The sequence below is a fragment of the Planctomycetaceae bacterium genome, from assembly GCA_021371795.1.
Taxonomy (GTDB): domain Bacteria; phylum Planctomycetota; class Phycisphaerae; order Sedimentisphaerales; family UBA12454; genus UBA12454.
Genome location: JAJFVK010000006.1, coordinates 1 through 57,671, shown reverse-complemented (window position 1 = coordinate 57,671; position 57,671 = coordinate 1). Strand labels below are relative to the sequence as shown.

Annotated in this window: 48 protein-coding genes, 1 tRNA gene, 1 other RNA gene, 2 pseudogenes and 1 riboswitch (1 of these 53 running past the window's edge); of the genes and pseudogenes, 10 read left to right on the top strand and 42 right to left on the bottom strand. The window is 41.9% G+C overall.

Annotated elements, in window-relative coordinates; translation table 11 throughout:
- The 3 genes from ssrA to LLF92_02760 all read left to right on the top strand — a co-directional run.
- Window positions 1-29: a transfer-messenger RNA gene (ssrA, locus tag LLF92_02770) on the top strand (it extends 326 nt beyond the left edge of the window).
- Window positions 30-213: 184 nt separating this feature from the next.
- The gene (locus tag LLF92_02765) at window positions 214-501 is read left to right on the top strand and encodes a GIY-YIG nuclease family protein (GenBank protein MCE5340037.1); all 288 of its coding nucleotides are present in this window, start codon (window positions 214-216) and stop codon (window positions 499-501) included.
- 537 nt (window positions 502-1,038) lie between these two features.
- Window positions 1,039-2,553 (top strand): sialate O-acetylesterase, encoded by a 1,515-nt coding sequence (locus tag LLF92_02760; GenBank protein ID MCE5340036.1) that lies wholly within the window; start codon window positions 1,039-1,041, stop codon window positions 2,551-2,553.
- A gap of 198 nt (window positions 2,554-2,751) precedes the next feature.
- Here LLF92_02760 and LLF92_02755 read toward each other — a convergent pair whose 3' ends face one another.
- The 9 genes from LLF92_02755 to LLF92_02715 form a co-directional block, all read right to left on the bottom strand.
- The gene (locus LLF92_02755) at window positions 2,752-4,302 is read right to left on the bottom strand and encodes a B12-binding domain-containing radical SAM protein (GenBank protein ID MCE5340035.1); all 1,551 of its coding nucleotides are present in this window, start codon (window positions 4,300-4,302) and stop codon (window positions 2,752-2,754) included.
- Between the two features lie 180 nt (window positions 4,303-4,482).
- Window positions 4,483-4,647 (bottom strand): DUF3309 domain-containing protein, encoded by a 165-nt coding sequence (locus LLF92_02750; GenBank protein MCE5340034.1) that lies wholly within the window; start codon window positions 4,645-4,647, stop codon window positions 4,483-4,485.
- Window positions 4,648-4,855: 208 nt separating this feature from the next.
- Window positions 4,856-5,638: a hypothetical protein gene (locus tag LLF92_02745; protein ID MCE5340033.1), complete on the bottom strand. Its 783-nt coding sequence runs from the start codon at window positions 5,636-5,638 to the stop codon at window positions 4,856-4,858.
- A 94-nt stretch (window positions 5,639-5,732) separates the two neighbouring features.
- Window positions 5,733-6,287, bottom strand: coding sequence for a PTS lactose/cellobiose transporter subunit IIA (locus LLF92_02740; GenBank protein MCE5340032.1), 555 nt, complete (start codon window positions 6,285-6,287; stop codon window positions 5,733-5,735).
- A gap of 131 nt (window positions 6,288-6,418) precedes the next feature.
- Window positions 6,419-6,592, bottom strand: coding sequence for a DUF2934 domain-containing protein (locus tag LLF92_02735; protein ID MCE5340031.1), 174 nt, complete (start codon window positions 6,590-6,592; stop codon window positions 6,419-6,421).
- Between the two features lie 49 nt (window positions 6,593-6,641).
- Window positions 6,642-6,845: a DUF3185 family protein gene (locus LLF92_02730; GenBank protein ID MCE5340030.1), complete on the bottom strand. Its 204-nt coding sequence runs from the start codon at window positions 6,843-6,845 to the stop codon at window positions 6,642-6,644.
- A gap of 44 nt (window positions 6,846-6,889) precedes the next feature.
- Window positions 6,890-7,039 carry a lmo0937 family membrane protein gene (locus LLF92_02725; protein ID MCE5340029.1) on the bottom strand — a complete coding sequence of 50 codons (150 nt, stop codon included), beginning with the start codon at window positions 7,037-7,039 and terminating at the stop codon, window positions 6,890-6,892.
- A 69-nt stretch (window positions 7,040-7,108) separates the two neighbouring features.
- The gene (locus LLF92_02720) at window positions 7,109-7,795 is read right to left on the bottom strand and encodes a hypothetical protein (protein ID MCE5340028.1); all 687 of its coding nucleotides are present in this window, start codon (window positions 7,793-7,795) and stop codon (window positions 7,109-7,111) included.
- 332 nt (window positions 7,796-8,127) lie between these two features.
- A complete protein-coding gene (locus tag LLF92_02715) occupies window positions 8,128-8,874 on the bottom strand; it encodes a DUF3494 domain-containing protein (GenBank protein ID MCE5340027.1) in 747 nt (248 codons plus the stop codon).
- Window positions 8,875-9,256: 382 nt separating this feature from the next.
- On the opposite strand from LLF92_02715, the gene LLF92_02710 reads away from it, so the two are divergent.
- The 5 genes from LLF92_02710 (at window position 9,257) to LLF92_02690 (ending at window position 12,827) form a co-directional block, all read left to right on the top strand.
- Window positions 9,257-10,696 (top strand): PAS domain S-box protein, encoded by a 1,440-nt coding sequence (locus LLF92_02710; protein ID MCE5340026.1) that lies wholly within the window; start codon window positions 9,257-9,259, stop codon window positions 10,694-10,696.
- A 24-nt stretch (window positions 10,697-10,720) separates the two neighbouring features.
- Entirely contained in the window at window positions 10,721-11,410 is a 690-nt protein-coding gene (locus tag LLF92_02705; protein ID MCE5340025.1) for a response regulator transcription factor, read from the top strand.
- Between the two features lie 394 nt (window positions 11,411-11,804).
- Window positions 11,805-12,059, top strand: a complete 255-nt coding sequence (locus LLF92_02700) for a hypothetical protein (protein MCE5340024.1) — start codon at window positions 11,805-11,807, stop codon at window positions 12,057-12,059.
- Window positions 12,060-12,121: 62 nt separating this feature from the next.
- A complete protein-coding gene (locus LLF92_02695) occupies window positions 12,122-12,655 on the top strand; it encodes a response regulator transcription factor (protein ID MCE5340023.1) in 534 nt (177 codons plus the stop codon).
- Window positions 12,633-12,827, top strand: a complete 195-nt coding sequence (locus tag LLF92_02690; GenBank protein MCE5340022.1) for a hypothetical protein — start codon at window positions 12,633-12,635, stop codon at window positions 12,825-12,827. Before LLF92_02695 ends, LLF92_02690 begins: the two co-directional genes overlap by 23 nt.
- Before the next feature lie 180 nt (window positions 12,828-13,007).
- Here the strand turns inward: LLF92_02690 and LLF92_02685 are convergent.
- The 8 genes from LLF92_02685 to LLF92_02650 all read right to left on the bottom strand — a co-directional run bounded on the left by LLF92_02685 (window position 13,008) and on the right by LLF92_02650 (window position 20,156).
- Window positions 13,008-13,082: transfer RNA gene (locus LLF92_02685), tRNA-Glu, on the bottom strand.
- A gap of 45 nt (window positions 13,083-13,127) precedes the next feature.
- On the bottom strand, window positions 13,128-13,301 hold the full coding sequence (locus LLF92_02680) for a 4Fe-4S binding protein (protein MCE5340021.1): 174 nt from the start codon (window positions 13,299-13,301) through the stop codon (window positions 13,128-13,130).
- A 222-nt stretch (window positions 13,302-13,523) separates the two neighbouring features.
- Window positions 13,524-15,830 carry a hypothetical protein gene (locus LLF92_02675; protein MCE5340020.1) on the bottom strand — a complete coding sequence of 769 codons (2,307 nt, stop codon included), beginning with the start codon at window positions 15,828-15,830 and terminating at the stop codon, window positions 13,524-13,526.
- A gap of 94 nt (window positions 15,831-15,924) precedes the next feature.
- Window positions 15,925-16,656 (bottom strand): ComF family protein, encoded by a 732-nt coding sequence (locus LLF92_02670; protein ID MCE5340019.1) that lies wholly within the window; start codon window positions 16,654-16,656, stop codon window positions 15,925-15,927.
- Between the two features lie 51 nt (window positions 16,657-16,707).
- Complete coding sequence (locus LLF92_02665; protein ID MCE5340018.1) at window positions 16,708-17,460, bottom strand: prepilin-type N-terminal cleavage/methylation domain-containing protein; 753 nt, start codon at window positions 17,458-17,460, stop codon at window positions 16,708-16,710.
- Window positions 17,457-18,377, bottom strand: a complete 921-nt coding sequence (locus tag LLF92_02660; GenBank protein ID MCE5340017.1) for a hypothetical protein — start codon at window positions 18,375-18,377, stop codon at window positions 17,457-17,459. The genes LLF92_02665 and LLF92_02660 overlap by 4 nt, the downstream gene beginning before the upstream one ends.
- Window positions 18,374-18,913, bottom strand: a complete 540-nt coding sequence (locus LLF92_02655; protein ID MCE5340016.1) for a hypothetical protein — start codon at window positions 18,911-18,913, stop codon at window positions 18,374-18,376. Before LLF92_02655 ends, LLF92_02660 begins: the two co-directional genes overlap by 4 nt.
- A gap of 279 nt (window positions 18,914-19,192) precedes the next feature.
- Window positions 19,193-19,421: riboswitch (cobalamin riboswitch) on the bottom strand.
- Window positions 19,422-19,430: 9 nt separating this feature from the next.
- The gene (locus LLF92_02650) at window positions 19,431-20,156 is read right to left on the bottom strand and encodes a hypothetical protein (GenBank protein ID MCE5340015.1); all 726 of its coding nucleotides are present in this window, start codon (window positions 20,154-20,156) and stop codon (window positions 19,431-19,433) included.
- A 211-nt stretch (window positions 20,157-20,367) separates the two neighbouring features.
- On the opposite strand from LLF92_02650, the gene LLF92_02645 reads away from it, so the two are divergent.
- A complete protein-coding gene (locus LLF92_02645; GenBank protein MCE5340014.1) occupies window positions 20,368-21,285 on the top strand; it encodes a fumarylacetoacetate hydrolase family protein in 918 nt (305 codons plus the stop codon).
- Window positions 21,286-21,383: 98 nt separating this feature from the next.
- Here the strand turns inward: LLF92_02645 and rpoD are convergent.
- The 7 genes and pseudogenes from rpoD to LLF92_02610 all read right to left on the bottom strand — a co-directional run bounded on the left by rpoD (window position 21,384) and on the right by LLF92_02610 (window position 30,078).
- A pseudogene (gene rpoD / locus LLF92_02640) lies at window positions 21,384-22,118 on the bottom strand (RNA polymerase sigma factor RpoD).
- Between the two features lie 546 nt (window positions 22,119-22,664).
- A pseudogene (locus LLF92_02635) lies at window positions 22,665-23,252 on the bottom strand (hypothetical protein).
- Between the two features lie 17 nt (window positions 23,253-23,269).
- Window positions 23,270-25,060 (bottom strand): DNA primase, encoded by a 1,791-nt coding sequence (gene dnaG / locus LLF92_02630; protein ID MCE5340013.1) that lies wholly within the window; start codon window positions 25,058-25,060, stop codon window positions 23,270-23,272.
- Between the two features lie 402 nt (window positions 25,061-25,462).
- Window positions 25,463-26,833, bottom strand: coding sequence for an aspartate aminotransferase family protein (locus LLF92_02625; protein MCE5340012.1), 1,371 nt, complete (start codon window positions 26,831-26,833; stop codon window positions 25,463-25,465).
- Between the two features lie 59 nt (window positions 26,834-26,892).
- Window positions 26,893-28,122, bottom strand: coding sequence for a Gfo/Idh/MocA family oxidoreductase (locus LLF92_02620; GenBank protein MCE5340011.1), 1,230 nt, complete (start codon window positions 28,120-28,122; stop codon window positions 26,893-26,895).
- Between the two features lie 19 nt (window positions 28,123-28,141).
- Window positions 28,142-29,398, bottom strand: coding sequence for a Glu/Leu/Phe/Val dehydrogenase (locus LLF92_02615; protein ID MCE5340010.1), 1,257 nt, complete (start codon window positions 29,396-29,398; stop codon window positions 28,142-28,144).
- A gap of 11 nt (window positions 29,399-29,409) precedes the next feature.
- Complete coding sequence (locus tag LLF92_02610; GenBank protein ID MCE5340009.1) at window positions 29,410-30,078, bottom strand: FadR family transcriptional regulator; 669 nt, start codon at window positions 30,076-30,078, stop codon at window positions 29,410-29,412.
- Between the two features lie 138 nt (window positions 30,079-30,216).
- Here LLF92_02610 and LLF92_02605 point away from each other — a divergent pair, with 138 nt between their 5' ends.
- Complete coding sequence (locus tag LLF92_02605) at window positions 30,217-31,116, top strand: amidohydrolase family protein (GenBank protein MCE5340008.1); 900 nt, start codon at window positions 30,217-30,219, stop codon at window positions 31,114-31,116.
- Between the two features lie 88 nt (window positions 31,117-31,204).
- On the opposite strand, the gene LLF92_02600 is transcribed toward LLF92_02605, so the two are convergent.
- The 18 genes from LLF92_02600 to LLF92_02515 all read right to left on the bottom strand — a co-directional run bounded on the left by LLF92_02600 (window position 31,205) and on the right by LLF92_02515 (window position 57,637).
- Entirely contained in the window at window positions 31,205-32,164 is a 960-nt protein-coding gene (locus LLF92_02600) for a hypothetical protein (protein ID MCE5340007.1), read from the bottom strand.
- Window positions 32,165-32,284: 120 nt separating this feature from the next.
- Window positions 32,285-33,415, bottom strand: coding sequence for a carbohydrate kinase family protein (locus LLF92_02595; GenBank protein ID MCE5340006.1), 1,131 nt, complete (start codon window positions 33,413-33,415; stop codon window positions 32,285-32,287).
- Window position 33,416: 1 nt separating this feature from the next.
- Entirely contained in the window at window positions 33,417-33,578 is a 162-nt protein-coding gene (locus tag LLF92_02590) for a hypothetical protein (GenBank protein MCE5340005.1), read from the bottom strand.
- A 237-nt stretch (window positions 33,579-33,815) separates the two neighbouring features.
- Window positions 33,816-34,067: a hypothetical protein gene (locus LLF92_02585; GenBank protein MCE5340004.1), complete on the bottom strand. Its 252-nt coding sequence runs from the start codon at window positions 34,065-34,067 to the stop codon at window positions 33,816-33,818.
- Window positions 34,068-34,092: 25 nt separating this feature from the next.
- Window positions 34,093-34,431 (bottom strand): hypothetical protein, encoded by a 339-nt coding sequence (locus LLF92_02580; GenBank protein MCE5340003.1) that lies wholly within the window; start codon window positions 34,429-34,431, stop codon window positions 34,093-34,095.
- A gap of 216 nt (window positions 34,432-34,647) precedes the next feature.
- Window positions 34,648-35,664: a hypothetical protein gene (locus tag LLF92_02575; GenBank protein MCE5340002.1), complete on the bottom strand. Its 1,017-nt coding sequence runs from the start codon at window positions 35,662-35,664 to the stop codon at window positions 34,648-34,650.
- Between the two features lie 11 nt (window positions 35,665-35,675).
- Window positions 35,676-36,788, bottom strand: a complete 1,113-nt coding sequence (locus LLF92_02570) for a hypothetical protein (GenBank protein ID MCE5340001.1) — start codon at window positions 36,786-36,788, stop codon at window positions 35,676-35,678.
- Between the two features lie 39 nt (window positions 36,789-36,827).
- Window positions 36,828-38,216: an MFS transporter gene (locus LLF92_02565; protein ID MCE5340000.1), complete on the bottom strand. Its 1,389-nt coding sequence runs from the start codon at window positions 38,214-38,216 to the stop codon at window positions 36,828-36,830.
- Between the two features lie 173 nt (window positions 38,217-38,389).
- Window positions 38,390-40,909, bottom strand: coding sequence for a hypothetical protein (locus tag LLF92_02560; protein MCE5339999.1), 2,520 nt, complete (start codon window positions 40,907-40,909; stop codon window positions 38,390-38,392).
- Window positions 40,906-43,020 (bottom strand): hypothetical protein, encoded by a 2,115-nt coding sequence (locus LLF92_02555; protein MCE5339998.1) that lies wholly within the window; start codon window positions 43,018-43,020, stop codon window positions 40,906-40,908. The genes LLF92_02560 and LLF92_02555 overlap by 4 nt, the downstream gene beginning before the upstream one ends.
- Window positions 43,017-45,053 carry a hypothetical protein gene (locus LLF92_02550; GenBank protein MCE5339997.1) on the bottom strand — a complete coding sequence of 679 codons (2,037 nt, stop codon included), beginning with the start codon at window positions 45,051-45,053 and terminating at the stop codon, window positions 43,017-43,019. The genes LLF92_02555 and LLF92_02550 overlap by 4 nt, the downstream gene beginning before the upstream one ends.
- A 3-nt stretch (window positions 45,054-45,056) precedes the next feature.
- Entirely contained in the window at window positions 45,057-45,731 is a 675-nt protein-coding gene (gene pgmB, locus LLF92_02545) for a beta-phosphoglucomutase (GenBank protein MCE5339996.1), read from the bottom strand.
- Window positions 45,715-47,958, bottom strand: a complete 2,244-nt coding sequence (locus LLF92_02540) for a hypothetical protein (GenBank protein ID MCE5339995.1) — start codon at window positions 47,956-47,958, stop codon at window positions 45,715-45,717. The genes pgmB and LLF92_02540 overlap by 17 nt, the downstream gene beginning before the upstream one ends.
- Window positions 47,959-48,038: 80 nt before the next feature.
- A complete protein-coding gene (locus tag LLF92_02535; protein ID MCE5339994.1) occupies window positions 48,039-50,573 on the bottom strand; it encodes a hypothetical protein in 2,535 nt (844 codons plus the stop codon).
- A 43-nt stretch (window positions 50,574-50,616) separates the two neighbouring features.
- A complete protein-coding gene (locus LLF92_02530) occupies window positions 50,617-52,176 on the bottom strand; it encodes a sialate O-acetylesterase (protein MCE5339993.1) in 1,560 nt (519 codons plus the stop codon).
- Between the two features lie 77 nt (window positions 52,177-52,253).
- Window positions 52,254-54,809 (bottom strand): hypothetical protein, encoded by a 2,556-nt coding sequence (locus LLF92_02525; protein MCE5339992.1) that lies wholly within the window; start codon window positions 54,807-54,809, stop codon window positions 52,254-52,256.
- Between the two features lie 73 nt (window positions 54,810-54,882).
- On the bottom strand, window positions 54,883-55,797 hold the full coding sequence (locus tag LLF92_02520; GenBank protein MCE5339991.1) for a type II secretion system GspH family protein: 915 nt from the start codon (window positions 55,795-55,797) through the stop codon (window positions 54,883-54,885).
- 46 nt (window positions 55,798-55,843) lie between these two features.
- Window positions 55,844-57,637: a hypothetical protein gene (locus LLF92_02515; protein ID MCE5339990.1), complete on the bottom strand. Its 1,794-nt coding sequence runs from the start codon at window positions 57,635-57,637 to the stop codon at window positions 55,844-55,846.
- Between the last annotated feature and the right edge of the window lie 34 nt (window positions 57,638-57,671).

Sequence of the window (57,671 nt, the reverse complement as noted above, 5' to 3'; positions counted from 1 at the left end):
CGCGGGTTCGAATCCCGCCGCCTCCACTCGACGCGTCCTTCGTAACACGAAGGACTTGCTCGTGGCAGGCCATTCGACTATTATTTATACCTGCTCATGGCAGGCCATTCGACTATTATTTATACTTGCTCATTAATAGCAAAATGCGTCGAGTGTCCTGAGCGAACGCAGTGAGTCGAAGGGCTTATAAATAAATCCATAAAGGATCTAACGATGTGGTATATGTACATCCTAAAATGTTCCGATGAAAGTTACTACGTTGGACATACCAATAATATTCAAGAACGCATAAAAAGACATAATACCGGCCAAGGTGCAAAATGGACAGCATGTAGACTTCCTGTAAAACTTGTTTATGAAGAATCGTTCCAATCCGAAAATGAAGCAATAAAACGCGAATCTCAAATTAAACATTGGTCGCACAAAAAGAAAAATGCCCTTGTTAGTGGCAATTTTAAAATGCTTAAAGCCTTGAGCGGTTGTCGTTCAGTTCACCACTAAAAAGCTTCCTTCCCCCAAATATCCGCAAGCATATTTCACGTCAAGCAAGCCTCTCAATAGGCCGATAATCAAAATAGAAAAACGATAAACATCTTTAAGGTAGGGCAATAATCGTTTTTCGCTGCGGGGACAAATCTTGTAAGTCCTTGTGGTAAAAGATTATATACGAGGTGAATTGTGGAAACAAATCCAACAGTTTCAATTAGTGTAGTACTTTGATAATTGCTCCGAACTACGACTCGGCAGGCCATAACGACGCCTTGGAAGATAAAAACAGCAATCGCCTTTACTGACAATGACAAAGCAATTAAATTCGAGAAATATTTAAAGAGCCAATCCGGCCGTGCCTTTGCAAAAAAACGATTATAAGCAGTTGCCTTTTACATCTGCCATGTCATCATAATTAGCGACAATTCAAAGTAGTTTATCTTGATTATCATTAGATATTGCGTTATGGTAATATAAACATAAATGAATAGCCGTGAATTGGAATGGCTCATAAAACACAATATAATATAAAAAAAAGGATTTTTGATTATGAAAAAGATTTTTTGCTTATTCGTTATAACTTTGGTTTCTTCAATCTCTTTCGGAACCATTTGGCTGCCGGCAATTGTTTCCGACAATATGGTTTTGCAGGCCGATGTCAATGCGCCAATATGGGGCAAAGCAGCGGCAAACAGTCAAATCTCAATCGCCTGCTCGTGGGATAAAAAAACTGTCATCACCGTGAAAAGCAATGAACAAGGCAAATGGACGGCTGGCATAAAAACGCCAAAGAACAGCAAAAAAGGCACTATAACAATCACCTGCGGCAAAGAAATTCGAACCATCACCAACGTTCTGGTCGGACAGGTCTGGCTTTGCAGCGGCCAATCCAATATGGCATTCAGAGTCAATGGAATAAAAAATCCAGCTAAAGAACTAAAAAAAGCAAAATACCCGAAAATCAGATTTTTCACCGTCAAGAAGACCGCGGCCAAAGAACCGCAGGAAGACTGCTTCGGCGAATGGGTGGAATGTAATCCTGAAACAGCGGCGCAATTCAGCGCAGTCGGATATTTCTTCGGCAAAGAATTATACAGCAAAACACACAAACCAATCGGCCTAATCGATTCATCTTTCGGCGGAACACCGGCACAAGCGTGGACAAGTAAAAAAACTATGGAAAGCAATGCTGTGCTGAAAGAATATCTCGCAATCGACGCGAACAACGAAGCCAATAAAGACAAACTCGAAAAAGAATACACACAGGTTCTTAAAGACTGGAAAAACGAAGTAATGAAAGCGATTGCAGCAGGAAAACCTGCAAGGAGAAAACCAAACCCGCCAACTTCATTGCGAGAACATTGTAAATGCGGAAATTTATATAACGCGATGATTCATCCGTTGATTCCGTTCGCAATTACAGGCGCGATTTGGTATCAGGGCGAATCCAACGCTGATAACGCTATCGGATACAGAACACTGTTTCCGGCTATGATTACAGATTGGCGAACAAACTGGCACCAGAGCGATTTTCCATTCTATTTCGTTCAACTGGCAGGATATGCCAAAACCGGAGACGCCGACTGGCCGATGCTGCGCGAGGCTCAAACAATGACACTTGCGCTGCCGAATACGGGAATGGCAGTTGCAATCGACATCGGCGAAGCAAACGATATCCATCCGAAAAATAAACAGGCAGTAAGCAAAAGGCTTGCACGTTGGGCGATGGCGAAAAATTACGGCTGTAAAAATATGGTCTGTTCAGGCCCCTTGTATAAAGGTATGCAAATCGAAGGCGATAAAATTCGCATCAGCTTCGAGTACGCCAAAGGAGGTCTGAAACCGGCTCCGAAAGCAAAAATGGTTAAAGGCTTTGTAATTGCCGGGGAAGATAAGAAATTTGTGCCCGCAAACGCGAAAATCTATAAAGACAGCGTTTTGGTATGGTCGGAACAAATTAAACAACCTGCTGCTGTTCGCTACGGCTGGACAGGCTGGACAGAATGCAATCTTTATAATAAGCAGAATTTGCCGGCATCGCCCTTCAGAACAGACAACGAATAATATCAATTGGTATTATTGCTCGCGCGTCGTAAGGTTTGCAACTTATTAGCCCGCTTCGCTATAACCGCGGAGTAACGCACGAATAATTTATAGAGTCCTTATAATTATAAAGATAGTTTTAGCTTTCTTCACTATCCGATACTCCTTAGTGCTTTGTTATTTTAAGAGACACTCAAACATCTCTTACGATAAAAATATCTATATATGGATAGACGTATTGTATTTATTCATTGATTTGTCAGCAATTTCGTTTACTTGAGGGTGAATGTTTTTTAACATTTTACGAAAGTGAAATCCAAATATAGAGTACCGCACAGCCAATGGTACCCTGCGAAAGTCTCTGAATGACCATAACATTAACATCCAGTAATGTATCTTGCCTTTTTCCAACATACCTATCCGCCATATTGACCTAAAAAACGCCCTGATGTCGCGAAATCCCAATTTATATTTTGTCTTATGGCTGAAATTATAGTTTTTAAGAAAAGTTTTGATGCGTTTGCAAAAATATTTCTGCGAGTAGATAGTATTCATTACTTTCAGGTAGCCACCCTGCAGTTCGTGAATATCCATCTTGGGGATGAAATTAATTGAGCAGTCCATATTGTCACCAGTCGGCGGGTCTGACAATCTGTTTTCATTCATCAGCTTCTGATAAAGTTTCGTTCCGCGCGGCGCGTTGAGCAGTCCGACCATTGCCGTTACAATACCGCTGTCCTGAATAAGATTTATTAATTTATCAAACACATTTGGTTTGTCGCTGTCAAAACCGACAATAAAGCCGGCCTGCACCTGAATCCCAAAACGCTGTATTTTTTTGATCGCCTCGACAAGATTACGCCCGATATTTTGTGTTTTTCCGCATTCAGCCAGACTTGAATCATTTGGAGATTCGATGCCGATAAATACGCTGTCGAACCCGGCTCCGGCCATCAAAGTCATAAGTTCTTCATCATCTACCATATCGATGGAGGCCTGCGTATTAAAAGCAAATGGACGCTTTCTCTTATCCATCCAGTCAATAATCGCTGGGAGCAATTCATTTTTAATCTGCTGACGCTTCCCTATAAAATTGTCGTCAACAAAAAAAACTTCGCCTCGCCATTTATGGACATAAAGATTTTCAAGTTCATCTATTATTTGACGAGTTGTTTTCGTTCGCACTTTACGGCCAAGAAGATTTGTAACATCGCAAAAATCACAATTGAACGGACAGCCACGGGAATATTGCAGCCCCATCATTCCATATTTTTCCATATCAACAAGATTCCACAGCGGAGCCGGACTATTTTGCATATCAGTTTTCCGAACTGTTGTATAAATCGGTTTTACACAGTTATTCGCAAGGTCTTCGAGAAAATCAGGCAGCGTAATTTCCGCTTCATTAAGAACTAAATAGTCAACATTTGGAATCAGTTCAGGAAACGATGTGAACAACGGACCGCCGGCAACAACCTTGACTTTGAGTTTATTACATCTTTCTACCACTATTCCGGCAGAGTTTTTTTGAATAAACATAGCAGAGATGAAAACATAATCTGCCCATTTGATATCAGAATCACGCAATGCAGAAACATTCATATCAACAAGTTTTTTCTCGAAAGATTCCGGCAGCATCGCAGCAACCGTGAGCAGCCCAAGAGGCGGAAGAAGCGCCTTTCTGGAAACAAACTTTAACGCGTTTTTCAAACTCCAGAACGTATTTGGAATTTCAGGATTTATAAGCAGAATTTTCAATTTATCATTCATCTTTCAAATTCCTCGCCTTGCCGCAGCAACCGCCAGCCATTAAGATAGAAAAAAAACCACAAGTACCCTTTTCATATTACACATCCTTCTCTTTAATGATAACAATTATTAACTGGTCTTTTAAATTTCGCACCGAAGACAGTACTTTCTTCTAAATCGCTTCCAACGTTTACTATTTGCTTAGAAGCCGCGAGGAATATATCCCAGCAGTACTAATATCAGCAGAACAATCAGTACCAGCCCCAAGCCGCCTGTTGGTGCGTACCCCCAATTGCGGCTGTAATTCCATCGAGGCAGCCCGCCGAAAAGAAGCAAAACAACAATAATAAGTAATATCAATCCCATAAAAAACTCCCTTAAATTTTCTTAACAGAAAAAACACCTGTCGCGCATCTGATTGCAACGCAACAGTGCTTCCGATTTCCGGCAGATAACGCCTGTCAACAACCATTTCCATAATCCAATTTCACCAAGCCCCGGGGCTCATTATTTAAACCAGTAAAAGGAAAGTGCTTCCAATGAGGCACTTTCCCCTGATAACTTTATTTTAAATCTACGGAGCCATAACCTTGACGTTGAATTCCGTCGATGTCGGCTCGCCGGTTGTCGGTGTTCCCGTCACAGAGACAATGTACTCACCGATACTGGCGCTCTCGGGTGCTGTAATCATGATTTGCACATCAGATTTATCACTGACTTTAACGAGAACTTCGGCCGGTTTAAAAGTGAGGCCTTTGCCATTGGCTAATTTTATTTCCAGCTTCACGTCCTGCTTGAAAGACTCGCCCCTCTCCAGAGAGATGACAACACTTTGGGTTTCACCCTGTTTTATCTTTGTGTCGAAGGTTGGGGCAGCAATCTTAAATCCTTCGCCTTTGGCAACATTGCCACCTTTATCGCTGTCTGACTGCATGGTGTAGCCGGCATCTGCAGTTACAACTTTCACTTTGAATTCCACTAATGTCGGTTCGCCGGTTGTCGGAGTTCCTGTCACAGCAACCTTATACGCACCGAAAGCAGCATCCTTAGGCACCGTAATCGTGAGTTGTACTTCCGGACTGTCACCGGATTTAACGGTAACTTGGGCAGGGTCAATACTGATACCCTCGGCTGCTTCGATTTGCAGTTTCACGTCCTGCTTGAAAGATTCACCTCTCTGCAGTTTGATGTTAATGGTTTGGGTTTCACCCTGTTTGACCTTCACATCAAAGGTTGGGACATCTATTTTAAATCCTTCGCCTTTGACTACACTGCCGCCTTTAGGACTGTCTGTTCCGTTGGAGACAACCGCCAGCACCAGTGTCAGTACAAACATACTTGTAATTATTTTTTTCATTTTGCATTCCTTTACTTAAATTAAATTACATTAAAAACAAAGTCATACAATACTTCATCTTATGTAAAATATATTTCATACCCGCTAAATTGCCTTATTTCATTGAAGGCATAGCGTCTTTGAGTTTGGCATCTTTTTCCGTGTCTGTCAATTTGTCCCATTTTTCCGGACACCCTGCACAGCAGAAACCGACTTTCTCGCCTTTGTACATTCGAGTAAGTTCCTTCGGGCATTTCATGGCATTGATTGGCTCTCCCATAATCGGACATTTGACATTGCAACAAGGCATTTGCTGCATATTTTCTTTCATGCACTTGTGCACATTTGCCAGAAGCTTGTCAGCTTTTTCCATTTCAATTTTGGCTGTCTTTGTATCACCTTTGTCAATAGCCTCAATGGCAGCCATGATGGATGTCTTTGCAGCGGACACGTTTTCCATATTGGCCTGGCATTTTTTCATGCAATCAGCCATGCACTTGTTCATATCTCCCATTGTGCATCCGCTCATCGGTTTTGACATTGCCGGAGTATTAGGCTCTTTTGCCTGCACCGACCGTATCGGAAGCAGCGACAAAGTCGTAACAACTATTATCACAGCGGCCGCGGCAAGCCCTATACTAAACAATGATACTGTTCTTTTCTTTTCCATTTTTCCCCTTTCAACTTTTAAATTTCTAATTCATTTTTATGTTATTTCTTTATAAAATTTAAAAACTTATTTTTTCATTTCTTCTCATTAGCTTCCAGCCATTCCTCTCGGTTCTTCAGTTCCTGTTCGGCTTACAGCCAGTTCTTTTCACTTTGGCCTTCATTGCAGCCATTCTTGACGTAAATTCCGTATGCCCGACTGGAAATATCTTCATCCGTCAAAATGGCGGTGGCGACTTGTCCTTGATGCGGAGCTTTGTGCGACTTTTGCATGTCAGACATTTGCGTCGCTTTCGACCTGGTCATGTACTTACTCATAGCCTTCCTTTAAAAATTATAACTTTAAATAATAGGTTCATTTAATTTGGCCTCTCAACAAACCTGCCAGCCCGATGATGATTACAACAACTCCGCCTATCAACATCCATATCGACTTATCGGTAGGTGAGCCGGTGAAAAAGCGAGATATATCAGAACTGAATGACTTTGACGCAGAAACGCCGTAAACCATCAGAACGATGCCCCCGACAAGTATTGCCAGCAAAATTGTTTTATTCATAGAAAAGCCTCATTTTGATTTTGTTGCCCTGACTCACGAAAAGTTCACACAACTTTTTGTCCGCTGATAATTCTAATCAACACAACCACAACAGCAATTACCAGAAGAACATGAATGAAACCGCCCATTGTATAGGAACTCACCAACCCCAGAAGCCACAATACAAGCAAAACTACAGCTATAGTATAAAGCATAACAATATTCCCTTTCTTTTTTCGGATTAGTATTTCACAAAGAGCCAACTGCCCACTCGCAAATCCTTATTATTTCTCATTACGTTTTTGTCTTAATTCTTCGAGATACTTTGCAGCCGCATCTTTACCGCCTAAACCAAACGCAAGAGCTAATGCGAGGCAAATGCCGCCAAGAATAATATTGAAAGTAGCTGTTACCAGAAGCGGTGCAATACCGAGCTGTTCCAGTGCGATAGTTGCTGCGAAAATTATAATAGCCCAGCGACTTATCGCGGCAAGTATCGCCGGTTTAGGGAAATTGGCATTGCCGGCGGCTGTGCGGACTATTCCTGAAACAAAATTTGCCAGGAACATAGCAACTATCAGAACAAGCAATGCGGTAATAACGTTGGGTATGTAAGCAAATAAACTTGCCAGAACATCAGAAGCTTTCGGCAGCCCCAGCGCATCAACCGCCATCACTAAAACCATAATGATAATCAGCCAATAAACTATTCCGCTTACCAACCGTCTGGCCGAAACATCCATATTCCCCTTCTTGAGAATTTCCGATATTCCCGCCTTGTCGGCAAGCATGTCGAAGCGTACAGTCTTAAGAAGCCAGTCAACCAGCCGTCTAATTGTCTTGGCCACAATCCAGCCTACTATCAGGATTATCAATGCTCCCAGCAGGACAGGAAGATAAGCCATTATCCTTGTCAACATTTGACGAACCGGCTCAACAATAAGAGCATTCCATTCAATTACAGCTAACATTTTATATCTCCTAAAAAATTATTAAATCCAGCTTTATAATTTCGATGCAGTTCAGAATTGACTAATATTAATTTGACTAATCGTCTGAAAAAATCTATTCATCTGCCGCTTTGCTGTTGGTTTAATTTATTCAATCAGGGTAACAGCAAAAAAATATTTGTAAATCAGTGTAGAGCCTGTTTCTGGTGTGAGTCCAATCAACTATCTGTCTGTCGGCAAAATCCCTTACCTGTATATTAGACATTTCGCCAATGCTTTAATGATGAGAACGGCCGGCACAAAGAGAAAGTTTGCGCCGGCAGAGTCCCTTACTTAATTGCATCACTATTTTTTTATTTCTTCCTACGAATAATGCTTAAAACACCTAAGCCAAGCAGACAAATTGTTGCTGGTTCAGGAATTGTGATTACGTTGTTGTCGAGCGTCACAGCTCCATTGAGGGCAATAACCCGACCATTCACGCCGGCACCAGTGTTAAGTGTGTCGCTCGCAGAGGCGATGATTGTCCCCGCAAAACTTGTGCCTGTGCCGAGGGTAGCCGAGGAGCCGACCTGGAAATAAACGTTGTCGGCGTTGGCACCATTGATTAGGGACACGGACGAGGCAGAAGCGGTAATGAGCGTGCTATCTATCTGGAAGATAAATATCGCATTGGAGTTGCCCATACCGTCAAGAGTGAGCGTTCCGGTCAACCCAGCCGATCCCGTAATATGGTAGACACCTGGTGTGAGAACAAGTGACAAATCCTGACCACTCGAATACGTAACATCGGCCGTTTGCCCTGCCAGAAAATTGTACGCATTGAGGGCATCATTCTGCGCCTGAAGCGCAACCGCATCACCCTGATGCGACGTTCCCGTAAATGTCCCCGGACCATCATTCTCAATCGTACCATAGAAACCAGTGATGGCCGTTCCCGGACTTACACCGAGGTTACCTACGAGGGCAGTCATGCCGGTGTTAGTAACCGTAGAGCCGCCGAGTACCGCGAAGTTCTCCGCCGTGCCCAGCACTATAACATTAGCCAAGCCTGCTGTTGTCAGTACAGACAACAAAATAATTGTAGTCAATTTTTTCATAATCTTCTTCCTTTAATTAATTAATATTTTTATCGGTTTTAGTACTATTAGCGCATTTTGTGATTACTTGAATCGCGACATAATAAACTTCTTACATTCACAAACACTCGCGGAACAACACCGACAATACTCCACTCCGGAGTCGAATGATAACATAAGGAATAAGTATGTAAATCAGTGTAGAGCCTGTTTATATTGTAAGGAGAATGGCCTACCTGCCTGTCGGTGAAATTCCCTACATAATACAGATTCAAGGGACGGTTTTCCATCAGATACAGGATTGACAAGTTTATTTAATATTGCTAAAATCAAGGGGATTTTATTTGGAGCATCTCTTTGCGATTTTACGATGTGGATTGCGGTAAAGGCAAAGGCAGGAAAGGTGAGTAGTCTAACGAAAAAATTAAAAAATATAACCACAAAGCTTGAGCATGCCAGGAAGATGCTCGATGTTAGCGAGGATAAATACTGCCAGCTTGTAGAGAATATCGACTGTATTATTCTGCGTGTGGACAAAAATGGAAAAATAATTTTCCTCAATGTGTTCGCTCAAAAGTTCTTTGGCTATACTGAAAATGAACTCCTTGGCAAAAACATAATAGGAAAAATAATACCCAGGAAAGACAGCTCCGGCCGAAACCATACACAGTTAATCGAAGATATCAAACAAAAGCCTGAACTTTATGCTACTTATGAGAATGAGAATGTTTGCAAAAACGGCCGTCTGGTATGGGTTTACTGGGCAAACAAGTTAATTTACGATGAACAGAACAATATTACTGAAATCCTTTGTATCGGCCACGACATAACTGAACGCAAACACATAGAAAACGAGTTGAGACTATTGGCCGCAGTGGTACACAACTCAAACGATGCGATTACAGTACAGGATTTGGAAGGCAATATCATTACCTGGAACCTCGGCGCAGAGCGTATATATGGATACAGCAAAGCTGAAGCGATGACGATGAATATTAGCAGGTTAACCCCCGGCCATAAGCAGGACGAAATGAGGTTGCTGACCGAGAGAGTGTTGAATGGAGAAAGCGTCGAATTATTTGAAACACATCGCACAACAAAAAATAATGTTATATTGAATATCTCCCTTACAGCAACTTTGTTAAGGGATGAAATGGGGAAACCATTTGCCGTTACAACAACTGAAAGAGATTTTACGGAACGCAGACGACTGGAAAAAGAAATCCTCGACATAACTGAAAGAGAAAGAGAACTGATAGGCCAGGAAATGCACGATGGTATGGGGCAGGTACTTACCGGCATTGCTATTAAGTGCAAAGGATTGGCACTGAAACTTAAGGGTATATCTTCTGAAGAAATGAAAAATGCCTTATTAATATCAAAACTTGCAAACAAGGCAATAGTACAGACACGAGACATCGCCAGAATGCTTTATCCCGTTGATATTGAAACAGGCGGTTTGGTCTCTGCATTAAAAACACTGGCATCCACCGTAGGAAAAACTATGGACGTTGTCTGCCGGTTCAAGTGCGGACACTCTGTCTCTGTTAAGAATCTTGTTGAGGCAAAGCAAATTTATCGGATTGTTCAGGAAGCGATTACCAATGCAGTCAGACATGGCAACGCAACTAATATTGTAATAAATCTTCGTTTGACAAAAAAAGGAATTGTTCTGTCAATTGAAAATGACGGGCTGGATTTCCCGAAGTTATCTCCAAATAGAAAAGGGGTTGGATTAAAAATTATGAAATACCGCACCGACCTGATAGGCGGCTCGCTTGATATTCGTAAACGCAATAAGGGTGGAACAATTGTGAAATGTATTTTTCCGAACAAAGCATAGTTATCTCTGATAAAGAATGGTTATATGGCATTAAAGAAAAAACAAGATAAAACGGCTGAAAAGAAAACGCTGGTTTTTATCGTCGATGACCACCCTGTGGTACGAGATGGACTTGCCGTGATTATCAATCATGAACAAGACCTGAATGTATGCGGTCAGGCAGAAGATGCTTGTCAGGCACTGAAAGATATTACTGAATTGAAACCAGATATCGTTATTGCCGACATTTCCCTGAAGAATTCAAATGGTCTTGAACTGACCAAGAGTATTAAGGCAGAATACCCGAAAATATCTGTCATAGTCCTTTCCATTCATGATGAATCCGTGTATGCCGAGCGAGCACTTTTAGCAGGTGCAAAAGCCTATTTGATGAAAGATGCTGTCTCTGAAAATATTATCAGGGCAATTCGCACGGTTCTAAACGGCGAGATATTTGTCAGCGATAATATTTTAAAGAAGTTTCTCCATAAAATCGCAGGCGACAAATCTGATACAGCAAAAACATCAATAGATAATCTTAGCGACCGTGAATTAGAAATTTTTCGCATGATTGGTGAAGGTTTAAAGGCTTCACTGATAGCAACACAACTTCATTTAAGTATAAAAACAATCGAGACTTACCGCACACGCATTAAAGAAAAATTGGGCATCAACAATGCCCCCGAACTACTCCGGTATTCAATAAGATGGGCAAAAAGTCAGGATAAAGATTAATTATATCCCAATCATATTCTGCAGATATGCCTTTCTCAACAGAACATTTTCGAGACAAACTTTTTCCCCTTCGCATTCGGCCTACACAAAGATAATGGTTTTCATCGACATCAAAAACGGATGTAACACTGATTTACAGAGATAAGACTTATGTTATCATCGGGGGCAGTTGTTAATAGAGTTGAAAGCCTTTTAAGGTAGGAATGGAAGTAGAAGTATAAATGTCAGGTTTGACAGAAAACGGATATTCAAATAAAAAGGAGTTGTCGGACCTGGCAGAAAACAAACGCAGCATGGAAGGCTGCGAAACACATAATATGGGTTGGCAGCTTGATTGTATAATTGTTTGTAATGATTTTCGTAGCTTGTCAAACTTTTGTAAAGAGGTGTAAAAATGTCGGATTTAAGCCAACAAAATAACGAATCGACTGTAATATCCGAGGATACAGATATCTCCTCTAATTGGGGCGCCAGCAAAAAAATCAGAGGTAAAATAACCGTTCCAACATTGCAAAGCGTTTGCTCATTGCCGGAAGTTCGTAAAAATAAAATTCTTAGGATTCGGCATCGGCTTATGGAGGGCACATACGACATTGATACGCGATTGAATGTCGTTTTTGACCGTCTTCTTGAGGACATTCTTGTATAGCACGGCACACAGTTAATTATGCGTTTCCATAAGTTATCAGAAATTTTCCAGGCGGACATATTGTGAGCAAAAAGGAAAACAGCACTGTTCTTGCGGCAGAAATTAAAAGAATTCTTATTGTCGATGATCACCCTATCATATGCGATGGATTGGCACAGCTTATTAATCTTGAAGCGGACCTTGAAGTACGCGCCAAAGCCGGCAATTTCGCAGGGGCTGTCAAGGCGGTGAAAACACAGCAAATTGATTTGGCGATTGTAGATATGCTTCTCAAAAAAGAGACAGGTATTCAGGTTATAAAAAAGATAAAGACGCTGTGTCCAAATTTGATTGTGCTGATGTTTTCTGTGAGTGATGAACTGGAATACATTAAACAGGCATTCGACGCAGGGGCAAGAGGATACATTACAAAAGATGAGTTGTCTGAAAAAATCATAGATGCGATAAGGCAATTGCTTGGCGGCGGAATTTACATTAGTAAGAAGTTAGCCAAAAAATTTCCCAAACATAAAATTAAAAAGGGAACAAATTCCGTTAAAAAAACAATGAAGACGTATGAAAGGAGTTATACAAATGAATTACCTGGTCGCAAATAGTGCGAAATTTCAGTCTGCCGAAGAGAAAGGGCTTTGTCCGGTTTGCGGGAAAGTTATGAAAGAAGTGGATAGGATGAAAGAGGGGTCGCATTTTTTTGTATGGTATAAGTGCACAGAAGAAAATTGTGATGGCCAGTGGCTGCAAAAAAACGCACAGCTTGGCGTAAGGTAGCACTTTGAATCGTTGTATTTTCCATTAGCAAAATCTATCCTAAGTGCTTGTTTTTCAAGATTAAACGATATAATTGTAACACAATTTAAATGAGCTACGTATATTTGTACCGCACGAGCTTCCACATAAATACAAAAACAGCCAAGACACATTAAAAAATGTAATCCTGGCTGTAATCAATAGCCCCAAGGGGATTTGAACCCCTGTCGCCGGGATGAAAACCCGGTGTCCTAGGCCGGGCTAGACGATAGGGCCACTAAGCCTAAGCAAGTATAACCTGCTTTTACTGTAAATACTAACTTATTCCATTTCGATGGCGCTGACCGGACATTCATCAACACAAACGCCACAGTCAACACAAGTATCCGCATCAACAACGGCCTTGCCGTCAGTCATCTTAATCGCTTCAGCCGGGCATGCATCAACACATGATTCGCAACCTGTGCACTTTTCTTCATTTACTTTTGCGGGCATATTAAAAATCCTTTCTAAAACATAATGTTATAATTCAACTTCGTTTGAGGCGGAAATAATACTAAACTACCAAGAGATTTACAACAAAAATTTCGCCTAAATTACAGATTAAAATAAAAAAAATAAATATTCGTAACCTCTGCATTTTTAAGGCTTAAACAACACAAGACATTTTAAGTCTTTTTAATGTGTGAAATAATTACCGCCAACTATTTGTATTGGTTATTTATTATCCGCTATAAGTTCTGCGGCCATATCCTTAACAAACTGGTTACTGTCGTTGGAGTTTACCCATTTAACAACTTCCTGAAAATTATCCCCCTGTTTTCCCGCAAGGGTGAAAACTGACATAAGTCTGACCGGCCAATCCTTATAATCCAACTGCGATGAAATTGAGTCAATGAGCCGATAATCAAGGTTTACATTCTGCAGAGCCGCCATAGTGTGCACTTTCAGCACCCAATCGTCTTCGAGCATACATTTTGACAATGCAGAAGTCAGCAGTCCCGGCTCGCAATACAGGAATTTGTACCTGTTTTTCATATTTGCCAGACTCTGCTGTTCGGCAAGCATGCCTGCGAACAACTGCACGGATTTGATTTTCTGCCCCTGTTTGCCGGATTTCAAAGCATCGAACCTCTGCTGCAAGTACAAAGTATCCAGTCCAAGGCTTCTTCTTTTCACGACAACCTTTATCGGGTCAGTGCCGAAAATACTTTTAACGCTCCCATCAGCAGCAGTCTGCGGGTCGATATAAACTGTAATTTCCATATTCAGATTCGCCTGCGGATGGTCGTCGAGCATTGGTCCTAATGCACCGTCAGACAATTTCAGTGGAACGAATAACGCACCGCCCGGCTTGATTTCATACGAAGGCCTTACCGTACGGACAATATAATTTTCATACTTTTCGGTCAAATCTCCACTGATACGAACATCGACACGTATATTGCCTTTGAAAACAGCATCCGGACAGACAACCATCGGCTCGGTATAATTATTCACAATGGAAAGCTGCATATCCAGCGGCGTACCGTAAGAAAAAGCATTGCCGGCCGTTTTAAGCGAGACGGTAAGCATATTATCCGGAGGCATAAACCCACTGAATACACTCTGGCCGTATTCGTTAAGCAGAACAGTTTCAAGTGCACCAGAATCAACCGGCGAAACATATTCAGAGCCGAGCTTCTTGAGCAAAGCTTTTGCTTTTTGGGTCTCGAATGTACCAGGAGACGACTGAACAGCTACTTTGAGCAATTCAACCGCATTACTGTCATTTCCATTCGCGTCGAAAATCATAGCCTTGGCAATAGCTGCAACCTGGCTTGTGTTTTCAATTTTTTGGAGCATCGGCACTGCCAAATCTTTTTGCCCGTTCACAACAAGAGCATAAGCTAAAAAGGCCTGCGCACTGACTGAATTATTGTCAGCGTCATAAGCCTTTGTCGCCCAGGTCAGCGCATCGGAATTGCTGTCCTGCACGAAGGCATAAAACCAGGCATAATCCTGAAGTTGAGCGGCTGTGGCAGTGGTTTTGCCGGCAAGAATGCCCGCTGCACGGGCGTTTATGCTGTTGAAAATTGCCTGACTTTCTTTTGCATCGCCACTTTGTTTGGCTGATGCGGCCGCAATAGCCTCAATCATGACATCATATACGCCGAATCCGCGAACCTTTTGAAGAACCGTATTGCATGCACGATAATTTCGTGTGTTCATACAGTTCAAAGCCCACGGCCTATAATATTCCGCGGCATATTGTTCTGATGGATTTAAGTAACTGTTTGCCTGAATACAATATTGGTACCCTGCCGCCGCTGCGGTATAAAGCCCAACTGATTCGGCCAATCTTGCGAAATTATACGCCGACTCCAAATCAAGCGGATTTGTCCTTACCGCCAAACGCAGACTCTGCAAATACGAAGCATAAGAAATACCCTGCTTGGTTTGCTGCGCTGTGTCCACAAGCGTATTGAATGCCAGACGATTATAATTATTTGCGGAAAAAGCGTACATAAGATACTTCTGTGCAGTATCGGTATCTGCGGTTTCAGCGACCAGAAATGCAAGTTGAGTTGCCAGTTCTGAAGCAAAGAATGGATTTGTTTTACCGTATTTATCTACCACATCTGCAAGAAACTTTTGACGCTCCTCGCGGCTGCCGAGTTTTTCAATGAGATATTGGACTGCTTTTAAAGAAACGTCAAGGTCGGCGTTGCGGCCGATTTCAAGATACTTATCGAGCGCAATCCGAACTGTCGGCGAAAAATCGCTCTGCGGATACCGCCCTGCAAGATTAATAATTTCAGGCGGAATATCATCAGCCCTTCTATCGAGCATAAGCGCGGCGTTGAACAAAATCATCGCCTGTTTGGCCTGTGCCAGATCGGCATTGGGGCTGGAACAAAGTTGACAGCCTGACTGATAAAACGCTTCAGCCGCCAATGGGGAGGCCAAATTATCTGCCGATGTTATACCCGCGGCAACAGCGACAATGGATATCATCATTAATTTTGAATATTTGTTGCTCATATCTTCGTCCTTTGTACAGACTATCCAAGTGTAATTTTATATACAAGTTATATCGACAAATGCGATATAAATCTTTATAAATTCAGTGCTTAATTTACTTTTTCTGCCCTGCGACTGCAAGCACAAAGGCGAAAACTTTCGCCGCACCGGCATCCTTCAAAACTTTGGCACATTCGTTCAAAGTCGCCCCTGTTGTCTTGACATCATCAATCAAGCAGACGTTTTTGCCTGAAAAATCGTGGTTTTTCCGCACTGCAAACGCGCCAAGCAGGTTTTTTTGCCTTTCGGCAAATGTAACGGCCGTCTGGCTTTTTGTCCGGCGAATCTTTACAAGATCGCGGTTCACTTTCACACCCGGCATATCGAGACTTCTCGCAAGCAGATGCGATTGATTGAAACCACGGCGAAAATGATTTAGCCAGTACAATGGAACAGGAACCAGATAATCGATTTTACCGGGAAACCGCATCCGCGAAAAAGTCTTCTGCGTAAAATCCGTCAGCACCGGCAGCAGTGAAATTTGGTTGGACAATTTGAATCTGACAATAAGCTCGCTCAACGGCGGATGATAAATTCCTGCGCAGGCTATCGCATCGAAATGAAATATTTCGTCTTCGCATTTGGGACAGCCGTTTACTTCCCCGAATTGTCCGGCTTCCCTGCCGCAGCGAGTACAAAACCCGTCAACAAAGCAAAGACCCAACTGCGACCAGCAACCGGAGCAGAAATGTTCATCCCCGTCAGAAATAATTGTTCGGCAGCATTTGCAGTAATTATGCCCGAAAAACTGCTGAAGATTTTTGATACCTCGCCATGTTGTCCGCAAAAGTTTATCCACGGACACAATTATAAAATGTGGAAGTAAAAAAGAAAGAAATTATTTCAAATCGTAAAGACTGTTATCTGGCGACAAAAATCCTGTACCGTCAGCAATATTCCCCTCGGCTGCCTTATCCGCGTTTTTATAACATTCTTTTCTGGACACTGCCGACCCGTCACAAAAAACAACATTGGTTTTTATGCGATGCCTGTAAGCCTGCGTACCTGCCGCAATCAAAGTCGGGTCGCCGCCAAATGGCGCTCGCATAAATTTATTGGCTCCGTTGGCATATCCACCGTCGCCAAACACCGCACATTCACCGGGACGTCTTACGTCGGTAATTTTTACAGGCATTTCGACAGGTTCGCCGAATCCATGACCTATATAAGTGGTATTGTAGTTGTAGCCGGTGTACTCTGCGCCAATTGAATTATCGCCGCCTTTATAGGATGGACACTGATATATCTGGTCTATTAATTGTTTTTGCCATAAGATACCAGGTTTGATTGTAACCAGATTTTTTGTCCAGTCTTTGACAGCGATAAAATCCCAGTAGCTGAAAGTGGAACTTGAAGTGGTAAAATTAACCGCCAACACCGCAGGCGGAAAATAATAATTATTATTTTGAATATACGCAAAGCAGGCGATCATAATTTGTTTTTCTTTACTAATACACACAAGGCTTTGCGCCTGTTGCCTGGCCTTTGAAAGAGCCGGCAGGAGAACCGCAAGCAGTAATGCTATTATAGAAATAACAACGAGCAATTCAACGAGCGTAAAACCATTTTGAAATTTTCGTTCCGTCATCATTTACACTCCCATGTACAATCGAGCCAGTTTCCTGCCATCACACTGAAATCCGCAAAATTTACCCGACAGTCAAAATTCAAATCACCTGCCGGAAACGGATGTTTATAATCTCCGCACGCTGCGACATCTGCCACCGCGTCAATATCCGTTAAAACGGTGCTTGCAGCGTCGTCTTCAATTCTTACATACATAATCCAGTCAAGTCCGACATCGTTTATATCGAAACCGGTTCCGCCCGCTGCGCCATCGTAAGCATCTATTATAGCGGCAATACTTGAGCCATAAAAACTGGCTTTAGTCAGTTCCGGGTTGACAGGTTTTGTAGGATTAAGTTCACCTGCCCATACATTGTTTACATCATCCCACTGATAACCCGCGGTCGGCGCAAAAATATCTGCCTTTGGTGAACCGTAGTAATACCAGTTTACGCCGTCCTGACTGACCGACACTATCCCAGGTTCGTCAACAAACATTGAGCTGACAACGGTATTTTCAGGATTTCCGTTAGTCCAGGTTTGTTTACTGCCGAGGCTGTAACAGGCATTGCCGAAAATTATAAAGTCTATTCCGTAAAGGTTATTTCTGTCATTAGCTACCGGGTGGTTGAATTTTAAAGTTATAGAACCGCCGCTGCCTAATGTAACAACCTCGAAATATCGAAACGCCGGATACACAGGTACAACAGGACAGCTTTGTCCAGGCGGGATAAACCATCCATCGCCCGTTGTTTGCTGTGTCGGCCGACCTAACGCCGTTTCCGGATGATTAAATTTTTCGGTCGGCACAAGTCTGTCTGCAAAGACACCCGTCCCTTCAACATAATTTGTACACTCGAACGCAAAATCATTAGCATCGTAGTTATACGCTTTACAGAAAGCTGTAATGAAAAGAACAATAACTAAAAATTTACAATTCATTTATTTCTGCGAGTTATGAATGCACCAATTGCAAACAATACTATTGTCATTGGTTCAGGAAGTGTCGGGATTGCAGGCCCTGCGTTGCCCCAGTTTGGAAAATCATCAGCCACTGCGCCGGACCAACTGCCGTTTACAAGCTGCTGTACATAAACGCCATCGTTATTCATTGCCCAATCACCGCCGGAATCTTTATTCCAAAATGAAAGCCAGCCGAGATTCGCAGTTGCGTGACTTTCGAGTCCGTCGTTGTAATTTATGTATTGAACAAAGGCGCTCTGCGACCACGCAAAATCACAAGCCGCCGCCAATGCGTCAAAGGCATCGGCGACTGTTGCCGTTCCGTTATACTGATACAGCCATGCGTGAGATTGTGTCAAACCGCTTTCCCAATCGACTACTATCATTGTCTGGTTACTGCCCGTTCCGATTAAACTTTCAACCTGAACTGTTATACCGCCGTAATTTACCGGAATTGCAAAAATTGAACTGCAAAGTGCAAACACAATTACTAAACTAAATAACTTCTTCAACATTTTCTTCTACTCCAAAAAACAAGGTTATATTTCATTAAATTTGCTTCCCGTCCGCGCGGGAATTGCACTTGATGTCCAACTTGGGTCTTGTTGCGGCCGTGATTAAACGACCGCAACATGGCAGACCTCAAAAAGCATTTCGCTTTGTGGAATTGGACAAAACTAATAAAACAAAAAAAGCCGCCGTTCCCGAATAAGGAACGGCGGCTTTATAATCCAAAACAAAGATGCTGCAAAATGCACAGCATATCTGTCGGTGTTCCTTACGCGAGAACTCTCAACAAATTTATGATTCCGACAAGGTTTTCTGACTTGCGTTCTCCAAAAGAACCCTTCCCGTCTCGAATCTCAAATTTGAAATCTCAAAACAGTGGTACAACTTCTTTTGGTCAACAAACGCTTACAGCGGCGCGACCGTCACGGCTTCTAACCGTGTTCCCTTTTTCGTAATCAATATTTTCTTTTTAAAAGAACAGGCGTAGTCTACTGTCCGCCCAAACAGTTGTAAATAGAAATCTTATTTTAGCACAAAAATGACAATCAACAGCGCAATTACCACAAGCGTACACACCGTCAAAGCACCGACAAAAACCCACATAAACCGCTTATGCTGTGTATTAATGACATATTTAAGATATTGGTCGCCGGCGGTAAACGCCCTGCTCATTTGATTAATGCTTTGAGCCTGTTCTGCGACATTGCCGTTGAGCTTGTCAGTTATATTGTTAAATCTCCGCATACCCTCAAGAATCTGCGTATCGACCGCGGCTTGAGCGGCAACCTGACCGGCCATTTCCTTCACAGCGGCGGTCTGCTCTTCCGAAGCAGCGGGAATTTTCGCAACCGTCTCACTAAATTGCTGATTCTTTAACGCCTGCGACTTGAGCTGTTCAATCAAAGATTCGACAACGAACTTTTGAGTTTTCATACTCTCCGGAAAATTCTGAAGCAGTTGCGGAATTTCATCTATGCGTTTCAGCAGTTCAGCGTTCTGCTCAACCTGTTTGCCGAGATGGTCGTTGATACCGCCGAGTTTATCGACAAGCTGCTCGAACGAATTTTGAATCATCTGCAGTGCTTCGGTGCGGTCGGGTTTGGATTCTGTTCTAAGAGGCACGATATTGGAAGGATTACTGCCGGATTTTTTGGATTGCGTCCCCTGCAAAGGCTCATACAAGCCGTTGTCATTCTTTTTCGATGCGAACCACTTAGTTGTCCTGGAAATCAATTCTTTTATCGCCATAACTTCGCTCCGTCGCCATTAGCATATTTGCATTGACTTAAATCTATTCTGCAAATACCATTTCACTAAATTATCGCCTCTGCTTCACGAGCTTTGGAGCGTCGGCGACTTCCATTAAGTTAAGATATGAGTGCAATAGTACAATCGGTATAATGAATAAAAAGTCCCATAAAAGCAAGAAAAAACCATAAATTTAAGGTAAATTTAGACTATGAAACTGGTTACATTCAAAAAAGATGACGTATTCTCTTTTGGCGCCCTGACAAACAGAGGTATTATTGATTTGTCATCAGGATTCGACAGCGTTACAGAGATAATCTCCAATTACCCACAAAACATTGAGAAAGCCAAATCGCTCGTTAATAAAAACACCGCATTTATCAATCCTGCTGCGGTAGAGCTTTTAGCTCCCATACCCAAACCGGGTAAAATCCTCGCGCTGGCCGGCAATTACGCAAAACACATTATCGAAGCGGGCCTTAAACTCGGCCTAACCGCTTCGCCCAGACAAAATACAGTCCCCCGCCCGTTTATTAAACCGATTACGGTAATGAATCATCCGAACGCAATAATCCCATGGCCAGCGTACAGCAAAGAAATCGATTATGAACTTGAACTTGTGATTGTGATTGGAAAGACCGCAAAATGCGTCAGCCCGCAGGATGCGAAAGACCACATCGCAGGTTATACGATAGCAAACGATGTTTCAGCCAGAAGCGTTACTTTTAAGGAAGGCCGCGAGAAAAGGCCGTGGGACGAATTTTACGATTGGCTCAACGGCAAATGGGCGGATGGTTTTCTGCCGCTTGGCCCGTGCATTGTTACCGCTGACGAGATTGGCGACCCGATGAATTTGCAAATGACGCTGAAGGTCAACGGCGAGGTTAGACAGAACGCAAATACAACCGATATGATTTACAATGTTTATGACATTGTTTCGTTTTTGAGTAATATGATGACGCTCGAGCCGGGCGATATTATCGCGACCGGAACACCAGAAGGCGTCGCGATGGCCACGGGCAATTTCCTCAAGGCCGGCGACAAAATCGAATGTAATATTGAAAAAATCGGAACGCTTATAAATACACTGGGGCCAAAGCCTGAAAAATTCTACGAACCACTAAAATAATAGCCACAGAGTTCACAGAGAACACAGAGATTTAATTTATATACCATCTCTGTGAGCTCGGTGTTCTCTGTGGCTAAAAACAAATTCTTTCTCTATGGCTACGCCGACTTCTGGTCAACGAAACCTTCCAGTCTTCTGCTTCTGACCGGATGCTGAAGTTTGCGAATCGCTTTTGCTTCAACCTGACGAACACGCTCACGAGTAACCTTAAAAATCCTGCCGACTTCTTCAAGCGTATATGTGTAGCCGTCGCCCAGACCGTAACGCAGTTTAATAATTTCACGTTCACGATAGGTCAGCGTTTTCAAAATCTCGTCAATTCTGTCCTTGAGCATTTCGTGTGTCGCAGACTGCACCGGCGATTCAGCCGATTCATCTTCGATGAAGTCGCCGAAGTAACTGTCTTCGCTTTCGCCGATTGGTCTGTCGAGACTGATTGGATGCTTGGATATTTTCAGAACACGTCGCGCCTCTGAAACGGTCAACTGTGTTTCTGCTGCGATTTCTTCAATCGTAGGTTCGCGTCCGAGTTTTTGCAGCAGTTCTTTGCTCACGATGCGCAGCCTGCTCATCGTTTCAATCATGTGAACAGGAATTCTGATTGTGCGAGCATGGTCGGCGATAGCACGAGTAATAGCCTGACGAATCCACCACGTCGCGTAGGTGCTGAATTTATAGCCTCTACGGTATTCGTATTTATCGACGGCTCTCATCAGGCCGGTGTTGCCTTCCTGAATGATATCGAGAAAACTCAAGCCGCGGTTACGATATTTCTTGGCGATAGAAACGACAAGCCTAAGGTTTCCGCTCGAAAGCTGCCGTTTGGCAAGTTCATACTGCGAGAAAACCGCGCGAACCGCCTTGAGTCTTTTTTCAAGCTGCTCCGGCGTTTCGAGCACCATTTCCTGCATCCCGTTATATTCCTGCATCATCGCGTCGATGTCTTCCTGCATATAATCTTCGCTTGGGCCTGCCGAAATATGCTGCTGAAGTTGATGCAGCTTTCCGAGAATGCCTTCGAGTTTTTTCATCAAAGGCTGAATCCTGCTTGTTCGCAGACTCAGCTCTTCGAGAAGCGTCGCTGTCTTGGCGCGATTAAATTTAAGCTGCTTATGAGCCTTTTTCTTTTCAGTCTCGTTCGCTTCCTGTACGAACTGGTTGAAGAGTTTAGTGTTTTTTTCCAAAAGTTTATTTACAGTTTTCAAATTTTCCGGCAGCCTGCTTCTGACGACTGAACGAATAAGATTTTCAGAAGTGCTCATCTTCATTGTTCTGTCGAACGGCAATGAGCCGTCGCTGACCTGCTGAAGAATCTCGATAGCGGCAACTGCGCAATAATCGCTTTCGAGCACTTTGCGTCGAAACGCCATTCGTGTAAGTTCGATTTTACGGGCGAGCGAAATTTCCTGATCGCGAGTCAGCAACGGTATCTCGCCCATCTGCGTCAGATACATTCGCACAGGATCGTCGATTCTGCCAGTGTCCATTAGTTCGGTTTCCAGCAACGCATCTTCGGTATCTTCGGCCGTTTCGGCTTCCTCATCGACAAACACTTCGTCATCGACTTCAAATTCCTCTTCGTCGTCCTGTTTTTCGATTTCCGCTTCGTCCAAAAGCGAAATGCCCATCTCGTCGAGCGTCATAATCAGATTTTCAAGCCTCGCAGGTGAAATGGACTCGTCCGGCAACTCGTTGTTCATCTCTTCATAAGTGATGTAGCCCTTTTTCTTGGCCTTCTCGATGAGAAGCTTAATCTTTTCTTCGACAGTCTTTGGAGCCGCCTCTGCCACGGCCGGAGTTTCGGCCGTCTGATCTTCCGACTGCTGCGGCTGTGCCTTTTTGAGCGCAGCTTCCGCGGCTGCCAGTGCCTCGATATTCTTGGCGGCCTGCTGAATCCTGACTTTGCGGTCTTTGTCTTTTTCTTTGCCCTTAACTGCCTTGCTATCTGTATTTTTCTTTGCTGTCATTTTCTTCCCATAAAATATTAAGTAGATATGAGACCGGGGTTTCGTCTGTCCGGCCTTGATTTTATCGCAGAAATTCTCTGAAGAATATCGTCGTCTTTAGTTTTATTCAGATTTATGTTTTGTTTATGCTTATATTCCAGCATCGCATCAATCGCGCCGCTCAATCTGCTCCGCAGTTTATCCATATCCTGACCGTTATCGCTCAATTTGACAAGAAGTGCCGCCAATTCTTCAGATTCAACACCTGCAAGCAGCCTTGTAAGTGAAAATTCTGCGTTTTCAGCCATTGTTTGTTCGATAATCCGCCAGGCATCTCTGTATATTGCCGCGTCGAAATCATCCGCCTTGATTCTTTTGGAGGCCGACTCAAGCAGTCTCGGCTCATTTAGCAGCACTTCGATAATCTCCGCCTGCGCCTTTTCGCCGAAACTTTCAAATTCAACGCTCGACACTTTCACGTTTTGGATGGTATTAACTACAGCCTGCCTGCCCTGTCCGTTTCGCCGGCTCAATTCCCTACGAATATCGTCGGCCGGTATCTGCAAAATCCTGCTCAACCTGTTTACAATCAAACCAAACGTAATAGCGTCAAGCGTTCCGCCTTTTGCCGCTGTCGCGACAGACCGCAAATATTCATCCGTTGCCGCCCGCCTGTCTGTCAGGTTTTCGCTTTTGCCGAATTTTTCCGTCAGCTTGTCCCAGCGATACTGCATAACATCAGTGGCGTTATCGATTAGATTTTTAAATGCGTCGCCGCCGGCAGCAAGAACAAAATCACACGGGTCTTTACCCTGCGGAACAGCGGTAACTTTCAAATCTATACTCTCGGCAAGACAAATCTCCATCGCCCTTTCAGCCGCTGCCGCACCAGCCACATCGCTGTCAAAAATCAAAACGATATTCTTCGCATAACGCCGCAAAAGTTTCGCGTGCCCGGACGTAAAACTCGTTCCCAGCGTCGCGACCACATTTTTGCAACCGGCCTGATGAACAGCTATAACGTCGGTATAGCCCTCAACGACCGCGACAGTACCGCTTGATACAATCTCGTGCCGCGCTTTATCAAGACCGTAAACACAATTGCTTTTATCAAAGATTATCGACGTCGGCGAGTTCATATATTTCGCCGGGTCGTCGCCCAGCGTCCTTCCGCCAAAGCCGACAACTCGCCCGGCCGCGTCAACAATCGGAATCATCAGCCGGTTACGGAACTTGTCATAATAATTGCCCTGATCATTGGAAACTATCAGACCAGCGGCAAGCATAAGCTTATCAGGTATATTCCTCTGCCGCGCCGCGTTCAAAAAGTCGTCCCATCTTTCCTGCGCAAATCCGAACGAATATTCTTCGGACGTGCTTTCAGAAAGACTTCTGCTGTTGATATATTCTCTGCATTTTGTGCCGATTTCGGCATCGAGCAGATTTTTGCGCCAGAACTTCATTGCCCAGCGGTTTACTTTCTCGACATCAGCGGCGTCAGCCTCCGGCATTTGCCCCACGGGTGCCGGGCGTTTGACAAAGTCAAGTTTGATTCCCGCCCGCTCGGCAAGTCTTTCGATTGCACGCATAAAAGTCAGACCTTCGCGCATCTGAACGAACTTAATTACATCCCCGCCGGCACTGCACGCGAAGCATTTAAAAATCTGCTTATCGGTATTGACATTCATACTCGGCTTGTGGTCATCGTGAAACGGACACATTCCGACCATTTCCCTGCCCTTGCGGACAAGTTTGACATGCTCCGAAATAACATCTACTATGTCATTAGCCTGCTGAACTCTGCTGATTTGGCTATGGTCAAGTTTCATTTATATATGGGTCAATCCTTTGGTTAATTAAGTACCCTGATTGGGGAAGTTAGATAAAATAAGGACAATAAGTATAGGCAAGGTATGTGCAAAAAGTCAAATCAGCCGCAAAAACCCGCTTTTTAGTACTGAAAATTGCGGTTTTGTTTAAATACGACGATTGGTCATACAGTAAAAACTTGCATTAACTTACAGAAAAATAGTAAGTAATACGGATGTGCTAAAACGAATGGCGGACACTCTATTTATGAATTCATGTCCCTTGGGAAGAGTTTTTGTGGCATTTCGGCATAAAACAGAGACTTTCCCCGCGCAGGCGGGGAAAGCAATCTCAATTTTTCCGAATTTTTATAAGTTCCCTTAAAGCTTTACTTTTAATAAAAGCAATCCAACCCGACTCATCTACGCAAGATGTAACTCGCTAATTGCCTGGCGAATGACACCGCATCCTTCTATAACCGCATCTTTGGTTATACATAGGGGCGGAGCTATTTTTACACACCCACCGCCAATGCCGACAGGTGCAAATAACAAAAGGCCTTTTTTATAACACTCATATACAATGTTCCATGCTAAATCATAATCAGGCTCTTTTGTGCCCTTCTTTACCATCAGCAAACCGCCGACCAAACCCTTTGCCGGTGCAAAACCAATAATATCAGAAAATTCTTTTTGAATGGATTCCAATTCGCTCTTTAAAACCTTGCCAACTTCGGCAGAGTTTTGCACGAGTTTTTCGTTTTGAATAACATTGATATTCGCCAAAGCAGCCACACAGCAAATCGGATTTGCTGAATGCGTACTTGTCATTTCATTCGGACCATACATATCCATCACATCAGCCCGGCCAATCACGCCGCTAATCGGAAGCGAACTGCTGAAACCTTTGCCCATGCAGAATAAATCGGGAACAACTTCATAATACTCAAATCCCCACATTGTGCCGCATCTGCCGAAGCCGGCCTGAACTTCATCAAAGCAAAGTAATGCGTTATAAGTATCGCACCACTGTCTAAGTTTCTGCGCATATTCTTTCGGCATAAAATTCGGCCCGATTCCCTGATACGTCTCGCTGATTACACCTGCGACATTGTCAGGATTTATTTTCAATTTCGACAGAGTCTTTTCAAACAAGTCAAAGCTGACATCTTCATTTCTGAAACCGTCCGGGAACGGCACATGAACGATTTCCCTATCAAGGGTTTTAATCCACGCTCTTCCTGTGCCCAGAGGTCCCATCTGCTGCGAGCCGAGCGTCCTGCCGTGGAAAGCATCCGTAAATGAAACGATAATATTCTTCGCTTCCGACCGGACTTTTTTACCATAAGTTCGCATCAACTTTAAAACGCATTCAGTTGCTTCGGCGCCAGTGCTTAAAAGAAATACCTTATTCAGTTTTTTGGGCACGATTGACACAAGCTTCTGAACCAAATCGATTCTCGGCAGATTCGGAAAACAATATGTCGTGAGCAAAGGCTTTGATGCCTGATTTATAATAGCTTTAACGATTTCAGGATGACCGTGGCCGGCGTTTGTAATCAAAACGCCCGATGAAAAATCCAGCCATTTATTCCCATAAGCATCGAAGACATTTATGCCCTGTGCGTGGTCCCAGACAACAGGAAGCTGGCCGCGCATACTGCGTGCTTCAAATTCCCGCAGTGTTTTAATTTGTTCTATCGTTTTATCGTTCGGGATTTTGCCTGATACTTTCCTGTATTTAGTTTCAATTGTTTCAACTGATACCGACTCAAGTGGAAATTCCTTAGCCATTTTTAAACTATACCTTTCTTTGCTTTTTTACCCCTCCCTCATAGTCGGGGCTCTGATAATTAGTTTTTAAGTTTCACACCGGCATTTTCGCCGTAGATAATTTCAACTTCCTTGCCGCCATTTAATATCGAAAGCCTTCCGGCTTCCATAACCAATTCGTTATAACTGCTGTTGGCGGGAGTCGCCATAACACCCTGTTTGTCAAATTCCTTCAGCAATGCCTGGCGATGTTTCAAATCAGCCCCCAGACATTTATTAATATTTTTCAAAATAAATTCAATCGACCGATAGCCGTAACCAACGGGAGTCAGGCCGCCGTCGCCGAGATTTATATATTTGAAATAATCCGGACTCGGCTCGGAATAATATTTGCCGTCCCTTTTTTCAACGTAACAATATTCCAGGCCGCGGTATTGGTCATTGTGAACAAGCATTCCGCTTCTGCCGTTGCCTGCACAGTACATTCTCAATCCCTGGAAATTTCCGCCGGGACCGTCGTCGGGATAGCCCATAATATCAGTAACGTGCAGGCATGCGCCGTTGTCCCAAATTACTCTGCCATCCGTCCAGAGATACCCTTCGTTGCCGTTCGGATATTTATCTTTTATTCCGTAAACTGAAACCGACTTCGGCATCAGACCTGTAATGAAATGAACCTGGTCGATGTAATGACAGCCGACATAAGTGAACATATCTGAATTTTCGCAGGTACACCAGTTCTGGAAATTAGAGTGTCTGTAATAATAAGGCTCGTTCATTTCTGCGTGGCCGATTTTAAATTCGCCAAACAAACCGTCCCTGTACTGCTGACGTGCAAACAAAGCCCTGTCGTCGAGACGCTTGTGATACTCGACACCAATGGCAAGACCTTTTTCGTAAGCCTCTTTTTCAATTTCAAGAGCCTGATTATATTTGAGCACCAGCGGCTTTACGCACATTATATGCTGGTCGTTGGCAATCGCTTCTTTAAGAACCATATAATGAAGCTGGTCCGGCATCGCCACTACAACAATGCTGTGCTTCGGCAATTCGGCAATAGCCTTTTTGAAAAGGTCGGGCTGATTTTTCTTCGGGTCGCTGTCGAGCGAAGGAACCGCTTTGAAACCCTGATTCGGAAAAGCTCTTTTTAATGCTTCATCTTCGGCCAATACTTTCAGCGGCGCACTATTCAGGGCACAAACACTTATATCACCAATAATTCCCTGCCTCTGCAAATGATACAGTGAGGGAAGTATCTGCACCTGCGTAATCATACCGCCGCCGACCACTAAAACCTGTGATTTACTCATTATTAATTCCTTTCAGTTCTTATGGAAGTGCACCTAACGCCTGTGTCGCTTCCACAACCCTTCCAACCGCTATATCCATCGCGGCCTGACGCATTGTTAACTTATTTTTCTGTGAATAATCAAAAACCTGTTCAAATCTGTTATTCATTCTTTCGTTAAGTCTTTTATTAACCTGTTCAAGTGTCATTTGCTCACGCTGCGTTTCCTGCGTATATTCCAGATAAGACACAAATACACCGCCAGCGTTGCACAAAATATCAGGGATAATAAAAATGTTCCTTTGTGCCAAAATCTCATCAGCATCCGGTATAGTTGGCGAATTCGCGCCTTCGGCAATAATTTTGGCTTTAATATTTTTGGCTATATCACTGGTTATGACCGACTGCGTGGCAGCGGGAACGAGAATATCGCAATCGCATGTTAAAACATCATCATTTGTGCATTCCTTTGCCACAGGATAGCCGCAAATTTGACCACATTCTTTTACGTATCCTGCTAAATGTTTCATATCAATTCCATGCTCATCTTTTATCCCACCTGTTACATCCGAGACAGCCACTATCTTTGCTCCGAATTCGGAAAGTTCCATTGCAGCGATAGAGCCGACATTGCCAAAGCCCTGCACAGCTATACGAGTTTGTTTTATGTCAAGTCCGAGCTTTTCACACGCAGCAAGAACTGTATATGCAACACCTCTTCCAGTCGCCTCTTTTCTGCCTACTATGCCGCCCAGTATTATTGGTTTGCCTGTAACATAACAGCCGTTAGTTATGGATTGGCCTCTGGAATACGCAAGGCAGTCTCTTATATGTCCCATATCAGCTTCATTTGTACCCATATCAGGAGCAGGCACATAAATTTCCGGGCCAATGTGCCGCATTGCACCACGTGTAAATGAACGAATAATTATTTCCTTGTCTTCCTGGCTGATTCCGACCGGGTCAAACTGTATGCCGCTTTTGCCGCCGCCGAAAGGCACGCCTATTAGAGCAGTTTTCCACGTCATCTCCATCGCAAGCCCCTGAATGTCGTCAACCGTTACAGATGCAGACATTCTTATCCCGCCCTTGGCCGGTCCGAGCGAATCCCTGTGCTTAACGATATACGTCTTAACTTGTATATGCCTGCCGTCGCTCAAAGTTGGATTTAATGTCAACTCTATTTTTTCTTTGGGCTCTAAAAGTCTGTTAAGTATATTGTCAGAAACTTTCAACCTGACCGCTGTTTGTTCAAGATTCAATTTCGCAGTTTGTAAAATTCCACATACATTTTTCATAAGTAACTCTTTCATAATTTTGAAGTTTCTAAAATTTCATCTAAATGCTGTCCAAGTATCTTCACGCCTTGCCTGGCATCTTTTTTCCGGATAGCGTCAAAAATTTTCTTATGGAAGTTCAACGCTTTTTCTTCCTCACCTTCGTGAATGCTGCTGTACACCTGTGAATATTTCAAATATTCAGAAATAGCTTCAAACGCCGTTACCAGAACAAGATTTTTACTCATTGCGACAATCGCCTTGTGGAAATTCATATCGTTTATTAGAAAATCAGGCAAATCATCGACCGTTTTTGTCATCTTGCTAATAATACCGTCCAAAACGCCTACTTCCTCTCTTGTCGCATTTTCGCAGGCAAGTTTAAGCGATGGTATCTCAATAATTTTTCTTGCATTTATAATATCATTCAGACTCACATCCTTGAAATTCGGCGGCAGAACTTTGGGCGGCAGTTTTTTCTCTGAATATTTTCTTATATAGATACCGCTTCTTGGCACAATCCTGATTACCCCAAGACTCTGCAAATCCGCCAGCCCCTGTCTTAACGTCCCCCTGCTTACGCCCAGTTTTTCACAAAGGACTCTTTCTGCGGGGAGTTTCCGCCCTCGCTTGAAGACTCCCGTAGAAACAAGCTGGATTACTTTTCTTACAACTTTTATCCCAAGTAATTCTTTATCCATATCAATTTTCCAAATCTGGTACATATAATATACCAGATAGCCGGCAGATATGTCAAGCCTAAAAAAAAATATTATTGCACAAATGGCGACTACTGGTATAATGACTATACCAGATTAGATTAAAGGAAACGGATTATAATGAAACTTATCGACCTGCAAGTAAATGGATATATGGGAGTGGACTTTTCAAGTCCTCAACTGACGGAATCCGACTTTATATACGCCTGTCAAAAAATGATAAAACACGGCGTAACGGCATTTCTACCGACAATAATCACAAGTTCTGAAAATGTGTACAAAAGGAACCTTTCGTTAATCGCAAAAGCATCGGAAAAACCGGAATTAAAGGAACATATTCTCGGCATTCATGCCGAAGGGCCTTTTATCTCCAAAGAATCCGGTGCCGTGGGAGCGCATAATCCAAAATGGACAAAAAAAACTGATATCGATTTTTTAAAAAAAATGCAGGAATGGGCAAATGGCAAAATAAAAATCCTGACAATGGCCGCTGAATTGCAGAACGCAGACAAGTTATGCAAATATGCCTGCAAAAATAACATTAGTGTTTTCCTCGGTCATCAGAATGCACAGTTAAACGACCTCGAAAGACTTGCCGATGCTGGAGCAAAGGCAGTTACTCATCTTGGCAATGGAATGCCGAATATGGTTAATCGCCACGACAACATGCTGCAATATGGCCTGGCCTGTGATAAACTGGCGGCAACCATCATTACCGATGGCCATCATTTACCTGCGCATTTAATAAAAACAATAATAAGAGCGAAAGGTGTCGATAAAGTAACTGTCATCAGCGATGCTTCACCAATCGCCGGAATGCCGCCTGGAAAATACAATGTGCTTGAAAATGAAACTGTGCTTGAAAAGAATGGGTATTTGCACAATCCAAAGAAAAAATGTATGGTCGGCTCATCCGCGACACTTGTAGAATGTTTAAAATATTTGAATAAACTAAATATACTAACAAGCCGGCAAATTAAAAAGGTTGTATATAATAATCCGTTGCAATTAATCTCATAATCACATAAGGAAAAATTACCCGGAAATTATTTTTCATTCAGTCCGCACAGACTGAACTTCGACGCCATTTGGACGATTAAATAAACTGTCAAATTTTGACAATAGATAATTTTGACAGATATTCCATCCCTGCCTCGGCGGCTTTGGTCATATTAACAGGTTCTATGCCTTGCTCCACAGCAAGTTTCATCGTACCGAATATTCTGTCATTCTCGCCAAGTTTTCGCTGTGGATCCCTTGCTGCTCGTTCTATCGTGTCATCCAAATATGGATTCGTCATTCGCCCAAGCAAATCTTCAGCATATGCTTTATAGCCTTGTTCTGTAAATAACTCATCATTAAGATGTGTATATTTTTTTATTAGTGCAGCGCCGGATTCTTTTATAAATGCATCTCCGGCTATCTGCATTATATCTTTATCATTTTTCAATTCTGCCATTTTCTTATAACCTTTTTGTGCGCCTAAATATGCTAAAAGCGCATGGATTGCGTTATGGCCATAAAGCTTGGCTTCTTCAAATGGAAGCAAATCTTCTTTTTCAATAAAGACTCTTATGCCTGGTGCAAAATCAGGAAGATGACATTTCGTTACAAGGATTTTATTAAATTCCTCAACTAAAAACGCCCTGTCAACTCCGGGAACTATTGTTTTCAGGTTCTTTCTTTGGATTTCATCCTTATCAGTTACAACCTGACTCATCTTGCCAATAACTGTATTTAAAAATTGTACATTTTTAAATGAACCAACTTTTTGTTCAAGAATTTCCGCTGCGTGATTATTATTTTCAGCGGTATAAACTATCACATTATTGGTTTTACTCAATCCTTCTTTAATTAATTGCGCAACACCTTTATCATAAAAATTCACCGATGGCAGAGATGTACAAAACTCTGTGGATTGCGAAATAGCTCTTATAAGTTCAGCCTTATCTTTATCAACTGATGGATTATAAATTTCAATGCCTTCAATCTTAAATGTCTCAGTGCAATTACTTTTTGCAACATTAATATAGTAACAGCCGTTGTTGGCACGAACTGCATCAACCAATTTCTGGTCAACTTCAGAAATAACAATCCTTGAGAAATTGCCGCTTTTATATGCTTCGTTGACAAATAATCCAGCCTGTATAGGCCCGAAACCGAAACCAGTAAATATATGATTTTTCATTTATTTTATTATTTCCAACATCTTGCCATAATTTTCTATGCTGCCATATCGGCTGTTTAATGGTGCTTTTATATAAAGAGATGCAAATAAATTACCCATTTGGATTGCCTGCTCAATATCAATCTTACCATTTTTAAATTCATCGATATTTTTTGCGATATATGTAACAACGCCAGCTCTGAATGAATCACCGGCGCCTACCAAATCCGTTACTCCCTTCCCCATAAAACGAGATGTTATCTTCTTCGGAGCTATAACATTTCCATTTGCATCTTTATAAGTTATATAGGCACCATCTTTCACCGTTACGCCGAAGATTTTGAAGTTTTTGTATTCCTTAGATAAGAATTTCAGGAAATTTACTATAAAATCATGCTCCGGAATATTCTCTCCAAGTGTGTTGGCTATCATTCTCGCTTCATCATACGATGTGAAAAATATATCAAGCTCAGGTAATAACGGTTCTAAAAGCTTGTATTCAGGAACAACGGCTTTTTCTTCTATCAGTTTTTGCGGATTGCCTGTAAGCGTATGACTGTCAATAATTGTAACTATTCCTTTTTGTCTACACCACTTGATAAAATTAGCAAGGTCTTTACCTTCACTTGCATCGCCTCGGTCTGACAGACCTGAATACATATAGAAAACTATTTTAGGTGAAAGTGTTTCAACAGATTTTTTAAAATACTCGAAATCAAAATCATTATTCGCATTTGGGAAATATGCTATTCCGCCACGTTCATGATTTACTTTTTCATAAATAAATGTCGTACCTGTCGGCAGCTTGGGATGAACAAACGTTTGTGACATATCGACATTATGTCTTGTCATCATATCATAGAAGAATCTGCCCTGCGCATCAAGGCCATCAAAATCACCTTGACCGAGATTTACACCAACAGCAACTTTTAAACCTGCTTTGGCGATTAACGGCGCAGTATTACCCGGCCCGCCTGCGGTAACCATACCTTTATCTATCCATTGCTTATACTCTTTTTGAGTATAAGCAGGCATATCTTTGGTTTTACATCTTGCAAGACCTCCTGGGCCGGCAAGTTTTTCTGTAAAGGTGAATTCATCGCTGCGAAAATCGGCGACCGCTGTATTTAAAATTAAAATATCAATAGACATATTAGTGCCCGTCTTTAACAAAAGCAGCAAATTCTGCCTTTAGTCTATTATCCTGAGGATAGCCCTGCCCCCAAGTACTGACGAAATCCTTCAGCATATTTTTGCCGCATTGAGAACCCCTTTTTACGGCATAATCCTTCATCATTTCAATATACTTATCCATACCGTGATGTGCCAGCAGCCAGTCCCTCTGACTCTTGTGACAGCAAAACATTTTTCTATAGTTTCAATTACAGAACTTACGTCCACATACTATGAATAGCCCAGCCAGCTTTTTTCAGCAGTGGCATTGTTCCAATACATACAAACTCCGCATCATCAGGACGCAAACACACAGATAATGCTATTTTATACGCCATGAATATTCCTTATATTTTTGACAAAGTCAATAAAATATTTATTATTTTTTGTATTTTCTCTGACTCACGCGAAATGCCCAGGTCTGGCAAACATCAACACATTCCGACTTTCCTGTTCCTGAACCGATTGCCGGTGCGTGATATTCCAACTCGCAGAAATTACCCCATTGGCTGTTATTTATCTTGCAAGCCTGAAAAGCAAAATCTGTTCGCTGCATATCATTAAATGGCACATCGAGATATTTGCCGGACAGATTCACAAAAAAGTATCGCACAATCGGAGTTTTCAGCATGTCATCGCCATAAGCATAACCGGCCCTAAATGAAAAACGCCGGCAAAATGTACCGGCGTTTTAAATGTTGATTAATGATAATTTGCCTAATCATTTGAGGGTCATCGGCTATTAAACTGACAAAACTCATCATAGTGTCGCCTTGAGGGATTTCGTAAGTCGCATCGCCGTGCATCATGAGAAAATAATCCTGATTTGACAGTTCATGGATATGTTCAAATGTTCGCAGAAGTTCACCATCAAGATCGCTCGTCCATCCCTGGGGCGGATGAAAGAATATCGCCGAATGCTCATACTCGCGAGCGATCTGAACATACACATCTGCAATATCACGCCGATGCAGTATACGTTCAGTTTCAGACATCTGGCCCCATTGCCCGTAATTGCGATAGATCGGGTGTACCTTGCCAAATGCCTCCATAGTCAAAAAGAAAACCAGTTCAAAATGAGGCACTCTACCCAGAGGCTGCCTGCATTCCAAAGCATTAATGAATCGTTCTTTATGAGTCATAAATTATGTATCTTCCTTTGCAACTGCATTTAAGGGACAACCAGAAGATTACCTCAAAATAGCATACGACTATTTTTCTGCTGTTTTGGAGAATTTGTCCCATTCCTCAAAAACAGTCTCCACGTTTTCTGGTTTTGCCGCCGGGCCAAATTCGCATTGTGCTATAATTCCACCATTAGAATACAATGCTTTTCCAATATTCTTTACTGCCTCACGAATCTCGTCTAATGAAGCATAAGGCAGCAAATGTTGACGGTCTATTTCGCCCCAAAATGTAATTTTGCCGCGAAACGCAGCAAGATTTTCAATACCCATACAGAATATCTGAGAATTGATGGCATCGAGCCCAAGTTCTATCAGATCAGGAAAAATATCTATAATATAACCATCCGAGTGCATAAACACCTTCTTGCCATACTTGTGTGCTATATCAATATAAGCCTTATATAACGGCTTGAATACACTACGCCACATCACAGGAGAAATCAACAAGGAATTCTGGCTGCCCCAATCATCCATAAAAAATATCGCATCAACATTGGTTTGACACCATCGCTCTACGTTTTCAAGATAAAATTGGTGTATTTTTTTGAGGAGTTTGTCGAATTCCGATGGCCACGTAGCAAGATTCAAATAGACGTTTGTGCTGCCACATATAAACTGCAACCGCTCAAATGGCCGCGGACAGCAACCAGCAAACACAAACTTTTCACTCTGTGCACACCATGCATTTATCTCTTCAATATCAAACGTAAGTAATTCTTCCGGTACCCGTACCTTTTCCCATTCCGTAATGTCATTAAGTTGAGATTTCTTCACCTCACCTATCACGCCCCTTTGAATGTTTTCAAATATACAACCCCACTCGTCAATATACGTACCAACAGCATAAGAATCTCCCACGGTCTTTGGTTTATAACGAAATTGAAATTCAGGAACAACAATATCATCAGGATATGCCGCTCTGATACGTTGACAGTCCTTTGGATATTCTTGTTCGGCCCAAGGTAGTAACCAAATATGTCGCGGGATACGTTTAGGTCGTTTGAATTCCAATGTTCTGTATACTAATTCTCTCGATGTCATTATTTTCTCCATTAGCAATTAAATTGATCATTATATTCATCAACAATTTTTTTAACAAACAGCACCCGATTAATATCAGCAGTAGATGCAACTTCATCAGAGGCTCCTAATACAAGTTTAGGGGCAAAAAGTTCGATTACTTTTTTTGTGCTCGCTTCAAGAGTTTCAAGCGAATACATAGGATCAAAAAATAGTGCGGGAACACCATCCCAAAGGAACATTTCATCGCCAAGAGCATTTTTTACATCTTCCAAAGTCACGTCCCCCTGCGGTAAAGGAGTAATGGCCTCAATTCCATCCATTCCGGTTTCTTTTGCATAAGGCAGAATTTGTTTGCAGTTTCCATCCCAATGCGCAAAAACAAATTTCCCTTTTTTATGAAGCTTTTCGCATCTGTGCTGACAAGCAGGTAAATGATATTTAACGAATAAAGGTGGAGAAAGCAATTGGCAATGAATGTTTTCACCAAAATTTATAATATCAATAGGACAGGCATTAATGATATCCAGCAGCGGTTCGTGACATATTTCAAGCGATTTGAAGTACGCTTCAACAAGGTCTGGATGCTCATATATCGCCATTACGCCATTTTCGATGCCCATTTTTTCAAGAAACAAACTCATTACGTTCATTCTTGGCATAAACATCACTGGGGCACCCAGATCGCCAAGTTCAGTCTGCAATTTATCATAAGTCGCCTGATTCCATCTCCAAGCAACATGCTCCTCACGCCAGATTGCGATTCTAAGGTCATCCATAGTTTCGACTTCCCATTTGATTCGCTGAGGATGGAGATTGTTGGGGCTATATTTAAAAATTTCTTTTGTTGTACCAACAGGCGTTTGCCAGTCAAATTCGAGAATGTCATCCTCGCGATGCGAACTGAATTTCACCCTGCCGTCTTCAATACGTTCGAAACAGGCATTATACTCATAAAGCCGAGCCGAGCAATCGAGTTTTCGATATAAATCATGAAGAGATAAACCGGTATAAGGCTGCGGCAAAGGAGTTTTTGTGAATTGACGGTCATCATACCAGCAGCCAATCCGCGGCTGCCATATAATTCTGCCTTTCGCTTTTCCAAAAACCACATCATGATGCAATTTCGACCAATTTTTACTCATTAACAATTTTGCCAATTATTCCAAAATAAATTTCCATAGCTACCCTTGAACCTTGACACGCATAATTTTCAGCGATTGTTGTATCTCGCAAACTTTTTTCTTGGATAACGGGTATATATATGCCAATATCAGAGCTGTTGCCAAAAACAGCACCGGCAGCAAAATCATCATAAACCTTAACCTGAAAATAGTGATACTGCTGCTGGTATTTAAATCCGCGTTATAGCCCGTCCATGAAATAACATATCCACTAACAATCATAATCAAAGAAATGCCTGCCTTTTGAATAAAAGCGTTTACTGCGCCATACATTCCTTCCTGGCGACACCCGGTCGTCAGTTCATCGAAATCGCATATATCCGCCATCAGCGATGGTACTATAACCCACGCACAGGTCATTGCAGGACCAAGCATCAAAAATAAAACCAGCTGCAAGTAGGGATGCTGAGGCGTAAAGCAAAACCAGCTTGATGCTATCGCTACTATAACAAGTACGAGCCCAAACACCAATATTGCCTTTTTACCAAATAACCGAGAGCCATAATTTATGAACGGTACCGATAGGAAACCGGTTATACCATACGCATAAGACCCGTACATAGTGAGTTTTGATGTCATCTGTTCATTACCACTCAGAATATAGGCCATGTTTATGTAGTACATCAACGGGAAAACAAGGAGATACCCAACCACCATAAACAAACTAACTCCACATGCGATTAAAAACGGTTTGTTTTTTAATGTCGCCTTAAATGCATCCCTGAGCCGTATTGGGTCTTGGTGCAAAACTCTTTCTTTGCACCAAATAGCCGGCAAAATACCAAATAAAATTATAGTTATTCCAAAAATCAATCCTACAATCCGCACCCCCTCAATCTTATTACTGCCAAACCAAAAACACATTGGAAACGCCAGTGGACCAAACACAGTGCCAATGAACTGACTAAAAAAAGTTTTGAACGACATAATACTGGTACGTTCATCATAATCAGAACTTAATTCATATCCCAACGCATAGAAAGGAATTGCAAATACCCCGTATGTCGTAAAAAATAAAACAGAAATAACAGCAAAATATCCAAGAATTACGACTTTATGCTGGCCTGTAGGCGGCGACCACATTGCAATACATAACAGACCTGTCAGAATCGCACCTGCAAAAATAAAAGGTTTTCTTCTGCCCCAGCGAGTCTTGGCATTATCTGAAATATGACCCACCAAAAGGTCCACAATGGCATCCCATAAGCGTGGTACGCCTATAGCCCAGCCTATCCAGCGTGCATCAATACCTAAACCTGCCTGATAAATAGGATACACAAGTATAAAGATGATATTAGCCATCAACACTTCACCGCCGCCGCCTAAACCATAGGCACTTTTTTCCCAAAATGATACCTGCGGCTTTTTTGTAGTTTGTTCTAAAATCATCCTTTTGCTATTTTCAATCCTTTTCTATAAGACGTTCATAGCATTCTAAATATTGTGAAATGCTTTTGATAACAATTGTATTATTGCTCGCACATCTCACAGTTTACACTATTTAATGCAGTTTCTTTTATTTGACCGAGGATGGCACGAATTTTATTTTGAATCCGTATGTTTTATCTCCGCTTCTCCATAAGATCAGTTTCAAACCATTTTTTTGTTCTGTTGTCTATTCGTATAGTTTTAATTTCATAAGCCGAGAAATTTAGTTTCACTTTAGTCCCAAGAGCAGGCAAGCTCAAAACTGTAGATCGCTTCTGACCCGTAGGCTCAAAAAGTCTGATGATCCAATCATTATTGTTCTGAGCTTTCTTTATAGCCGAAATCTGGATTGCATTATCACTGAGAATTGCAGCAGGACTTATCTCTTTACCGTTGCCGGATGGGAAAAATGACAGAGCAAAAGGTTTTTCATTTTTGACTAATGCTTCACGGTCAATTGTGATTCGCCTTGCGTTCAACCTGCCACCATTAATCCAATATCTGAATATATGCTCACCCTGGTCTATTCTGGGCGTGAACCTATCTTGCGGAATAATGGGTTTATTTTCAATCGGGTGACCGGAATATGCCGGTGATCGCAATAAACTCAGACGAACTGTATTGTCTTGAAAATCGGAGCCATATGTGCCATCATTGATGCATGAAAACATAAGTCCTTTTTGCTCAGCAACAGCGGCGACCCATTTTTGTGCAACTGCTTCGTTTCCATTATTAGACAGTTCATTTACGCCATAAGCTGTTTGGCCAATATACTTTTTAAAACTTTGCTGCAGAGGTATTGACACTTTTAGGAGTTGGTCCTTTTGATTCCAAAATACCCTGTATTCTATTTCTATTTCGGTACCGATTTTGGGTAATTTGTAACGCACCACAATGTATGAGTCACGATAGCTTAAAAGCACTTCGACAACGGCTCTTACCGGACCGTTTTCTATAACCCTCATTGGCTCCAAATTATTCTGAATACTTGTAAATTCGAATGCCTTCAACGGCTGCATCAATTTGAATCCACCCTCAACATCTCGGAATTTTATATCATTCATACCCCATGAATCAGAATTGTCCTTTAGTACAATAGGCTCAAAGGCACCAATCCTTATGAATTCCGTTCCATCTACCGCATACGAATCAAGCAAACCTGTTTGCGTATTAATTGTGCATTTCAACCGAGGATTTTTAAATATTAATTTCTTTTTATTAATATTGATATCGATTTTAGGCTTTTCAGCAACTTCGTAAGGTTCGCAATCAAATCTGTTGATTCCCGGTTTTAGACCAGCATAAAAAACCACACGTTTACGCCAGTCTACCGCCATACTGCTCAATTCCTGCTCAAGCTGCAAATCAACATGCTTGCCATTTTGATTCATAGCTATCATTGAAAAACTGCCCGAACGATTAAAATCCGATAAGTTGAATTCACACTCAACAATCTGTTTAACTTCGTATGGGTGCGGGTTGTAAACAAAAACAGGAATCTGACCGGTCTTCGCCGATTTTTGTTCCTTCGCACATGCGAATAATGCCCTGGCTTTTATCCTGGCAAGGATTTCAAGAGCATGATCAATATTCCTGACTGTAGCCTCTTCAACCGGCTGAATGGATGAGCCGGGCAGGGCATCATGAAATTCCGAGAACATCAGGTCACAGGCAACATCATAAAACTCCTGAACCGGATATTTCATTTTTGAATTCATTACAGCACATGCGGCCATTTTCTCGGTCGCATAGAGTTCGTTTTCAAGTTTACGATGCTTTTGTTTAATCCTCACCATCGATGTATAGCAACCTATAGCCCAAGAGATTAAACTTTGTTTAAACCGCGGCAAATGTGCTTTTTTCACAGACAACTGCTTAAAATAAGCTTCCGGTGTGGAATGCATTATTTTCACATCAGTTCTTTTATTTATAAGCTCATTAATCTGTGTTAAATCGATTCTCGATGGGCCGCCTCCGTGATTACCTACCCCCCAAAATATTGCAGAGCAAACAGGGTTATCACATAAACCTATGCGTTTTTCGATCTCCGGTGCCGCATGCCCTAAGGGAGTACTATACCAACCACAAAATCTACGGGCCATAATTTCAGAGCCATCAAAACCTTTCCATATAAAATCTTCAGCAGGCAACCCTAAAAACTGTTTCTGTGGTCTGCCGAATAGATATGAATCGAATCCGCTTTTTGCCAGTATTTGAACCAGACCACGGGTATGCCCAAATGAATCCAAATTAATTGCGGTAGTAGGCTCTACACCAAAATGCTTTTTAAAATATGTTTTGCCTAACAGAATCTGTCTTACAAATGACTCCCCACTGGGCAGGTTACAATCCGGCTGCAAATACCATCCGCCCATAATATGCCATTTACCAGCTTTAACCAATTTTTGTATTCTTTTGAAAAGTTCAGGGTCATACTCCTGTACCCACTTGTAAAGAATAACTTCATTATGATTGAAAACAAAACCTTCGAACTCTTCACAAAAATCAGCCGCTATTCTGAAAGTAGCAAGTGCTTCAGCGGCACCTTCTTCCCATTCCCATAGCCAGACCGGATCTAAATGAGCATTGCAAATTAGATGAATACTGCGTTTCATTGAAGTTTTATCCTTTTTTTGTTTTTTTAAATGTTTCATAATTTCTCAAGTTCTGCAATTTTCTGCAGCATCTCATCAATTTCTTTCTGTTCTGCTTCCACTCGTTCAGGCATATGAATCGGTTTAATCATTCCTTCGAATTCAAAATCATCCGAAATATTTGGCTTTTTCATCATTGCATCCAGCAGTTCCTGATCTAATTTTTTCATCTCTTCCAGTTGCGCTTCCGCCATATCAAAATTTTTATTATACAAATAAATAAACGCCTGTGTCATTGATAGACGCGATGCAATAAACTTTGACAAAACCTCGGTTTGAATCACTATATCTTCCATAAAAACCTGATTCTTCGGTTCCTTAGTCTGCATATAAAGCTGTTGGGCAGACATAACAGAATCCATTGCATTTTGCATTGATTTTGAATATTTTTCCATTCCCGGCAATGCTTTATTTAGTGCCTCAATGCTCAAAGTTTTAACCCGCTTCAAGTGAAACAACTCATATAACCGGTAACAATCGTAATAGTGGGTAACACCGCCAAAATCAATACAATAGGTTTCCCATACATCCTGCGTCAAATCTAATGCTCGCTGAATCTTGTCAGCTATGACAGCATCCTCCGCTCTTAAACACAACTGTGATGCGATAAAATTTTTCGCCAACATCTTGGTATCTGTTCCAAACGGATCCCAATTAAGTCGAGCCATAGCAACAAAATTCAATCCCGTTATCCACTCATGATCTTTTTCGGCCGCTAATGTCGAAAAACCCTCTAAGTTCGGAATTTTTGATTTATCTTTGGAGTATTGACGTATTCCAGCCTGAAGTCCTTTATACTGAACACAGCCAGCTTGATGAAATTCTTCGCCGGGCAAACATTGGGATATTAAAAAACGTTGTTTAACCTCGGTAATATTAGAATACGGCACATTGGGAAATGATGTCGGTTCCCAATCAATGCCCCATTTTGTTTGAATAATTACATTTCTGGGAAGTCTGTCTGCAATCTCCTTGTTACCGCCGCCACGAATCCAGCCTGTAATCCGTATATCAAGATCAGGACGCACCTCCAATGCAGCATTTACAATCGCCAATGTATATTCATGTAGTAGGGACTGCCATTGTCCCTCACATTTGGGGCAATGACAAGGGAACGACTCTCCCCACCAGCGAAAATGCAAACCTCCCAATGATGGATAGGCTTTCACAATCGCACGAATCTGACTCACAAACTTCTCTTCAAGACCGGGACTGGACATACAGAAAGCAGCCGGCCATTCAGGACGCTGCCTGGGCCCCATAAATTCAGGATAATTTTTAATAATTGTAGGATTTGGGGCACCCAAAACATAATTCATTAAATAAGGGGTAAGGCCACGGTCTCTGGCATATTTTAATAATTCTTCCCGTATTTTTGCCGCTTTATTAATCTCCTCGGAAGTGTATGGGGTCATTTTCTCGGTTTCAGGATTACATACTAACTCCCACCAATTCGTACCCATACTATATGGCCAATTGCCTATATAATTCATCTTGTGCCTTGCTAACCAATCGCACCATTTCTTCCATTCATAAGCACTGTCTTTAAATCCTCCGGGCTGACCACTAGTTCTACAAACAAATTTATCGCCCTTATCCGTATCAATCAGATCAGGTACCCCCAAAGCAAAATTTGACAGATCTATTCCTCGTAAACTATAAAAAGGCTTCTCTGAAACAGAATAGTCTGGCAGTTTCTTTAAGAAATCTTTTGCCTGACCAGGCATAACGCCAAAATCAATATCGACCTGATTCTTGTCAATCAAATATGGACTCGTCTGTTGGATAACCCATTCAATGAAGACTACCGCACCATAAAGAATGCCCTGCTCACTTGTCGCTGAAATATGCACACCGCCATTTTTGACTTCAAGCTGATAACCTTCTGCACCAAGTTGACTCAATTTTTGTGAAATATTAAAATGAACGAAAAGATTTGATCGCTCTCCATCCCCTGCCAAGGCTTCAAGTCGTTCGTTCAAAAGAGTTTTTGCATACTGCGTAATTCCATTCCCATCATCACCTTTAAATTCAATATTGAGTGCCGCCTGTGATGTAATATTGAACGCACTAATGAACAGCATTATAAAAAACAAATTACGTGTTATCATAAATCTTCTTTCTTAACACAATTCAATAAGTTTTCGTCATTAGAAGGCTCAATGCTTTCATAATTTTCAGCAGGCAAATGTCTATACCATAGTAAATACAGGCCAATTAAAGCTGTCACTAAAAAAATGGATGTAATCTTCAAAGCATACCAGTTCCCAATCAAAAACAGAAGCGGCAGTAGCAATATCGTAATCTGCCAAACAAAAGCAAAGGGCAAAGCTGCGATATCCAACAGATGTTCACGTCGCAGTGCCTTTCGTTTTTCAGGTGCGACAAGCGACTTGAAAGGTGCCCAAAAACCGAATGGACGAGTTTTTAAATAGAAGTTTTCAAGAACTTCTCTTTTGACCGGCGGCGCAAGATATGTTCCAATTATACTGGCTGCCATCCCGATTACCAAAATAACCGCAAACTGCTGCTGTTCAGACATCTCGGAAATAGCTTTCCATTCTGGGTTGATAATACCTATATACCGCTGAGCTATGGCAGCAAGAATTCCTGCAATAGTACCAGAAGCAAATCCCATTCCGTTAAAGCGCCACCAGTACATTCTTAGGGCAAGCGGAATAACAAGACCACCGGAGAGCCCCATCATCAGCCAGCCCCATATATCATTTATGTTTTTACTTGTATACGCCATCAGGGCTCCAACACTGACCAGAACAAAACCAAATACATAACTGGCCCAGATTAATTCTCGATTGCCTGCTTTTGGTCTGAGCAGATTTTGATAAATATCCCGTGTAAACAGTGCTGTCGTCATATTTATGAAAGAAGCAAATGTCGACATTGCCGCTGCAATCAAAGCCGTTAAAATAAGGCCGCGGATTCCACTGGGTATGTTGAACAAGAGCACCGCCGGCAGCACCCTTTCACTGTCAACAGTACCGTAAAAACTTAAAAGACTCAATTTGCGGTTCCAGTCACCTCCAAGAATAGAACGCAGCCCACTTATCAGGCCGGGATCATAACTATCCGGAGAATTCATCATACTGCTTATAAGCTCGGCCCATTTGTGCTGTTCAATTCCAGGTACGTGCTGTTTAATCAAAACCACAGCTGAATTGAGCACGCTCTTATCCGGAAAAAGATCCCCTATCAGAAAAATGCCAAGCACAACAAATCCCATCATAAAGAGCCATCTTATTGACATAAGGTTGCCACATAAAAATGAAAGTAACCCGCACTCACGATCATTCCTGGCGGCAAAGAATTTTGGTTCAGCTCCTCCACCTAAACCCTGTATAAACGTTTTGCCAAAATAAAATAATGTTATGAAAAACAAAGCACTATATCTCTCATAACCTTCCGGCATAGCCGTATGAAAACTCGGAACAGATGAAAACCAGTCAGCGTTTCCTGTAACATGACATGCCAGCACGGAAAAACTTTCAGTTTGATGTATTTGTGCCAAAGCCAAAAAGGAAATAAAAATTGCAGAAAAAACGAAAATGGACATCTGAAATATATCGGCGATAACCACACCATAAAAACCTGCCAGAATTGTATATAAATAGGTAACCGCGACAAGCATCAGTGAACATACCCATGGCGGAAACGGCAAAAACATTGAAATAAATAATCCGCCTCCGACCATTGAATACGCAAGCAGACCAAGTGCAAAAATTATTCCACTTGCGACAGCGGCAAACCTTGCGAAACGACCTCCAAAGCCTTCTCCAAATCTGAATTTCATCCATTCTGCCGAAGTCATACAGCCGGAACGGCAATGCCATTTACCAAGCCAAAGCATAACAAAAACAAGCACGAGACCTGCCCCGCCTCTGAATTCGACAAATAAACCACGCGGCCCAAGCATAAAAAGAAACGAAGTAATAATCATTGTGCCAGTCATATCCACCCACGCAGACATCCCGGAAATACCAAGAAGCCACCAGGGCAATCGCCTGCCCCCAAGAAAATAGTCGTTCAGACTTGCTGATGCACGTTTTTTTAGATAACAGCCAATACCTATTACAAGAAACAAATAAGCAAGAATAATTACGCAATCCAATAAACTAAGATATTTCATTTTTTACCCCCATGCCGTTTCTATATTTCCCCATGAAAGCAATTTAATGGAATTCACAACAATGTCAGCTTCGTGTAAGATACTGCTGCTTCCTATACCAATGCTCTTCATTCCAGCTTTTTTGGCAGCCCGAACACCTGCGGCGGAATCCTCGATTACAAGGCACTCCTGCGGCAGTAAATGCAAACGTTCGGCAGCAATTATAAATCCCTCCGGATGAGGTTTAGAGTTTTTTACATCTTTTCCGCTTACAACAACATCAAACATTAAACCGGCTCCCAGCTTTTCTATGACAAGGCCGGCATTTTTACTGGCGGAATAAACCGCGATTTTAATTCCTTTCGATTTTAAGCAGTCAATCAAACTTTTGACATTTTCAATGAAATCAGAAGGTTTAAGGCTGTCAAGTAATTCTACATAAAAAGAATTCTTTTTATGAGCAAGTTCCTGACGCTCTGAAGGAAAATACTCTCTGCCTGCTTTTTCTAAGATAATATCGAGACTTTCTGCGCGGCTGACTCCTTTGAGGCGTTCATTTATGCCTTCATTAAATTCAATATTTTCCTGATTAGCTATTTTCTTCCAGGCAAGATAATGTAATCCTGCTGTGTTTACAATCACTCCATCCAGGTCAAATATTACTGCTTTAAGGCATGTGTTATTAGAAATTCTTAACATATTCACGTTCCTCATCAAGCAGAATTTTCTGACCGTATAAGTGTATTTCCAGGCGATCGCCAGTGAGTTTTATACGAATCGAACTATGGTTTACTTTAATTAACAGAGTTCGAGAATGATAACTAATTGTAAATTGTAACGCCTTAATTTGCTTTGGCAGTGACGGACTGATATTCAGATTAGATGATAATAACATCACCCCGCCAAAACCATAAACGGCCGCCAGCCATGTTCCGGCCGCACAACCAATATGAACTCCGTCAGAAACATTTTTATCAAGATGCAGGTTATTCATATCCTGCAGGGCTGTTAAACGAAAATCATCATACGACTTTTCCGCAATGCCCAGCCTTTGCCCCATAATACAATATATCGAAGGACTTAAAGATGAACCATTAAGACATCTTTCGCGATAATAAGAATAACTTGCTTTTTTAACCTCATCGCTGAATAGCTCAGGGAAAAGATAATGCATCATCACAACATCCGCCTGTTTACTCATCTGTGAAGCACCTTCATACGAATAATCTTGGGAGAGTTGTCCGTTTTCAAGAGTTACATCCGGCAAATCGAAGAAGCCTCTGTGCTGCTCACAGACATTATCTCGTACACGAGGAAACGCCACCGCACCACTAATATGAACTAACTCTGATTTTAATTTTTCATCCCAGCCTGTTTGCTCTGCTAATCTCTTAAATAAATTTGAATCCTGCTGATAGAGAGAATCCATACATTCAACAGCCTTGAGCATATTCCATTTAGCAATGCAAAGAGTATAATAATTGTCATCTGCGTTAATTTGATACTCATCCGGTCCAACAATATTTTCCAAATGATACAAACCATCTGCGCCTTTCGTGAAAGCAGAAGCCCAGAATTTTGCTGTTTCAACAATAACTTCAATGCCACACTTATTGAAGAATGTTTGATCACCGGTCCATTGCAAATAATTCCAGAATGCATACGCAACTGCGCCTGAAATATGAATTTCCCTTTTGGAATTTTTCGCCCAGTCAGGAGGCGTAACATCAAGACCAGTGTGAGTGCTTGTCCAAGGAAATTTTGCACCCTGTAAACCCATTTCTCTTGCATTTTGGCGAGCTGACTCGAGACGTTTATATCTGTAAAGCAGAAGATTTCTCGCAGCCTGCGGCACTGTTGCAATATAAAAAGGTATGAGCCAAAGTTCAGTTTCCCAAAAAACATGACCGAAATAACCATTGCCATGTAATCCGGTCGCACCAATAGATGTGTTCTGATTTTGTAGAGTTCCAAGCTGTATCAAATTTGAGATACACCATCTGGTACCAAGTTCTATCTCTTTTTCACATTCAATATTAACATAGCTGTTATTCCAGGCTTTTTGCCAAAAATAAACATGATTTTTATAATGCAGAGAAATAGAATTCGCGAGCTTCTGCTGTAAAAGCGTCAGGGCTGAATCACTATTCAGTTTACTCAAAGAGGTGGTAAAGCAAACCTGCTTCGTAAAACTGTAAGCAATTCCCTGCTTTGCATCGAGTCTAAATCCTTCACGTATGCCGTTATCAAAAATTTCCATAAACGTTTCGCCATGGCCGGAAGTTTTGGCGGCCAACTGTATTTGTGTCTTTGTTTCGACAACTTCACTAACCATACAGGCAATATCATTATGATTTTCTATTTTTACGATAGTTGTCGGAGATACGTAATCTCGCAATCGCGGCAGGCAATCTGGTTTTGTGTTCTGGAAATTAATGAATTTTATAATCAGCTCTTCTGAATAATTAACAGGTGTAATCTCAACAAGCTGAGCACTATAATCATAATCGCATTTGGAAACAAAAAAAAGTATAGTAATTTTCGTAAGATGCTGATGAAAATCTTCCAGCAGATAATCGCTTATAATCAGGTTTCGCCGCAAATCGAAAGTCCTGGAAAAACCCGCTACACGGCAGTTGATGAAATCTATACTCCTTCCATTTTTAAGTATCTCAATATTTCTGAATACTGGAGTCTCCGCCAGTCCGGGAGTAATTGCCTTATTATAGAGCTCAAGTCCAAATACTTTTTTCTTTTCATGGGTATCCGGTTTATCAAATACGCCGGCAAAATAAGTCTTTGGATCTCGATAGAGAGAAGCAAGTTCTATACTTCCTTTAATCCCTACATAACCATTCGATACGGCCATCAGGCATTCCCAGCCGCGTTCATCCATACATTCAGGCTTATAACTTTCTTGTATCAAAGCCCAATCTTGGTCAATCGAATTCTTTATTTCAGTTATATTCAGATACATAGTAAAATTATTACTCACAATATATTTATTTAATTATTTTTTTGCAAAATGTCCGATTTTTTCATTTTTTTGAAATTTTCAGACAGAAGCTTTAATTCACGTTTTTGGGTTTCTGTGGCAAAACCGTCACAAAGATAGTCCGCCCAAATTAATCCTGGCGATCCACCCTCTTCGTAAGTAGCTTTCCACCAGGGATAAGCCGCCGTCAAACAGTGCACCATAATACCCTTACTTGGCTTTTCAAGATTGTAATTCGTCTTGTATTCAAGACCATAATATTGATTCAACAAAATGTCTCGCATGTGGTCAAATGCCGGCAGAAACATCGGGACAACACCGGCAGAAACCATTTCACGCATAGCCTGACGCCACTGCGACTGACTATAAGGCAGATTTATATAATCACTATAGAAATGCAAAGTGTCTCTCTGTTTTACAACATCATAGACCATCGCGTTACGCCGCTGGGAATAATAAACATGGCGCCAATGCATATCATCAGATTTATTATCCCTTTTGACAACAAGGTTCGCACCTTCGGTACGAGGTGCCAGTTCCGCAGTTGGTATGGTCTTGCGAATAATTTCATTTGTCTGCCGGAGAATTCTCATTCGCAGTTCCGTGCGGAATATATCCCAATCCTCACAAGCAGGAGAAAAATCGCAAAATACAAGATTGGGGTCATCATAGCAGTATCCACCTTTCTCTGCTTTTCCCAACTGCGGATTTATTTCATTAAAATCTTTATAACTCGAATTCCAAGCGGCATTCGCCTTTTCAATCGTTCCGTATTTTTCTTTTACCCACAATCTGAATTCATTTACGCCAAGCGGGCCAACAGCGTAACGAATATTAATATCATCCCTTAGCCAGCCCCATGTATCCTCTATATCGACTGGAACACGACCATCACGAGTTTTGTACCAGGTATCACCCCAGCGTTGATATTGATATTTAACCCATGCAGCGATAACTTCCGGAACAACAGGGTCACTCAAATCCACAAATTCAGTTGGAGCCAAATCTGACTGATACCCGCCGACACCGCCTCTAGCATAATGTATGTTTTTACCTAATAGTGGTTCGGCATTTATGTACCAGCTATACCCCGATGACGGATATAAACTCCAGCCAATAACCTTCATATCAAGTTTACGAATAAGCACATCATAGAAATACTTATAGCAGGCGCTGCTCATTTCCACGTTCTCCCTGCCGCTTATTTCAGGAATCCACCAATTACCTGATGTATTACTGATTAAGTTTATTCCCAAATCTTTTTGTTCTTGAAGATATTCCAACATGTGCTTTTCGGGGAAAGGCCCAAGTTGAAAACCGCTTCGCATACCAGGCATTGATTGTGAAATAATAACAGGTTCTTCAACACCGTTACGATTAAGAACCATATTATTCCGAGGATTGTATTTTATTGCCATCGAATCCATATTGATTTCAATCGGTATTCTGACAACAGAAATTCCATCAGGACGATTCGCTATTAATTTTAGAGTTATTACCTTTGTCCATGGCGCTACCTGGAGAAAGATAGTATCCTTAATAGTATCTTCTCTGAATTTATAAGGATAGATGTTAAAACTTGTCATAAATTCTTCGAATTTCGCGAAGTAGCCAGGCATATGATTTTCCGGTGCAACCATTTCCATTGTATTCTGCACAGGAGTTTGTGAAAATTTCTCTGAAACTGTTATAGGAACCTCAAGCCGTGCAAATTCAGTTCCTGACCATATATTAGCCATCCAATCGTATCTATCATAAAATCTGCATACAAGACGATAGTCTATCCTGTATTTGCCGGGGATAAGGCCAAGATTCTTAGATTCCAATTTAGGGCAATGAAAATTAGTCCATAATTCCACCGATTCGCCCGGATATAGATACGTTAAAAAGCGTTCAAACAGATTCACTGGTTGAGCTCTCCATTCCACTTTACCGCTATCATCCAGCTTTACCAGGTATGGTGACGCGAAACAGCCCGCGAAACCTTCAGGATCAAGGATAGTATCTCCGGTATTAGTGATACGGAACTTGAACCAGACTATATCCGCAGCCCTGATAGTAGAGGATTTAACCATTTCATCCCGCTTAAAAGGAGGAAAAGGACTAATAGGGGTATTAGGGTCTGGACTAAGAGGTATGTATTTATCATTCTGATAATCTGCACTTATGCTGCCAAGGTACTCTATTTTTACATTCATATTCCCCGGAACAGATAAGTCGTAAAGAGGTTTATCGTTTACCTTTTTGCTGTCTTCCAAAGAAACCGCCTCAACTGCAAACCAGCCGCCATCATACGGTTTTCTTTTTAAAATATAATCGATTGGAACAACATCATAGGCATTCGCCTTGGTAGGAATTTTCAGTTCGAGGACTGCACCATCTAAAGTAATTTCTTTTGTGGCAAAAGGTACATTTTTATATTGCTCAAGCTGATTTGTTTTTTTCGCCTCATCAGACAGCGGTGTGTAAGTAAGCAAAGGCATTTGCTGGGCTAAAGAAATATCAGAAAGAACAAACAGTATTAATATTGCCAATTTTTTCTTCATATTCATAAAATCCTTTTTTATAGATTTCCTGCTTGCTAAAAAATTATTTAATCTCTGTAATAAAAGGAGACGCAGGCAACCCTTCCTTGTTCATCAGATTCGGTATTGCCAGTTCATTCCATCCAAAACGTACAGCTGCGGGTTTTTTGATTTCCATATTTGTAATCACTATCGTGTTTCCATCTATCTTAGCATGAGCTTTCAAAAACTTCATATCCGCTGCGGCAATCTCAAAGAAATCGGGATCCTTTCCGTCACGCGTTGCCAAGCCGCTGCCGACATTATTGAAGTCAATACGTATTATTTCGCCTTCTACCGTCATGGCCTTGTACAACGGCCCGGAATAAACTATATCTTTGTGGCCATAGGTATTTGCTAATGCCCACAATGCCAGCCTTTTCCCGACATCCTGCTTATTAACAGGGTGAATATTGGCAACATCATCTACCAAATCCGTAATTACAGCCATTCCGGTGTTTGGAATTGAGAGGCTTGTTAGCTGTGCCTGCCATAACTCCGGTAAACACTCGGGGCGATTATACTTGAAAGGCGCCAACTGCACAAAGTAGAATGGAAAGTTGCCTTCTCCCCAGACAGTCCTCCACCCTCCAACAAGTGCCTGCATTTTATTAAAGTACAGCATTCCATCTCCGTTGTTGGTTTCTCCCTGGTACCAGATTGCCCCACGAATTGCAAATGGTACAAGTGGATTAATCATTGCATTATATAATCCGGTCGGAGAAACTGGTTTACTAAGTGCATGCTCCGGCCATGGCGGTGCATTGATTTTACCGCCGTTAGAAACTGTCACCTGTGCATCCTTTGTCCATGATTCAAGTTTTATCAATGCATTAGGTACAGCCTGATTATATTCACGATTACTCCTTTCGATTTCCTTGACAAAATTATCCAACTGTGCAACCTGGCCAAAACCGACCGGAGGTGTCCAGGGTTCAATAGCCGTACCGCCCCAACTGCTATCGATCAAACCAACAGGAACATTAAGCGTTTTATGAAGCTCTCTGCCATAAAAATATGCGGTTGCCGAAAATCCGCCCCAGCCTCCCATGAAGATGTTTTTCGAATTGCATACACGCCATGTCTCATAACCTTCTTCGTGATTCGCAAAATCCTGCAACGGCATACCTGAAGCAGCTTTTTGCACTTTAAATAATCTGATTTTCGGGTAATTTGCTTCTGCTATTTCCTGCTTACCATTTTTTACAACGTCAATACCCATCTCCATATTTGATTGGCCGGAGCAGACCCACACTTCTCCAATCAACACATCCTTCAACAGAAGTGTATTATTGCCTTTTACGACCAGTTCAACAGGCCCCCCAGCCGTCATCGGTGCAAGTTTAACTTTCCACTGCCCTTTATTGTTTGCAATGGTTTGCGCCTTATTATCGCCAATTACAACCGTCACCGCTTCATTGGCATCAGCCCAGCCCCAGATCGACAGTGCAATTCCTTGCTGCAATACCATTCCATTGCCAAATATCTTCGGTAAACTCACATTCGCAAAAATTTCTGTGACAAAAGATAATATCAATCCGCAGAAAATATATTTAATATTTCTAACCAACCTAAATTTACTCACAATAAAATCCCTCACATTAAAAATTGGAACTATGATTCAGACAACAATCTCATAAAGAAAGATGGGAATGGTATAGACTACCAGCAATTATAATCTGTCGGGTTTGTACACTCCATCCAATTGGATGCTAAAACACAAAAATCATAAAAATCCACTGACTGATCCGGCACAGATAACGGACCGGTAAAATCGCACAGAGATTCCTGATTTTGATTGAGCCATTCAGATGCTAAAGCTGCCAAGTCATACATATTTACATAACAATCCTTTACTCCGGCAACACCTGAAACATCGGCAGTGAGATACCCCATATCGCCGCATTGTACATTGTCATCTGGATGCCAGTATAGAGTTCCAGAACGATCCTCTATTACATCAGGTACGCCATCCGAATCAGTATCTATATCCAGTTCATCATTGGCTACGATAAGGTCATTTTTCCATTCAATGTTATTAGCCGCCTTAAACCATGTTACACCATCTCGAACCATATCGTAATAAATATCGTAACCGCCGATTGTACCGGGTGCAACTATGCCAACATTAAAAGTATAACTCTGACCGGGAGCTACTGTGCCGTTAATTGTAAAACGGCCATTACCGTCATAATCCTCATTTTCCGGTTCAGTTCCTTTTGGTACAATAGCATATGCCAGCCGATATGCTCCTGCTTCTGACCACGTGTCCCAGCCATCATTGCGAACTGTTATCGTTACAGGATAGTTTTTCCCTTTTTCCAATATTCTTGGAATGGTATCGTCAACCCACGTTGCACGATAATTATTATTGCCGCCTTTATAATATCTTAATAGATAATAGAACGTATACGCATCCACTAACTTATGCTGCGAACCTATGGTATTTTGAATATCATTCATCGCACTCGGAGACCAAACAATTGTACGAAACCAGTCAAATAGGACACCTGAGGAATAACGGCGTTTGATTTCATACAAGGACGGATTATCCGGCTGTGTGCGAGCACAAACAGGCACATTAGAAACAAGTGCTTGCGTTGGTGTACTGCTATAAGAACTCCAATCCAATCCTATGCCGTCGCCGCTAAATGGAACAAAGTTTGATGCGTCTGAAACAGTCGGCAATGAAAACTTACCATTAAGCAACCAGCCGGAAATAGAATAATCCAGCATCCTGAAATATTTCCGGCAGTGCTCCTGCCAGATTGGAATTCCGCTGGAATACCCCGATGGACTTCGTGTTCCCGATAATTGATGAGGATTAACATACCCCGCACCGGAGTCACCTGATATAAAATAATCCTTTGAGGTTTTATGCCTGTACATATAATCAAAAACAGCAGAAACCCTATCAATAGTATTGGGAGTTATAGCCCAGCTGCAGTTAACCGCTCCGCGGTTTGGATCATTGTACTTGCCATTGCCCAGCCAGCTCGGAAGCCATGATGCGCTGTCGTAATCCCCCATATACAGCAGAATGTAATGATTTGCGGCAACAGTACCATTGGAATTAATATAGCCTTTAGATACAAGATCCGCATAAGTCGGTGCTGGATTCTGCGTATATCTCCGGCTCTTTAAGGCCGGCATCAGGGCATTGAAGAATGATGCATTACAGAAATAATTCTGCGGCACAGAATCAGCCTCCTCGTATGTATTGTAAGCAGTTAGAAGCGATGTCTGTTCCTGTTCTGTTTTAACTGGATCATGGGAGCCGCCTACACCGCTATTGTTTGTATATTTTTGATCCCAGTTCGTATAACCACATAACTTTATCATTTTGCTGTAATTATTCTTAACATTACATGCATTCAATATTGTCTTAAATGTATTAAGATCTGTTCCAAGGGGTTGCGTAAGATCATCATTGGGATATTCATCTCCCCATGGCGATAACTCGAAGCAAAATCCTTTCTTACTTACACCGTAATCGAGATTGGAAAGACTTGTTTTGTATTGATCAACCCTGCTAAAAAAGCAGCCCCAAAGGTCAAGATTGTACATAATGGTTGTAGGGTCACACAAACCGGTATCAAGATATTTTTCCTTTGCCCAAATATACGCGTCGCATTTTGCGCTTCCGGTAGAAGCTGTTGACGTTTCCCATATAGTACCCGAACCTGTAAATTTACCTGTCAAATCAATCAGCACAGGAAACTGCGGTCCAGTGGCGTAGTTGACAAGATAATTATAAATACTACCAGAAGCGGTTTGTTTGCGAACTGCTATTGCATTTTCCACACCGGCGGCTGTTGTCGCAGCCAGCATCGTCGATCGAACACCGATATTCGGATCAGCATCATAAAGAACCACACCGTTAACATACTTTCCAAAAAGATTTATGTATTGTGTAATATTTCTAACAGTAACAACATTCCACCCCTCACACAAACCACCTGATTCCCTTAAGCGGGCAAGCCATATATAATCATCATCTGTAAAACTAAGGAATATTCGTGGTGCTTCACGGTTCGCTAATCCCTGAATGCACACTGCCATATGTCTGGTATCATAACTTTTTCCAAAATCAGTGCTGGGTCCCAAAAACCTCAAATCCCAGTGATAAATCGTTGGTTTTTGAGCCGCATTGGCAAAACCTGAAAAAATAACCAAATAGAGCAAAATGTAAATCATCTTGTGAAAACAAGTGTTCATTTAATATTCCTATCCTATGTTTAAAATTCACTTAGCAACGACTCATCACCCGGCTGGCTGTTCTCACGCTCTATTAGTGCCATCCTATCTGGTCACCTGGAACCCATGCCGCATGGGTATCTGCGAATATTGCACTGCTGCCACCGGAATTTTGTTTGTGGTGACTTTTGTAATTAAATATAATATTAGGAGAGGTAAGATTTCTATCATAATCACGGCTTTCACCCATCACGCAATAAGAAACAGTCGCTTCGGACAAACTGGAAATTTTTATCGGAACCTGAACCCCATTAATTATTTTATTACTGAGATGCGTTCTTCCTTCCCAAACTATAGGATTTTCCAAGTCCGGCAAGCCTCGTAATCTACCATAATTGTCGTAGGTAGAATTCCACGGCAGTGCAGCATACTTAGGTCTCAGACCGGGAGCAATGCCCCACCAGGCAGCCATATCTTCGTCTTTAACACGTCCGTACGCAAACGTGCTGAATGTCTCAAATTTCCCTTTAAAATTTTGTTTAGTAAATTCTGTCCCATTTACTGCTACAGTTCCTTCGTATTTTCTGTCGGTTTCAGTAGCTTTTCCGCGAGCGAACGGACAAATATAAAAGCTTGGAAGATACTTTTCAACATATGTGGCTACTTTGCCATTATACTGCAATCCCCATGTTCCTTCCGGATCCAAACTGGACGGCAGGTGTTTCGTTTGTTCCGAGTAGTTGCGCAACGCAATTGATATATAAGAATTTTTAACTTTAACGCCACCTGTATTCTTGGCCCAACGATTAAACACAATTGGGACTGCTCCATTATACTCAGATCGGTACGCAGCTATGATAGTTCCAACTTGCTTGCAATTTGCAAGGCATGTTATCACCTTAGCCTGCTCCCTGGCTTTGCCTAATGCTGGCATGAGCACTGCCAGAAGCATTGCGATAATCGATATCACTACAAGCAACTCAACTAACGTAAAGCCTTTCCATTTCATTTTTAAAAACCTTCTTTCTTGCATATTACTTACTTTTTAGCTTTATCTATTCCATTAACCAATTTTGGGCAAAAATAACAAAATCAGCAAAATTAATTAAACAATCATTATTTAAATCCTGAACCATAGTTGCGCTGCAGGTAGGCAGTTTCACAAATGTTATATCATCAATGTCTATTGTACCTGTACCGCCAGTTCCATCATCATCAGAGACACCGAATATAATACCGGTCAAATCTTCGATACTGTCTGTGTTGTCGTAACCATTTCTAAACATCATACCATCTAAATCAATAGACCATTCATACCACTCATCAGGATGTGCATAAGATGAACCTTCTGATTTTACAAGCCACGCTTCTGCAGCAATATTGCCTACCTGATAGCCGTAATCCAGAAATTTTACATACAGAAGATTCTCTTGACTGTTACCTGCATGACGTTTTATCCAAACCCTCATTTGATCATAATTAACAAGATTCGTAAGATGATTATCGAAGTAATAAACTATTTCTGTAAAGTTATGATTGTCACCACTCGTATCAATACTGTTGTAATCCCAGGTCATCGCCTGCGAACCGCTATGAGCATCAGCAGGGTTAGTAATCAAATCAAACTGGCTGATTGTGGCTGCGCCTAAAGTCGCTGCGTAATAATATTCTTCCCAGTTGCTGCTTAAAGGCAGACTCGCTCCGTATGCCTCAAAATCTCCATTTTCAACCTGATCAACAACCAAAGGAGTTGCAGTGTAATCGTTAAGCCATTCGCCTGTCATTAAGCCCAAATCATTCATGTCAATATCGCGGTCGCCGTCAAAGTCCCCTACCTTTGCCAGCACACTCATTTCTTTTGCAGACAGCTCTCTGTTATAAATACGAAGATCTGACATTTCTCCAAGAAACCTGCCGCCAGCACCGTTTCCAAAGAAGAACATAAAGTCAGATTTATCATTAACGTCTTGAAGAGGCATACCTTGTTCAACATCAAGAACACCGTCTGTATAGAGTCTTATCGTCCCCGCACCATCGAACGCCGCCGCCACATGGTGCCATTGGCCATCAGTAACATCCGAGGTTGAAGTAGCGGGATATTCACCGTATGCGCTAAAGAATGAGTTTCCCGTGCTTGTAACTGATAATCGTTTATATCCATCAAACCAATCGAAATACGGATCATAGCATCTCTGCAATATAGTCCCTCCTTTATTTGTTGTCTTTACCCACGCCGCCCATGTAAAAGGTTTTTTTGTGTCCAGCTGCGGTATGCTGCCCGAAAATGCCCGAACGGTATCATCTTCGAAAGAAAATGACGAGCCTGTAAAGTGAGATGTCGGAGTAGCACCGGAATCCCATGCTATGCCGCCATTATGGCCGCCAAGTGATGAATCCTTGAAATAACCCTCGCCAGCAGCATATGTCTCATCCATTTTGTATCGTATCACCAAATTCGGATCAGCATCGGTTCTGCCGTCAATTACTTCTATCTGGTAGTCAGTAAGTGCGTGATCATAGATGCGTAAATCTTTCATTTCGCCAACATAACCGCCCCACGCGCAGGCACCGAACCAATATTTGAAGCTATCAGATGCTGTAGCCAGGCCCGGGAACCAATTATTTCCCTCGCCGAAAGCATAATCAAGAGCAGCTCTTTGGCCATCAACATAGATACCTACATTTTCCCAATAATTAACTACGGTAACGGTGTGCCATGTGCCGTCATTAACGGCCGCTTCTGTCTGAACCCAATTTGCACCCTCCATGGAAAATCGTACTTTGCCATTGACAATGCCCACGCATTGGTTAGTACTGTCATGATTGTAGCGATCGTCGCTATGGTTTATAAAACCGCCATTAGTTGTCTGCGTTGTTTTAATC

Bases quoted from the DNA above. Each gene is read 5' to 3' on its own strand.
- LLF92_02745 (MCE5340033.1), bottom strand. From the start codon at position 5,638: ATGAAAAAAATAATTACAAGTATGTTTGTACTGACACTGGTGCTGGCG.
- LLF92_02740 (MCE5340032.1), bottom strand. From the start codon at position 6,287: ATGGAAAAGAAAAGAACAGTATCATTGTTTAGTATAGGGCTTGCCGCG.
- LLF92_02650 (MCE5340015.1), bottom strand. From the start codon at position 20,156: ATGGCGATAAAAGAATTGATTTCCAGGACAACTAAGTGGTTCGCATCG.
- LLF92_02675 (MCE5340020.1), bottom strand. From the start codon at position 15,830: ATGAGCAACAAATATTCAAAATTAATGATGATATCCATTGTCGCTGTT.
- LLF92_02765 (MCE5340037.1), top strand. From the start codon at position 214: ATGTGGTATATGTACATCCTAAAATGTTCCGATGAAAGTTACTACGTT.
- LLF92_02620 (MCE5340011.1), bottom strand. From the start codon at position 28,122: ATGAGTAAATCACAGGTTTTAGTGGTCGGCGGCGGTATGATTACGCAG.
- LLF92_02750 (MCE5340034.1), bottom strand. From the start codon at position 4,647: ATGGGATTGATATTACTTATTATTGTTGTTTTGCTTCTTTTCGGCGGG.
- LLF92_02520 (MCE5339991.1), bottom strand. From the start codon at position 55,797: ATGAAATGGAAAGGCTTTACGTTAGTTGAGTTGCTTGTAGTGATATCG.
- LLF92_02560 (MCE5339999.1), bottom strand. From the start codon at position 40,909: ATGAAACATTTAAAAAAACAAAAAAAGGATAAAACTTCAATGAAACGC.
- LLF92_02575 (MCE5340002.1), bottom strand. From the start codon at position 35,664: ATGACATCGAGAGAATTAGTATACAGAACATTGGAATTCAAACGACCT.
- pgmB (MCE5339996.1), bottom strand. From the start codon at position 45,731: ATGTTAAGAATTTCTAATAACACATGCCTTAAAGCAGTAATATTTGAC.
- LLF92_02735 (MCE5340031.1), bottom strand. From the start codon at position 6,592: ATGACCAGGTCGAAAGCGACGCAAATGTCTGACATGCAAAAGTCGCAC.
- LLF92_02760 (MCE5340036.1), top strand. From the start codon at position 1,039: ATGAAAAAGATTTTTTGCTTATTCGTTATAACTTTGGTTTCTTCAATC.
- LLF92_02565 (MCE5340000.1), bottom strand. From the start codon at position 38,216: ATGATTTTAGAACAAACTACAAAAAAGCCGCAGGTATCATTTTGGGAA.
- LLF92_02595 (MCE5340006.1), bottom strand. From the start codon at position 33,415: ATGTCTATTGATATTTTAATTTTAAATACAGCGGTCGCCGATTTTCGC.
- LLF92_02525 (MCE5339992.1), bottom strand. From the start codon at position 54,809: ATGAACACTTGTTTTCACAAGATGATTTACATTTTGCTCTATTTGGTT.
- LLF92_02605 (MCE5340008.1), top strand. From the start codon at position 30,217: ATGAAACTTATCGACCTGCAAGTAAATGGATATATGGGAGTGGACTTT.
- LLF92_02725 (MCE5340029.1), bottom strand. From the start codon at position 7,039: ATGCTTTATACTATAGCTGTAGTTTTGCTTGTATTGTGGCTTCTGGGG.
- LLF92_02580 (MCE5340003.1), bottom strand. From the start codon at position 34,431: ATGTCTGAAACTGAACGTATACTGCATCGGCGTGATATTGCAGATGTG.
- LLF92_02585 (MCE5340004.1), bottom strand. From the start codon at position 34,067: ATGCTGAAAACTCCGATTGTGCGATACTTTTTTGTGAATCTGTCCGGC.
- LLF92_02660 (MCE5340017.1), bottom strand. From the start codon at position 18,377: ATGAATTGTAAATTTTTAGTTATTGTTCTTTTCATTACAGCTTTCTGT.
- LLF92_02555 (MCE5339998.1), bottom strand. From the start codon at position 43,020: ATGATAACACGTAATTTGTTTTTTATAATGCTGTTCATTAGTGCGTTC.
- dnaG (MCE5340013.1), bottom strand. From the start codon at position 25,060: ATGAAACTTGACCATAGCCAAATCAGCAGAGTTCAGCAGGCTAATGAC.
- LLF92_02615 (MCE5340010.1), bottom strand. From the start codon at position 29,398: ATGAAAAATGTATGTGGAATTTTACAAACTGCGAAATTGAATCTTGAA.
- LLF92_02680 (MCE5340021.1), bottom strand. From the start codon at position 13,301: ATGCCCGCAAAAGTAAATGAAGAAAAGTGCACAGGTTGCGAATCATGT.
- LLF92_02590 (MCE5340005.1), bottom strand. From the start codon at position 33,578: ATGGATAAGTATATTGAAATGATGAAGGATTATGCCGTAAAAAGGGGT.
- LLF92_02720 (MCE5340028.1), bottom strand. From the start codon at position 7,795: ATGTTAGCTGTAATTGAATGGAATGCTCTTATTGTTGAGCCGGTTCGT.
- LLF92_02730 (MCE5340030.1), bottom strand. From the start codon at position 6,845: ATGAATAAAACAATTTTGCTGGCAATACTTGTCGGGGGCATCGTTCTG.
- LLF92_02535 (MCE5339994.1), bottom strand. From the start codon at position 50,573: ATGAAGAAAAAATTGGCAATATTAATACTGTTTGTTCTTTCTGATATT.
- LLF92_02550 (MCE5339997.1), bottom strand. From the start codon at position 45,053: ATGAAATATCTTAGTTTATTGGATTGCGTAATTATTCTTGCTTATTTG.
- LLF92_02610 (MCE5340009.1), bottom strand. From the start codon at position 30,078: ATGGATAAAGAATTACTTGGGATAAAAGTTGTAAGAAAAGTAATCCAG.
- LLF92_02690 (MCE5340022.1), top strand. From the start codon at position 12,633: ATGAATTACCTGGTCGCAAATAGTGCGAAATTTCAGTCTGCCGAAGAG.
- LLF92_02755 (MCE5340035.1), bottom strand. From the start codon at position 4,302: ATGAATGATAAATTGAAAATTCTGCTTATAAATCCTGAAATTCCAAAT.
- LLF92_02705 (MCE5340025.1), top strand. From the start codon at position 10,721: ATGGCATTAAAGAAAAAACAAGATAAAACGGCTGAAAAGAAAACGCTG.
- LLF92_02625 (MCE5340012.1), bottom strand. From the start codon at position 26,833: ATGGCTAAGGAATTTCCACTTGAGTCGGTATCAGTTGAAACAATTGAA.
- LLF92_02655 (MCE5340016.1), bottom strand. From the start codon at position 18,913: ATGTTGAAGAAGTTATTTAGTTTAGTAATTGTGTTTGCACTTTGCAGT.
- LLF92_02715 (MCE5340027.1), bottom strand. From the start codon at position 8,874: ATGAAAAAATTGACTACAATTATTTTGTTGTCTGTACTGACAACAGCA.
- LLF92_02645 (MCE5340014.1), top strand. From the start codon at position 20,368: ATGAAACTGGTTACATTCAAAAAAGATGACGTATTCTCTTTTGGCGCC.
- LLF92_02665 (MCE5340018.1), bottom strand. From the start codon at position 17,460: ATGATGACGGAACGAAAATTTCAAAATGGTTTTACGCTCGTTGAATTG.
- LLF92_02570 (MCE5340001.1), bottom strand. From the start codon at position 36,788: ATGAGTAAAAATTGGTCGAAATTGCATCATGATGTGGTTTTTGGAAAA.
- LLF92_02700 (MCE5340024.1), top strand. From the start codon at position 11,805: ATGTCGGATTTAAGCCAACAAAATAACGAATCGACTGTAATATCCGAG.